This is a genomic window from Litchfieldella rifensis, from assembly GCF_042646605.1.
In the GTDB taxonomy this organism is placed as follows: Bacteria; Pseudomonadota; Gammaproteobacteria; order Pseudomonadales; family Halomonadaceae; genus Litchfieldella; species Litchfieldella rifensis.
Window position 1 is genome coordinate 52,224 of sequence record NZ_JBHRUG010000037.1, and the last position, 56,532, is coordinate 108,755.

The 56,532-nt window shown below is 63.8% G+C and carries 52 protein-coding genes, 1 other RNA gene and 1 pseudogene (1 of these 54 cut by a window edge); 25 read left to right on the top strand and 29 right to left on the bottom strand.

What is annotated here, in order from left to right; genetic code table 11:
- The 3 genes from dnaJ to grpE all read right to left on the bottom strand — a co-directional run.
- The coding region (gene dnaJ / locus ACFOEV_RS18550; protein ID WP_386776384.1) for a molecular chaperone DnaJ at positions 1-1,098 on the bottom strand (1,098 nt) is incomplete at its 3' end.
- Positions 1,099-1,192: 94 nt separating this feature from the next.
- Complete coding sequence (gene dnaK, locus ACFOEV_RS18555) at positions 1,193-3,121, bottom strand: molecular chaperone DnaK (protein WP_386776385.1); 1,929 nt, start codon at positions 3,119-3,121, stop codon at positions 1,193-1,195.
- Between the two features lie 114 nt (positions 3,122-3,235).
- Positions 3,236-3,859 (bottom strand): nucleotide exchange factor GrpE, encoded by a 624-nt coding sequence (grpE, locus tag ACFOEV_RS18560; RefSeq protein WP_386776386.1) that lies wholly within the window; start codon positions 3,857-3,859, stop codon positions 3,236-3,238.
- Between the two features lie 239 nt (positions 3,860-4,098).
- Between grpE and recN the strand changes: the two genes are divergently transcribed.
- On the top strand, positions 4,099-5,772 hold the full coding sequence (gene recN, locus ACFOEV_RS18565; RefSeq protein WP_386776504.1) for a DNA repair protein RecN: 1,674 nt from the start codon (positions 4,099-4,101) through the stop codon (positions 5,770-5,772).
- Positions 5,773-5,887: 115 nt separating this feature from the next.
- Here recN and fur read toward each other — a convergent pair whose 3' ends face one another.
- On the bottom strand, positions 5,888-6,331 hold the full coding sequence (gene fur / locus ACFOEV_RS18570) for a ferric iron uptake transcriptional regulator (RefSeq protein WP_386776387.1): 444 nt from the start codon (positions 6,329-6,331) through the stop codon (positions 5,888-5,890).
- 72 nt (positions 6,332-6,403) lie between these two features.
- Between fur and ACFOEV_RS18575 the strand changes: the two genes are divergently transcribed.
- Positions 6,404-6,847 carry an outer membrane protein assembly factor BamE gene (locus ACFOEV_RS18575; protein WP_386776388.1) on the top strand — a complete coding sequence of 148 codons (444 nt, stop codon included), beginning with the start codon at positions 6,404-6,406 and terminating at the stop codon, positions 6,845-6,847.
- Positions 6,848-6,859: 12 nt separating this feature from the next.
- On the opposite strand, the gene ACFOEV_RS18580 is transcribed toward ACFOEV_RS18575, so the two are convergent.
- Together ACFOEV_RS18580 and ACFOEV_RS18585 are read right to left on the bottom strand one after the other, a co-directional pair.
- Entirely contained in the window at positions 6,860-7,198 is a 339-nt protein-coding gene (locus ACFOEV_RS18580; protein WP_386776389.1) for an RnfH family protein, read from the bottom strand.
- Positions 7,191-7,622, bottom strand: coding sequence for a type II toxin-antitoxin system RatA family toxin (locus tag ACFOEV_RS18585; RefSeq protein WP_386776390.1), 432 nt, complete (start codon positions 7,620-7,622; stop codon positions 7,191-7,193). The genes ACFOEV_RS18580 and ACFOEV_RS18585 overlap by 8 nt, the downstream gene beginning before the upstream one ends.
- Before the next feature lie 132 nt (positions 7,623-7,754).
- Between ACFOEV_RS18585 and smpB the strand changes: the two genes are divergently transcribed.
- Positions 7,755-8,240, top strand: coding sequence for an SsrA-binding protein SmpB (gene smpB / locus ACFOEV_RS18590; RefSeq protein ID WP_386776391.1), 486 nt, complete (start codon positions 7,755-7,757; stop codon positions 8,238-8,240).
- 60 nt (positions 8,241-8,300) lie between these two features.
- Positions 8,301-8,681, top strand: a transfer-messenger RNA (tmRNA) gene (gene ssrA / locus ACFOEV_RS18595).
- Positions 8,682-8,858: 177 nt separating this feature from the next.
- On the opposite strand, the gene ACFOEV_RS18600 is transcribed toward ssrA, so the two are convergent.
- Positions 8,859-9,743 (bottom strand): class I SAM-dependent methyltransferase, encoded by an 885-nt coding sequence (locus tag ACFOEV_RS18600; protein ID WP_386776392.1) that lies wholly within the window; start codon positions 9,741-9,743, stop codon positions 8,859-8,861.
- A 195-nt stretch (positions 9,744-9,938) separates the two neighbouring features.
- On the opposite strand from ACFOEV_RS18600, the gene rloA3 reads away from it, so the two are divergent.
- Together rloA3 and ybiO are read left to right on the top strand one after the other, a co-directional pair.
- Positions 9,939-10,487: a retropepsin-like aspartic peptidase RloA3 gene (rloA3, locus tag ACFOEV_RS18605; RefSeq protein ID WP_386776393.1), complete on the top strand. Its 549-nt coding sequence runs from the start codon at positions 9,939-9,941 to the stop codon at positions 10,485-10,487.
- A 166-nt stretch (positions 10,488-10,653) separates the two neighbouring features.
- Positions 10,654-12,984 (top strand): mechanosensitive channel protein, encoded by a 2,331-nt coding sequence (gene ybiO / locus ACFOEV_RS18610; protein ID WP_386776394.1) that lies wholly within the window; start codon positions 10,654-10,656, stop codon positions 12,982-12,984.
- An 83-nt stretch (positions 12,985-13,067) separates the two neighbouring features.
- On the opposite strand, the gene ACFOEV_RS18615 is transcribed toward ybiO, so the two are convergent.
- The 5 genes from ACFOEV_RS18615 to hemC all read right to left on the bottom strand — a co-directional run bounded on the left by ACFOEV_RS18615 (position 13,068) and on the right by hemC (position 19,107).
- Entirely contained in the window at positions 13,068-14,444 is a 1,377-nt protein-coding gene (locus tag ACFOEV_RS18615; RefSeq protein WP_386776395.1) for an NCS2 family permease, read from the bottom strand.
- Positions 14,445-14,650: 206 nt separating this feature from the next.
- Positions 14,651-15,874: a heme biosynthesis HemY N-terminal domain-containing protein gene (locus ACFOEV_RS18620; RefSeq protein WP_386776396.1), complete on the bottom strand. Its 1,224-nt coding sequence runs from the start codon at positions 15,872-15,874 to the stop codon at positions 14,651-14,653.
- Positions 15,871-17,364, bottom strand: a complete 1,494-nt coding sequence (locus ACFOEV_RS18625; protein ID WP_386776397.1) for a uroporphyrinogen-III C-methyltransferase — start codon at positions 17,362-17,364, stop codon at positions 15,871-15,873. The genes ACFOEV_RS18620 and ACFOEV_RS18625 overlap by 4 nt, the downstream gene beginning before the upstream one ends.
- A 6-nt stretch (positions 17,365-17,370) precedes the next feature.
- Complete coding sequence (locus ACFOEV_RS18630; RefSeq protein ID WP_386776398.1) at positions 17,371-18,165, bottom strand: uroporphyrinogen-III synthase; 795 nt, start codon at positions 18,163-18,165, stop codon at positions 17,371-17,373.
- Complete coding sequence (gene hemC, locus ACFOEV_RS18635; protein WP_386776399.1) at positions 18,166-19,107, bottom strand: hydroxymethylbilane synthase; 942 nt, start codon at positions 19,105-19,107, stop codon at positions 18,166-18,168.
- 245 nt (positions 19,108-19,352) lie between these two features.
- Between hemC and argH the strand changes: the two genes are divergently transcribed.
- The 6 genes and pseudogenes from argH (at position 19,353) to ACFOEV_RS18665 (ending at position 24,744) form a co-directional block, all read left to right on the top strand.
- The gene (gene argH, locus ACFOEV_RS18640; protein ID WP_386776400.1) at positions 19,353-20,756 is read left to right on the top strand and encodes an argininosuccinate lyase; all 1,404 of its coding nucleotides are present in this window, start codon (positions 19,353-19,355) and stop codon (positions 20,754-20,756) included.
- A gap of 1 nt (position 20,757) precedes the next feature.
- Positions 20,758-20,862: pseudogene (lptM, locus tag ACFOEV_RS22430) on the top strand (LPS translocon maturation chaperone LptM); the annotation flags it as partial.
- Positions 20,863-20,948: 86 nt separating this feature from the next.
- Complete coding sequence (gene lysA / locus ACFOEV_RS18650) at positions 20,949-22,229, top strand: diaminopimelate decarboxylase (protein ID WP_386776402.1); 1,281 nt, start codon at positions 20,949-20,951, stop codon at positions 22,227-22,229.
- Entirely contained in the window at positions 22,229-23,062 is an 834-nt protein-coding gene (gene dapF / locus ACFOEV_RS18655; protein ID WP_386776403.1) for a diaminopimelate epimerase, read from the top strand. The genes lysA and dapF overlap by 1 nt, the downstream gene beginning before the upstream one ends.
- 34 nt (positions 23,063-23,096) lie before the next feature.
- The gene (locus ACFOEV_RS18660; protein WP_386776404.1) at positions 23,097-23,819 is read left to right on the top strand and encodes a DUF484 family protein; all 723 of its coding nucleotides are present in this window, start codon (positions 23,097-23,099) and stop codon (positions 23,817-23,819) included.
- The gene (locus ACFOEV_RS18665; RefSeq protein ID WP_386776405.1) at positions 23,812-24,744 is read left to right on the top strand and encodes a tyrosine recombinase XerC; all 933 of its coding nucleotides are present in this window, start codon (positions 23,812-23,814) and stop codon (positions 24,742-24,744) included. Before ACFOEV_RS18660 ends, ACFOEV_RS18665 begins: the two co-directional genes overlap by 8 nt.
- A gap of 2 nt (positions 24,745-24,746) precedes the next feature.
- Here ACFOEV_RS18665 and gcvA read toward each other — a convergent pair whose 3' ends face one another.
- On the bottom strand, positions 24,747-25,637 hold the full coding sequence (gene gcvA, locus ACFOEV_RS18670) for a transcriptional regulator GcvA (RefSeq protein ID WP_386776406.1): 891 nt from the start codon (positions 25,635-25,637) through the stop codon (positions 24,747-24,749).
- Between the two features lie 124 nt (positions 25,638-25,761).
- Here gcvA and amaB point away from each other — a divergent pair, with 124 nt between their 5' ends.
- The 5 genes from amaB to ACFOEV_RS18695 all read left to right on the top strand — a co-directional run bounded on the left by amaB (position 25,762) and on the right by ACFOEV_RS18695 (position 32,440).
- Positions 25,762-27,255, top strand: a complete 1,494-nt coding sequence (gene amaB, locus ACFOEV_RS18675) for an L-piperidine-6-carboxylate dehydrogenase (protein WP_386776407.1) — start codon at positions 25,762-25,764, stop codon at positions 27,253-27,255.
- Between the two features lie 92 nt (positions 27,256-27,347).
- Positions 27,348-28,628: an L-pipecolate oxidase gene (gene amaA / locus ACFOEV_RS18680; protein ID WP_386776505.1), complete on the top strand. Its 1,281-nt coding sequence runs from the start codon at positions 27,348-27,350 to the stop codon at positions 28,626-28,628.
- Positions 28,629-28,796: 168 nt separating this feature from the next.
- Entirely contained in the window at positions 28,797-30,047 is a 1,251-nt protein-coding gene (locus tag ACFOEV_RS18685; RefSeq protein ID WP_386776408.1) for a 2-aminoadipate transaminase, read from the top strand.
- Between the two features lie 108 nt (positions 30,048-30,155).
- Positions 30,156-31,523, top strand: a complete 1,368-nt coding sequence (gene hglS / locus ACFOEV_RS18690; RefSeq protein WP_386776409.1) for a 2-oxoadipate dioxygenase/decarboxylase HglS — start codon at positions 30,156-30,158, stop codon at positions 31,521-31,523.
- A gap of 143 nt (positions 31,524-31,666) precedes the next feature.
- Entirely contained in the window at positions 31,667-32,440 is a 774-nt protein-coding gene (locus ACFOEV_RS18695) for an HAD family hydrolase (RefSeq protein WP_386776410.1), read from the top strand.
- Here the strand turns inward: ACFOEV_RS18695 and yihA are convergent.
- A complete protein-coding gene (gene yihA, locus ACFOEV_RS18700; RefSeq protein WP_386776411.1) occupies positions 32,437-33,045 on the bottom strand; it encodes a ribosome biogenesis GTP-binding protein YihA/YsxC in 609 nt (202 codons plus the stop codon). The genes ACFOEV_RS18695 and yihA overlap by 4 nt on opposite strands.
- 272 nt (positions 33,046-33,317) lie before the next feature.
- Here yihA and ACFOEV_RS18705 point away from each other — a divergent pair, with 272 nt between their 5' ends.
- From ACFOEV_RS18705 to ACFOEV_RS18725, 5 genes are all read left to right on the top strand, one after another.
- On the top strand, positions 33,318-33,932 hold the full coding sequence (locus ACFOEV_RS18705) for a c-type cytochrome (RefSeq protein ID WP_386776412.1): 615 nt from the start codon (positions 33,318-33,320) through the stop codon (positions 33,930-33,932).
- Between the two features lie 196 nt (positions 33,933-34,128).
- Complete coding sequence (locus ACFOEV_RS18710) at positions 34,129-34,761, top strand: thiol:disulfide interchange protein DsbA/DsbL (RefSeq protein ID WP_386776413.1); 633 nt, start codon at positions 34,129-34,131, stop codon at positions 34,759-34,761.
- Complete coding sequence (locus tag ACFOEV_RS18715) at positions 34,742-35,584, top strand: endonuclease/exonuclease/phosphatase family protein (protein WP_386776414.1); 843 nt, start codon at positions 34,742-34,744, stop codon at positions 35,582-35,584. Before ACFOEV_RS18710 ends, ACFOEV_RS18715 begins: the two co-directional genes overlap by 20 nt.
- Positions 35,585-35,679: 95 nt before the next feature.
- A complete protein-coding gene (locus ACFOEV_RS18720; protein WP_386776415.1) occupies positions 35,680-36,228 on the top strand; it encodes a TRAP transporter small permease subunit in 549 nt (182 codons plus the stop codon).
- 23 nt (positions 36,229-36,251) lie between these two features.
- The gene (locus tag ACFOEV_RS18725) at positions 36,252-37,643 is read left to right on the top strand and encodes a TRAP transporter large permease (protein ID WP_386776506.1); all 1,392 of its coding nucleotides are present in this window, start codon (positions 36,252-36,254) and stop codon (positions 37,641-37,643) included.
- 30 nt (positions 37,644-37,673) lie between these two features.
- Here ACFOEV_RS18725 and nuoN read toward each other — a convergent pair whose 3' ends face one another.
- The 14 genes from nuoN to ACFOEV_RS18795 form a co-directional block, all read right to left on the bottom strand.
- Entirely contained in the window at positions 37,674-39,116 is a 1,443-nt protein-coding gene (nuoN, locus tag ACFOEV_RS18730; protein ID WP_386776416.1) for an NADH-quinone oxidoreductase subunit NuoN, read from the bottom strand.
- On the bottom strand, positions 39,116-40,699 hold the full coding sequence (gene nuoM, locus ACFOEV_RS18735; protein WP_386776417.1) for an NADH-quinone oxidoreductase subunit M: 1,584 nt from the start codon (positions 40,697-40,699) through the stop codon (positions 39,116-39,118). Before nuoM ends, nuoN begins: the two co-directional genes overlap by 1 nt.
- 51 nt (positions 40,700-40,750) lie before the next feature.
- Positions 40,751-42,622: an NADH-quinone oxidoreductase subunit L gene (gene nuoL, locus ACFOEV_RS18740; RefSeq protein ID WP_386776418.1), complete on the bottom strand. Its 1,872-nt coding sequence runs from the start codon at positions 42,620-42,622 to the stop codon at positions 40,751-40,753.
- Positions 42,619-42,927, bottom strand: a complete 309-nt coding sequence (gene nuoK / locus ACFOEV_RS18745) for an NADH-quinone oxidoreductase subunit NuoK (protein ID WP_386776419.1) — start codon at positions 42,925-42,927, stop codon at positions 42,619-42,621. The genes nuoL and nuoK overlap by 4 nt, the downstream gene beginning before the upstream one ends.
- Positions 42,924-43,457 carry an NADH-quinone oxidoreductase subunit J gene (gene nuoJ, locus ACFOEV_RS18750; protein ID WP_386776420.1) on the bottom strand — a complete coding sequence of 178 codons (534 nt, stop codon included), beginning with the start codon at positions 43,455-43,457 and terminating at the stop codon, positions 42,924-42,926. The genes nuoK and nuoJ overlap by 4 nt, the downstream gene beginning before the upstream one ends.
- A gap of 30 nt (positions 43,458-43,487) precedes the next feature.
- The gene (gene nuoI / locus ACFOEV_RS18755; RefSeq protein WP_386776421.1) at positions 43,488-44,027 is read right to left on the bottom strand and encodes an NADH-quinone oxidoreductase subunit NuoI; all 540 of its coding nucleotides are present in this window, start codon (positions 44,025-44,027) and stop codon (positions 43,488-43,490) included.
- Positions 44,028-44,040: 13 nt separating this feature from the next.
- Complete coding sequence (gene nuoH, locus ACFOEV_RS18760) at positions 44,041-45,027, bottom strand: NADH-quinone oxidoreductase subunit NuoH (protein ID WP_386776422.1); 987 nt, start codon at positions 45,025-45,027, stop codon at positions 44,041-44,043.
- Entirely contained in the window at positions 45,024-47,765 is a 2,742-nt protein-coding gene (nuoG, locus tag ACFOEV_RS18765; RefSeq protein WP_386776423.1) for an NADH-quinone oxidoreductase subunit NuoG, read from the bottom strand. The genes nuoH and nuoG overlap by 4 nt, the downstream gene beginning before the upstream one ends.
- Before the next feature lie 4 nt (positions 47,766-47,769).
- Entirely contained in the window at positions 47,770-49,164 is a 1,395-nt protein-coding gene (gene nuoF, locus ACFOEV_RS18770; protein ID WP_386776424.1) for an NADH-quinone oxidoreductase subunit NuoF, read from the bottom strand.
- Positions 49,161-49,673 (bottom strand): NADH-quinone oxidoreductase subunit NuoE, encoded by a 513-nt coding sequence (gene nuoE / locus ACFOEV_RS18775; protein ID WP_386776425.1) that lies wholly within the window; start codon positions 49,671-49,673, stop codon positions 49,161-49,163. Before nuoE ends, nuoF begins: the two co-directional genes overlap by 4 nt.
- A 1-nt stretch (position 49,674) precedes the next feature.
- Positions 49,675-51,465 carry an NADH-quinone oxidoreductase subunit C/D gene (nuoC, locus tag ACFOEV_RS18780; protein WP_386776426.1) on the bottom strand — a complete coding sequence of 597 codons (1,791 nt, stop codon included), beginning with the start codon at positions 51,463-51,465 and terminating at the stop codon, positions 49,675-49,677.
- Positions 51,466-51,513: 48 nt separating this feature from the next.
- Positions 51,514-52,206: a NuoB/complex I 20 kDa subunit family protein gene (locus ACFOEV_RS18785; protein WP_386776427.1), complete on the bottom strand. Its 693-nt coding sequence runs from the start codon at positions 52,204-52,206 to the stop codon at positions 51,514-51,516.
- 47 nt (positions 52,207-52,253) lie between these two features.
- Positions 52,254-52,661 (bottom strand): NADH-quinone oxidoreductase subunit A, encoded by a 408-nt coding sequence (gene ndhC, locus ACFOEV_RS18790; RefSeq protein WP_386776428.1) that lies wholly within the window; start codon positions 52,659-52,661, stop codon positions 52,254-52,256.
- 127 nt (positions 52,662-52,788) lie between these two features.
- Entirely contained in the window at positions 52,789-53,223 is a 435-nt protein-coding gene (locus tag ACFOEV_RS18795) for a YqaA family protein (protein ID WP_386776429.1), read from the bottom strand.
- Positions 53,224-53,286: 63 nt separating this feature from the next.
- Here ACFOEV_RS18795 and thiD point away from each other — a divergent pair, with 63 nt between their 5' ends.
- The 3 genes from thiD to dtd all read left to right on the top strand — a co-directional run bounded on the left by thiD (position 53,287) and on the right by dtd (position 55,557).
- Complete coding sequence (gene thiD / locus ACFOEV_RS18800; RefSeq protein ID WP_386776430.1) at positions 53,287-54,099, top strand: bifunctional hydroxymethylpyrimidine kinase/phosphomethylpyrimidine kinase; 813 nt, start codon at positions 53,287-53,289, stop codon at positions 54,097-54,099.
- Positions 54,100-54,209: 110 nt separating this feature from the next.
- A complete protein-coding gene (locus ACFOEV_RS18805; protein WP_386776431.1) occupies positions 54,210-55,055 on the top strand; it encodes a universal stress protein in 846 nt (281 codons plus the stop codon).
- 64 nt (positions 55,056-55,119) lie between these two features.
- A complete protein-coding gene (gene dtd, locus ACFOEV_RS18810; RefSeq protein ID WP_386776432.1) occupies positions 55,120-55,557 on the top strand; it encodes a D-aminoacyl-tRNA deacylase in 438 nt (145 codons plus the stop codon).
- A gap of 139 nt (positions 55,558-55,696) precedes the next feature.
- Here the strand turns inward: dtd and ACFOEV_RS18815 are convergent, their stop codons facing one another.
- A protein-coding gene (locus tag ACFOEV_RS18815; RefSeq protein ID WP_386776433.1) for an ABC-F family ATP-binding cassette domain-containing protein crosses the window boundary here: on the bottom strand, positions 55,697-56,532 show its end. 1,105 nt of this gene lie beyond the right edge of the window; 836 of the gene's 1,941 nt are visible here — the last part of the coding sequence; its start codon lies off the right edge, out of view — the gene reads right to left on this strand; its stop codon occupies positions 55,697-55,699.

A 56,532-nucleotide genomic window follows, 5' to 3' on the forward strand; every position in this document is an offset into this window, starting at 1 on the left:
CTTCTTCGGCGAGTGGCTGTTGCTCTCGCCGAGGCTGTCCTGGAAGCGGCGCAGCAGCTCCTTCTGATCCTCGTTGAGCTTGACCGGGGTTTCCAGCACCACCTTGCACAGCAAGTCGCCGGGGGGGCCGCCACGTACCGGCTTGACGCCCTTGCCCTTGAGGCGGAACACCTTGCCGGTCTGGGTCTCGGGCGGAATCTTGAGCTTGACCCGGCCATTGAGCGTCGGCACTTCCAGCTCGCCACCGAGCGCGGCGTCGACGAAGTTGATCGGCACCTCGCATTGCAAGTGACGGCCATCACGCTCGAAGATCGGGTGGGGCTTGATCGCCACCTGCACATAGAGATCGCCGGGGGGACCGCCGTTGATGCCGGCCTCGCCTTCGCCGTTCAAGCGGATGCGATCGCCGGTATCCACGCCGGCGGGAATCTTCACCGACAGCGTGCGGGTCTCGCGCACACGGCCTTCGCCGTGGCATTCGTGGCAGGGTACCTTGATCATCTGCCCGCTGCCGTGGCAGGTCGGGCACGTCTGCTGCACGGCAAAGAAGCCCTGCTGCATGCGCACCTGGCCATGGCCACCGCAGGTCGGACAGGTCTCCTTGCTGGATCCCGGCTCGGCACCGCGCCCATCACACCGGCCGCATTCCACGTGACGCGGCACGCGGATATCCACGGTGGTACCGGCCACGGCATCCTCGAGATCGAGCTCGAGGTTGTAGCGCAAGTCACTGCCGCGCTGCGGGGCATGGGGATTGCGCCGGCCAGCGCCGCCGCCCCCGAAGATGTCGCCGAACACGTCGCCGAAGATATCGCTGAAGCCGCCGGCGCCGGCACCGCCGAAGCCGCCGCCACCGAAACCGCCGGCCTGCCCCTCGACCCCGGCATGGCCGAACTGGTCGTAGGCGGCACGCTTCTCGCTGTCGGTCAGGACCTCGTAGGCCTCGGAGACTTCGCGGAACTTCTCGGCCGCTGTCTCGTCACCGGGATTGCGGTCGGGATGATATTTCTGGGCCAAGCGCCGATACGCCTTCTTGATCTCTTTCTGATCGGCTTCACGGTCGAGGCCCAGCACCTCGTAGTAGTCACGTTTGGACATCGATCTGTCCACCTCCTATCGGCGCTACGCAAACGCCAACGCGGGAGTCATGCGGCCCCCGCGCTGGCGTCGTCCATAGCTTCTGACGTCGTGGTTACTGCTTCTTCTGGTCGTCGTTGACTTCTTCGTACTCGGCATCGACCACGTCGTCTTCCTTCTTCTCGCCGGCAGCGGTTTCGTCACCCGCCGCTTGAGCGCCTTCGGCCTGTTCGGCGTACATCTTCTGGGCCAGCTCGCCGGAAGCTTCGGTCAAGGCATCCAGCTTGGCCTGGATGGCCTGCGAATCGTCGCCCTTGACGGCCTCTTCCAGCTCGGCGATCGCAGACTCGATCTTCTGCTTCTCGTCGGCGCTGGCCTTGTCGCCGGCTTCCTGCAGCGTCTTGCGCGCGGCATGGACCATGCCATCGGCCTGGTTGCGCAACTGCACCAGCTCCTCGAACTTCTTGTCTTCCTCGGCATGCGCCTCGGCATCACGCTGCATCTGTTCGATTTCCTCCTCGGTCAAACCGCTGGAGGCCTTGATGACGATCGACTGCTCCTTGTTGGTGGCCTTGTCCTTGGCGGAGACGTGCAGGATGCCGTTGGCATCGATATCGAAGGCGACCTCGATCTGCGGCACGCCGCGCGGTGCCGGCGGAATGTCGGCCAGGTCGAAGCGGCCCAGCGACTTGTTCTGGCTGGCCTGCTTGCGCTCGCCCTGCAACACGTGAATGGTCACCGCCGTCTGGTTGTCGTCCGCGGTCGAGAAGGTCTGGGTCTTCTTGGTCGGAATGGTCGAGTTCTTCTCGATCAGCGGCGTCATCACCCCACCCAGGGTCTCGATGCCGAGCGTCAGCGGCGTCACGTCGAGCAGCAGGACGTCCTTGACGCCACCGCCGAGCACGCCACCCTGGATGGCAGCACCCACGGCCACGGCCTCGTCCGGGTTGACGTCCTTGCGGGCATCCTTGCCGAAGAACTCGGCGACCTTCTTCTGCACCAGCGGCATGCGCGTCTGGCCGCCGACCAGGATCACATCGTCGATCTCGGACGCGGACAGGCCGGCATCCTGCAGAGCGGTCTTGCACGGCCCGATGGAGCGCTGCACCAAGTCTTCGACCAGCGACTCCAGTTTGGCCCGGGTCACCTTGACATTGAGGTGCTTGGGCCCGGTATTGTCGGCGGTGATGTAGGGCAGATTGACATCGGTCTGCTGGGCGCTGGACAGCTCGATCTTGGCCTTCTCGGCGGCCTCCTTGAGGCGCTGCATGGCCAGATTGTCGCCGGACAGGTCGATGCCGCTGTCGTGCTTGAACTGATCGACCAGGTAGTTGATCAGTTGCATGTCGAAGTCTTCACCACCCAGGAAGGTGTCGCCGTTGGTGGACAGCACTTCGAACTGGGTCTCGCCATCGACATCGGCCACTTCGATGATCGAAATATCGAAGGTACCGCCGCCCAGGTCATAGACGGCGAGGGTCTTGTCACCGCGCGACTTGTCCATGCCATAGGCCAGCGCCGCTGCGGTCGGCTCGTTGATGATGCGTTTGACCTCGAGCCCGGCGATACGCCCGGCGTCCTTGGTGGCCTGACGCTGCGAGTCGTTGAAGTAGGCCGGCACGGTGATCACCGCCTCGGTGACTTCCTCACCCAGGTAATCCTCGGCGGTCTTCTTCATCTTCTTCAGCACTTCGGCGCTGACCTGCGGCGGCGCCAGCTTCTTGCCCTTGACTTCCACCCAGGCGTCACCGTTGTCGGCTTCGGTGATGGCGTAGGGCACCATCTTGATGTCCTTCTGCACGACATCGTCCTGGAAGCGCCGACCGATCAGACGCTTGATGGCATATAGCGTGTTCTTCGGGTTAGTGACCGCCTGGCGCTTGGCCGCCTGGCCCACCAGAATCTCGCCATCATCGGTGTAGGCGATGATGGACGGCGTGGTGCGGCCACCTTCGGCGTTCTCGATGACTTTGGCACTCTCGCCGTCGAGAACGGCGACACAGGAGTTGGTAGTCCCCAGGTCAATACCGATGATGCGTCCCATAGGAAATCCTCGAAATTCGTTGCTTTGTCCAGTATTCGCGACATTCGCCGCAGTGTTGACGTCTATGTGGGGGCCGCCGGAATCATTTCAAGTCCGCCCCCGCGATTGGTTTCGTCAGCTCGATTCCTGACTGACCACCACCATGGCGGGTCGCACCAATCGGCCATTGAGCAGATAGCCCTTCTGCACCACCTCCATCACGGTGTTGGGCTCGAGCTCGGGATTGGGCACCATCGCCATGGCTTCGTGGTACTGCGGATCGAAGGGCTCGCCCTCGGGCTCGACCACCTCGACACCGAACTTGTTCAGCACGTCGAGCTGCATCTTCAGCGTCATGGAGACACCTTCGCGATGCGTCTCGTCGGCGCCCTCTTGCATGGCATCCAGCGCCTTCTCGAGGCTGTCGACCACCGGCAGCAATTCCTTGACGAACCTTTCCAGCGCGAACTTGCGCGCCTTGTCGACGTCCTGCTCGGCACGGCGGCGCACGTTCTGTGCCTCGGCGGCGGCGCGCAACGCCTGCTCCTTGGTTTCGGCCAGGCTCTGTTCCAACTCCTCGACGCGCGCGGTCAGCACCTCGGCGTCGGGTTCTTCCAGATTCTCGGCATCCGCCGCCGCTTCCTCGGCGGCCTCATCAGCCCCTTCCACGGTGTCCTGGGGCTCCGGCTGAGGCTCTGCTTCCTCGCGTTCGGCGCGCTCCACTTCCTCTTCGACGGGTGTCTGAGGTTCTTTAGCCATGAACATCTCCTGACAGCGCACAACGGCCACAGGCCGCAGTTGGTGTACGTTTGGTTAACGAAGAACGGTGTGATAACCGGAGTTGCAGGCTATATGGGGGTAACCGCATTGATCTCAAGGCATCACCGACAATCCCTTGGCGACTGGCGATTGAAGCCCCCCATCAACTACTGTATAAACACACAGAATGACATGTCATGGGAAACCTGCGTCGCGCAGGAGAACGCCTGGAGGTGATCATGCTGGTGCAGCTTGCGATTCGCGATTACGCCATTGTCGATAGCCTGGATCTGGAGCTGCATGGCGGCATGACCGCCATCACCGGCGAGACCGGCGCCGGCAAGTCGATCCTGCTCGGCGCGCTCGGCCTGTGTCTGGGCGAACGCGCCGATGCCGGCAGCGTGCGCCATGGCAGCGAGCGTGCCGACCTCTCCGCACGCTTCGACATCTCCGCCCTACCCCAAGCCCGCGCCTGGCTGGAAGGCCGCGAACTGCCCAGCGACGACTGCCTGCTGCGGCGGGTGATCACCGCCTCCGGTCGCTCCAAGGCCTGGATCAACGGCCAACCCACGACCGTCGCGGACCTCAAGGGCCTCGGCGAACACCTGATCGAGATCCACGGCCAGCATGCCCACCAGGCGCTGCTGCGCGAGGACACCCATCTGCGCCTGCTCGATGACTTCGCCGGCCATGCGCCGGCCGTGGCGGAACTCGCCGCCACCTATCGCCAGTGGCAGGACCGGCGGCGCCGACTCAAGCGGCTGGCCGAGGACGGGGATGAGATGCAGGCACGCCGGCAACTGCTGCGCTACCAGGTCGAGGAACTCGACCAGCTGGCGCTGGAGGACGGCGAACTCAAGGCGCTGGAAGAGGAACAGGAAGCGCTGGCGCATGCCGAGGAGACGCTACGCGAGGCGCAGTTCGCGGCCGAATGCTGCGACCACGACGAGGCCGGCGCCCTGCACCTGCTGACCCAGGCGGTCAACCGGCTCGGCCCGCTGCCCGGCAGCGAGCGTGGCCACCTGGCCGAAGCGCTGGGCATGCTGGACGACGCGCGAATCCAGATCGAGGAAGCCGCCCGCGAGTTGCATCGCTTCGTCGACACCACCGAGCTCGACCCCGAGCGCCTGGCCCAGGTCGAAGAGCGCCTGGGCGAAGTCCACCGCATCGCGCGCAAGCACCACGTGATGCCCGAAGAGCTCACCGGCCTGCATCAGCGGCTGCACGCCGAGCTCGCCGGGCTGGAAGGCGACGAACACGATCTCGAGGCGCTGACTGCCGAAGTCGAAGCGCTACGCGACAACTGGCGCCAGCAGGCTCGGGCGATTGCCGAAGCGCGCCGCGAGGCGGCGGTTCGCTTCGGCAGGGAAGTACAGGATCAACTGGCCTTCCTGGCCATGGGCAAGGCCAGCTTCCGGGTGCAGGTAGAGAGCAGCGATACGCCGGCGCCCAACGGCCTGGACAGCGTATGCTTTCTGATCAGCGCCAACCCGGGCCAACCTGCTCGGCCCTTGACCAAGGTCGCCTCCGGGGGCGAACTGTCGCGCATCAGCCTGGCCATCCAGGTGGTGGCCGCCAGCCATTCGACCATTCCCACCCTGGTATTCGACGAGGTCGATGTCGGCATTTCCGGCGCCACTGCCGAGATCGTCGGCCAACTGCTCAAGCGCCTCGGTGCTCAGGGGCAGGTAATGACCGTCACCCACCTGCCTCAGGTGGCGGCTCAGGCACATCAGCACCTGCACATCGAGAAACAGGCACGCGACGACACCACCCTGACCCAGATGGCGCTGCTCGATGAGGCTGGCCGGGTCAGCGAACTGGCGCGCATGCTGGGCGGCGTCAAGCTATCCGAACACACCCTGGCCCACGCTCGCGAAATGCTCGATGCCAGCCAGCGCGCCCATCACTAGGCACTACGGTGATGAGTAGGCACTCTACATCATCAGGTACTATGACAAGACGCAGGCAGGCACCGCCGCCCTCGACGTCTCGAGGCCGGCGTCGTCCATTCTCGGGCGCTGCGGGTTACTTCTTGATGTTTTCCTGGCGAGTCGCCTTGGAGCCCTTGGGGCGTACATAGAGCACCAGAGCATGGTCGACGAGTTCGAAGTCATGCTCTTCGGCGATCTCCTGCTGGCGACGTTCGATGGTTTCATCGAAGAACTCGATGATCTCGCCGCTCTCCAGGCACACCATATGGTCATGATGCTCTTCCTGGGAGATTTCGAAGACCGCATGGCCACCATCGAAGTTATGACGAATCACCAGGCCGGCGGATTCGAACTGCGTCAAGACGCGATAGACGGTCGCCAGCCCGACATCCTCTCCGGCTTCCAGCAACGCCTTGTAAACGTCCTCGGCACTCAGGTGGTGCTGATCGGGCGCATTCTCGAGAATCTGAAGGATCTTGACGCGCGGCAGGGTCACTTTCAGACCCGCTTTGCGCAATTCATGGTTCTGATCGGCCATGGTTGCTCTTCGCAGTAACGTGTAGGGTCGGGTATCATCGACCGACTCAACGATAGTGAAGAACAGGCGCAAATGCAAAAGCTGATTAAAACAGTCACCCTTTCCGTCGCGCTGTCGCTGGTCGGCGGCTGCAGCTACCTCGGCGTGTACAAGCGCGACCTGACCCAGGGCAACCTGGTGACCCAGGACATGGTTGCCGAACTCCAGCCAGGCATGAGCCGCGAGCAGGTCAAATACGTGATGGGCAGTCCGCTGCTCGAGGCCCCCTTCGATGCCGACCAGTGGGACTATCTGTTCCGGCTCGATGAAGCCTACGGCGGCGTGGATCAGCGGCGCGTGACACTGACCTTCGCCAACGATCGCCTGGTGAACATCACCACCGAAGGCGACCTGTCAGGCGATATCGACCTTACGGCTCCCGACGGCCCCGGCCCCACCCCGGAAGGCGTCGGCCCCGAAGACAATCTCATGACCCCCCAGCCTTCGCCCGAGGAGATCGAGGAGGGGGCGCCCTAAGGGGAAAACCCGTTAGTGCTGGTGGTCGCCCCTGCGTGATGCTCGCTGTTTGCGGGCATCCTTGGGGTCGATCTTGAGCGGCCGGTAGACCTCGACACGATCCCCCGCCTGTAGCTCATGGTGGTCGGGGTCGCGCAGCAGCTTGCCGAAGATCCCCAGGCCGGCCTCGGCAAAGGTTTCCTCCGGCAGCTCGGGGAAATACCGCGGCAGATCGGCGAGCGCCACCGCCCCGCGCGCGGTGGTGCCTCGGGGCACTTCCAGGGTCACGATCTTCTGCCGTTCGGGCAGCGCAAAGGCGACTTCCACCACCAGGCTCCCGAACCGCTCCTCTTCGCGTTCGGAGTCAGCCATAGATCTCGTCGGCACGCCGTGTAAAGGAGTCTACCAACTGCCCCGCCACCTGCTGGAACAACTTGCCGAAGGCCATGCCCAATAGCCGATTGGCGAACTCGAACTCCATCTCCAGGCTCACCTTGCAGGCATTCTCGCCCATCGGCGTGAACAACCAGCGCCCGCGCAAGCGACGAAAGGGCCCCTTGACCAGCGACAACTCGATACGCTCCGGCGAATACAGGTCATTGCGGGTGGTAAAGCTCTGCTCGACACCGGCCTTGGCCAACGTCAGTTCCCCGATAAGGTGGACATCATCCTGCTCGATCAGGCGTGCCCGACGACACCCGGGCAGAAACTCTGGATAGCGCTCGAAATCGTTGACCAGGTCGAACATCGCCTGGGGAGAATGCCGCACCAGGGCGGACCGATTGACCGTTGGCATGTACCTCTCCGCTGACTTTACAAGGCCTTGGGCGTATCATGGGCAGTTATTTCGTCAAGCCTTGAATGGTACCACGCTTCCCCCCATCTCGGAGGGGTCGCCACCACGAGGCATATCGATCAACGAGGTTTCATGGCCAACAAGAAAGGCAAGAGCAAAGGGCCCGGCAACAACGTCATCGCCCAGAACAAGAAGGCGCGCTTCGAATACCATATTCAGGAGACCTTCGAAGCGGGCCTGGCATTGTCAGGTTGGGAGGTGAAGAGCCTGCGCGCCGGCAAGGCCCAGCTCACCGACACCTATATCCTGATCAAGAACGGTGAGGCCTGGCTGCTGGGTAGCCATATCACGCCGCTCAACACCGCCAGCACGCATGAAATCGCCGACCCGACGCGTACCCGCAAGCTGCTGCTACACCGCAAGGAGATCGCCAAGATCTTCTCGCGCACCCAGGACAAGGGGCACACCTGCGTGCCGCTGAAACTGTACTGGAAGAAGAACCTGATCAAGTGCGAGCTGGCCCTGGTCACGGGCAAGAAGCAGCACGACAAGCGCGCCACCGAGAAGGAGCGCGACTGGAACCGCCAGAAGGCGCGCATCATGCGCGACAATACGTAGATGAGTGGGGCTTGAACTAGCATTGCCTCATCCCCACCTGTTAGAATGCACAGGTTCCACGGGGGCGACATGGCTTCGACGCCGGTGACAACCTCCTAGGTGCATGCCGAGAGCGTGATGTATCTCGTAAATCCAACATCACGACTAAATAGTCGCAAACGACGACAACTACGCTCAGGGCGCGCTGGCAGCTTAAATAGCTGTTAGCTTCTTGCCCGGCCCGAACGCGATGTGCCCATTCATCGCCGACGGGATATGAGCTAAAGCTGATGGGATCGCGGTTGGCGGCGTCCTCACGTCAATCGCTAAACCTTTGAGGAATCGCGTTGCTGGATCCTGCCCGTCGGAGCCAGTGGCGTTAAACCAGAAGACGGACCTAAGCATGTAGAGCCGAAGAGCGAGTACCGGCGGACGCGGGTTCAATTCCCGCCGCCTCCACCAACAAGCATACGAATCAAGCACCTACGGGTGCTTTTTTCGTTTTCCAACCCACCTGTCCATCCTCTCGAACCCGAGCGCGCCAGGCACCACACCTATTTCCGTGCCAGCACCCGCTGGATTGCTGATCACCTTTGCCCCAACGGCGACCAGTGATTTAGGCTCTTCCGGGCCAGAGACTTACCAGGCGGCCTCGTCCCCAGGTGGCTTGCGCGCGGCAATGCAGTGACACTCGAGGCCGAGATGAACCCGCCCATCCTCCGCCTGGTATGGCTCCACGGCCTTGGCGACAGCCTGCCAGATGTCTTGCTGCTGCTCGGGCGACTGCCCGTCGAGGAGCCTCACGATGTCCCGGGCAATATCCTGCAGGAAGTGGACATAGGCATCGGGTGAGTCATGGACACATTCGCTGGCGACTTGCTCGAGCGCTATCTGATCGAAGCCCGCCGCCTGGAACCGCCGCTCGAGGTCCGCGCTGTCGGCAAGCCGGAAGATATTCGGTTCGTCGGGATCCGGTGGCCCGACCCCGACCGCACGGCGCACCGTCGCGCCCGCCACCGACAGCAACGGCGACTTCGCGGGCTCGCTGAAAACCGCCATGGCAACGCGACCACCTGGCTTCAACAACTCATGGACCCGACTCAGACACGCATCCGGGTCGGCCATCAACATCAACCCCCACCGGCACAGGGCAGCGTCGAAACCGGCTTCCGGAATCTCCAGCACCTCACCGTTGCACGCGTAGAAGGAAACGTTCGTCATGCCAGCCTTGGCGACCCGTTCACGGGCCAGTGCAATCATCTCCGGCGAAAGGTCCGTCGCCACCACCGTTCCGCTGGAGCCCACCCGCTCGAGGATGCTCATCAAGGGCTCGCCATAGCCCGTGGCGATGTCGAGCACCTTGTGTCCGGCATCGAGTCGGGCCATGTCCACCAGCCGGTCGTTGATCACCTGGGCGGCCGATTCGATGGTTGGCGCCCACTTCTTCCAACCAGCGGCCACGGAGTCCCAGCCCCGACGGGCTGCCTCCGCCCCCTGTGCCGGATCGGATGAGTTCTCGGTCATGGCAGCTTCTCCACCTGAACCAGCGCCCTGCCTTGCGCAAGGCCTTGAACTTAGCTTAGCAGCAGTTCGGTAAGGCCTTGGCAAGAATGGCGTATTGGCGGAAAGGCCCTTTCCCGCTTGCCCCGCCCGCCCTTGGATGGAATTATTTTCTCCTGCGGCAATCTACGCTGCCGTGCCATACGAGAGGGAGGTCCAATGCACAAGGGTATCCATCATTCACTGTTAGCCATGGCCTGCGCCCTGCTGCTGGGTGGAGCCGCCGTTGCCGATGCCAGCGAGGACAAGGTCTTCGGTTGGGTGGAAAAAGCGACCGTCGAACCTTGGGGTGTGGAAGTGAAGGCCAAGCTCGACAGTGGCGCCCTGACCTCGTCGCTGGATGCTCGCGATATCGAACGCTTCGAAAAGGACGGCGAGGAGTGGGTGCGCTTTCGACTCGAACTCGAAGACGAGGATAGCGGCGAGGTGACCACCGAGACGCTCGAGCGGCCGGTCAATCGCAAGCTCCTGCTGCGCGGTGCCGGTGGCGAGACCCACCGGGTCACGGTGATCATGACGATCTGTGTCGGCGACACCCTCTACGAGGAGGATTTCAGCCTGCGCAACCGGGAGAACATGCTCTACCCGGTGCTGCTGGGACGGCGCACCATCGAGCACCTGGGACTCCTCGACGCGACCCGGACCTTCCAGCATCAACCCGAGTGCGATGACGATTCGCCGCGGGTCGCCTATGAGGACGATGACTGAGAAGCGACACGCGGCCTTCTCCATCGCCTGACAGGAGCATCGCTAGCTGTACAATACGTGTATAGAATGATGCGAACCGATGCCGATACGGATGGGCTGCGAGTCCGGGTGCCTGGCACCGCGGGTCCGGCCCCGCCTTCCCACGCTGATTCATGGAGGTCGAAGCGTGCTTCAATCGCGCCTTGTCTGCCTGCTGGCGAGCTGGATGCTGATGACACTGATGGTCGTCAGCCTTCCCCTCCAGGCCCAACAGAACGAACCCCCTGCCGATGCCTCCACCTACTCGACACTGGCCGACCTGCTCGAGAACGAGCAGGCCCGCAACAAGCTGATCGAGCAGTTGCGCAGCCTGGCCTCGCAAACCGAGGGCGCCGCTCCCCAGCAGGACAACGGGGAGAAATCGTCATCGGCGCCAAGCGGCCAGACTGACAAGCAGGCCTCGCTGCCGCGGCGCCTGGCGGAAGCCACCAGCACTATCGCCGGCGATATCGGCGGGCAGTTCAACCGCCTGATCAAGGCCATCGGTGCACTGTTCAGCGGCGAGGCGGCGGCGGGAGAAGGCGCCTTCGACAGGGGCGCCTTCTTCAATGCGGCGCTCAACCTGGCGCTGGTGATTCTCGCCACCTTCGCGTTGTTCCTCGGCTTCCGGCGCCTCGCCAAGCCGGGCTTCGCCCGCATCAGCCAATGGTCGCAGCTAGGCGATGGGCTCACGCCGGTCCTGCGCCTGGTGATCGCCGTGGCCGCCGCCGCAGCGATCGACGTGGTGGTCGTGGCCCTGGCGTATGTCGGCGGCAACCTGATTGCCACCTTTGCCATCGGTGAGAGTGGCGAACTCTCGACCCGGGCCTCGCTGTTCCTGAACGCCTTCCTGATCATCGAGCTGCTCAAGGCCGCGGTGCGCATGCTGTTCTCGTCGCGCTATGAAGGCCTTCGCCTGCTGCCGCTCACGGCAGCGGATGCCAGCTACTGGAACCGTTGGATTGCCCGCCTGATCGGCCTGGTGGGGTATGGCCTGATGGTGGTGGTGCCACTGCTCAACTATTACCTGTCGCCGGCGCTGGGCCAGGGCATCGGCACGCTGATCATGCTCGGCGCCTTCGTCTACGCCGTGACCGTGGTGCTCAAGAATCGCCTCAAACTACGCCAGGCCATCGAAGCCAAGGCCGAAGCGGCGACCATGAGTGCCACACGCCTGTCGCTGCGGCTATTCGCCCGGGCCTGGCATTGGCTGGCCATCGCCTATTTCCTGATGGTGCTGCTGGTGACCCTGGTTCGCCCGGCCGACGCACTCCCCTTCGTGATGCTGGCCACGCTCAAGACACTGCTGGTCGTCGGCGCTGGCATTCTGCTTTCCAGCCTGCTGACGCAGACCATCGGCCGACGCATCACCCTGCCCGAGGATCTGCGCCACAAGCTGCCGAAGCTGGAACCACGGCTCAATTCCTACATCCCCAACGCATTGCGGGTGATCCGGGCAATCATTCTGATCATCGTCGTCATGCTGGTGCTGAGCGCCTGGGGCGCCTTCGACCTCAGTGCCTGGTACGCTTCCCAGTCTGGTCGTGATCTGATCGGTAGAGTCGTCAGCATCGGCGTGATCCTGGTCGTGGCTGCAGTCATCTGGCTCACCTTGGCCAGCCTGATCGAGCATCGCCTGAGTCCTGATGCGGGAGGTGGCGAGCCGTCAGCACGGGCCAGAACCCTGCTCAGCCTGTTCCGCAACGCCCTGGCCGTTGCCATCATCACCTTGACGGCGATGATCGTGCTCTCGGAACTCGGCATCAACATCGGCCCACTGATCGCCGGTGCCGGGGTACTCGGCCTGGCGATCGGCTTTGGCGCCCAGAAACTGGTGCAGGACATCATCACCGGTGTCTTCATCCAGGTCGAGAACGCCATGAACACCGGCGACGTGGTCACCGTAGGGGGTATCACCGGTACCGCCGAGCGGCTGAGCATCCGCTCGGTCGGTATCCGCGACCTGTCGGGCACCTATCACATCGTGCCGTTCTCCAGCGTCGACACCGTGTCCAACTACATGCGCGAGTTCGCCTACCATGTCGGCGAGTACGGCATCGCCTACCGTGAGAACATCGACGAGGCCATTGTCAGGCTGCGCGAGGCCTTCGACGAGTTGGCCAATGACGACGAGCACAAGATGAACCTGCTGGCACCGCTGGAAGTGGCCGGCGTTATCGCCCTGGCCGACAGTTCGGTGAACATCCGCGTGCGCATCAAGACCACACCGGGCACCCAGTGGGCGACCGGCCGCGCCTACAATCGCCTGGTCAAGATGCACTTCGATGCCGCCGGGATCGAGATCCCCTTCCCACACACCACGCTGTACTTCGGCGAGGACAAGGACGGTACCGCGCCACCGGCCCGCTTGCACGTCGCACGGGAAGCGCGTCCCAGCACCGATGACGGCCAGGACTACAGTGACGACCCTCGCGCCCAGCCCAACCCGAAGTTCAAGGGCGACTTCGACGAGGATTGACGCTACCTCATCCCATCATGAAACAGGGGGCTGCCGGATGGCAGCCCCCTGTTTCATTGGCGGTACCGGCGCGCCGGCTTGGTTCAGTGCGTGGTGACCAGCATCACCACGCTGAGCGCCGCCGAGGCCCACATCGCCGGCTTGATCTCCTCGAAGCGCCCAGTGAAGACCTTGATCAGCACGAAGCTCAGGAAACCGAAGGCGATCCCCAGGGTGATCGAATAGGTCAGCGGCATCAGGATGATCGCCAGAAAGGCCGGGAAGGCCTGGTCGTAGCGGGTCCAGTCGATCTTGGTGATCGGCGCCAGCATGAACAGGCCGACCAGCACCAGGGCCGGCGCGGTGGCGATGCTCGGCACCAGCGACAGCAGCGGCGACAGGAACAGGAACGGCAGGAACAGCACGGCGATGACCACCGCCACCAGACCGGTACGACCACCCTGTGCCACGCCGGCACCGGACTCGATGAAGGTCTGGGCGGCGCTGGTGCCCAAGGGCGCGGCGACCATCGAGGCGAAGGCATCGACCGTCATCGAGCGCTTGAGGTTGCGCGGATTGCCGTCCTTGTCCTTGAGATTGGCCGACTCCGACAGCGCCATGAAGCACGACAGGGCGTCGAAGAAGTTGGTGAACAGCATCACGAAGATGAACGGTAGATAGGCGACCTTCAGCGCCCCCCAGATGTCGACCTGCATCACCGCGCTGAAGTCGGGCCAGGCGGCCAGGCCGCTCCACTCGACGACCACTTCACCGCCCCACAGGCGGCCCATGGGCGTGGCCAGCAGCGTGGTCAGGGCGATGCCCAGGATCAGCGCGCCGTTGAAGCGCAGGATCACCATGATCGCCGTGGCCATCATGCCGATGAAGAAGGTGATCAACGACGGCTCCAAGCTGCCCAACGACACCAGGGTGGCCTCGCTGCCGACGATGAAGCCGGCGTTCTTGAAGCCGATGAAGGTGATGAACAGGCCGATGCCACAGGTAATCGCATAGCGCAGCGAGGCCGGGATCGCCTCGATGATCGCCTTGCGCACATTGAACATCGCGAGCAGGGCGAACAATACCCCGGACCAGAACACACAGCCCAGTGCCACTTCCCAGGACAGGCCGGCACCGAGCACCAGGGTATAGGTGAACAGTGCATTCATGCCCATGCCCGGCGCCACCAGGATCGGGTTGCGTGCGTAGAGGCCCATCGCCAGGCTGCTCATGAAACTGATCAGCACGGTGGCCGACAGGGCCGCGGAGAAGGGGATGCCGGCGTCGCTGAGGATGGCCGGGTTGACGACGATGATGTACATGGAGGCCAGAAAGGTGGCGATCCCCGCCAGGATTTCCGTACGCAGGGTGGAACCGCGCCGGCGGACTCCGAAGTAGGTGCTCAGCCAGTGCTCCTGTGACGGCGATCCCGCAGCCGAGCGCAGGGAGGCCTCATGACGAGCGGTCGAGGTCTGTTCCATGGTGTTGTCCCATTGTTGTTGGAGTGGGTGTCAGCGAGTTGATCGATTGGTCAAGTTTTCGGTCACGAGGTACAGGGTAGGCAATTTTTGACCGATTGGACAACACGGTGGCGTGATGTTGCGTATTCGGGAAACGAATATGACCAGGGGACGTTCCGGCATAAAAAAGGGCGCCTTGCGGCACCCAGGAGAGCAAAGCGGTAGGCTCAGCGATTGATGTCGCTGGGCTGGGGTAACGAGGGTAGTGACTTGTCGAGCAGCTCCACGCTCTGGCGATAGTAGAGCTGGCTCTTGTTGTGCTCGCCGAGATTGGCATAGAGCCGGGCCAGCTCGGCGCACACCACGCCACTGGAACGCTGGCGCTGGCTGGCCTCGAAGTACTCCTGTGCCTTGCCCCAGTAGGCATTGCGCAACGACAGGCGCCCCAGGGTGAGCAGCAGGTCCGGGTCGTTGGGACGCTCCTGGAGCCATTTCTCGGCATACACCAATTGCCGCGCGGCATCGACATTGAGAAGCCCATAGCGCAACACCAGGCGATGATCCCAATGCTCCTTCAGCGAATGGCGCAGCAGGCGCTCGGCGATGCCCTCCTCGCCGCCACGCACCAGGGCTTCGGCATACAGCACCACCAGCTCGACGTCGCCACGCAGGTGGTCCGGCATGTCGGCCCACAGATTGCGCACCCGCTCGATATCATTGGGATTACGCGCCGCCTGGACGATCAATTCGCGATAGGCACGCTGCTCGAGCTCCTGACGCTCCTCCTGGGCGATCAACTGCTGACTGGCCAGGCGCGGTGTCAGCCGCCGCAAGCCATCCCAGTCGTTGACGCTGAGATAGGCCTGCTTGAGCAGCTTGAGTATCTGCGGGTGATCGGGAAGCTGTTTGTCGAGTCGCGTCAAGGTGGCCAGGGCCTCTTCGAACTGCTGGCGGTCCAGCATCAACTGGGCCTGCACCATGCCGACGGCGGTATCGGCCCCTTCAGTGCTCAGGTGGGCACGCTTGAGCAGCGTATCGGCCTGGTCGTAACGCCCCTGGTAATGTGCCGCCAGGGCCGCCGAAAGATAATTGACCAGCGGAGTGCTGGAATCGTCCGCGGCCTTGACCAGGGCCTTTTCGGCACGCTTCCAGCGTCCCTCGGCCAATGCCACCAGACCACGCACGGTACGTCTCATGGCCGTGCGATGACGGGTTCGGCTGTTCCATACCTTGAGCCGGCTCACCGGATGGCGCAGACGCGCCACCACTCGCAACGAAAAATGCAGCGCCAGGAAGGCCGCCAACAGCAGGATCAGCCCGAACCAGAACGAGGTCTGCAGCGACGTATCGCCGACTCGTATCAACCAATAGCCGGGCACCGCGTGCATCAACTGCCCGAACAAGGCCCCGATGGCGAGGCCGAAGACGACGAGGAGAATCAGCTTTCTCATGCTTCATCTCCCTGCTCGTCCTGAGCCGGCGACTCGAAGCGACGCTCGATGAAGGTGGCCAAGGCTTGCTGGGAGCCGCTGATGTCCGGCAATTCGGGACGTACCGTTGCCTCGCGCAGTTCGTTCAGACGCTTCAGCGTGGCCTCGACACCGCTACGGTCGGTGGCATAGTAGTCACGCACCATGGAGATCGCCTTGTCGAGGCTGGCCTGGTAGAGCTGGGGCTCCTCCTTGAGCAAGGCCAGTTGTGCCTGCTCGAGCACCAGGCGCACATTCTGACGCAGATAGGATTCCTGTTCCGGGGTGATCAGCGCCTCGAGCGCCTCGTCATGACGCCGGACCGTCACCAGTTCCTTGAGCTCGGACCCGAAGCGGGCCAGTTGCTGCTGCCAGGTGCCACTCAGCGGACCATTGTTGCCCCCTTGAGCGGCGATCTGCTCGACATCCTGCTTCAGCGGCAGCCGCGCGAGCTGTTGCTGCTGGGCGTTGAGGGACAGATACAAGCCGGTGCGGTCGATGCGCGGCACGGCCTCGAGTGCCGCCAGCTCGGAAGCAATCTCCCGGCGCACCGGCACCAGGGCGGGGTTGTCGGCATCGCGCAGACGGGCATCGGCGGTGCGCAACAGCGACGCGGCCCCCTCGACATCGCGTTCGAGTTGCAGACGCTGGTTGGCCAGACGCAGCAGATAAGCGGCCTCGGCATGCAACCATTCGCGCTCGTCGGTGTTCTGCTGGCTGGACAGCTCGTCGAGCACCCGGTCAAGGGTCTTGTCGACTTCACTGCGGTAGTCGCTGAAATCGCTACGCAGCGAGGCCAGGGCGTCGTCGAGCGCCGCTTGACGCTCGCGCTCGCTGGCATCGAAGCGCGACTCCAGATCGGCGATGGCCTCGGCATTGCTCTCGACCTCTGCCAGGCGTTGCTGGTGGGCCTCGAGGCGCTGCCAGCCATACCAGCCGACCAGCAGCGTGGCAACGGCCAGCAAGATCGCCAGCACCAGGGCCGCGGCACCAAGTCGCTTGCCAGCCTGACCACCATCGCCCGTCGTGCCCCCACCGGAAGCACCGCCACCGCCGGCAGCCCCACCCGAAGGCGGCGTCTTGCCGGTCTCCGATGGGGTTTTACTGGCACCTGACGCCGGCTCATCGCCGGCGGAAGCAGTGGCCGCCTTCTTGCCGGCACTGTCGGGCTGCTCGTCGGTACGGGCAGGCTTGTCATCACCGGCGGACGGCTTGTCGCCCCCTCCCGTCGGCGCCTGGCCGGAATCCGTCTGGTTGGCCGCACTCTTGCCCCGTCGCCGGTTACGCGAACGCGAGCGCGGCGACTTCCCGCTTTCCGGCTGGTCGTTTTCCGGCGCGGAGGAAGCGGGTTCCGACGCGGTTGCACCAGAGGTCTCGGAGGGTGCCGATGTCGACGCGTCCTTGTCCGAGTGAGAGGCATCTGCGCCGCTGGGCGCCTGCTGTTCGTCCTGATCGTGTTGTTGCTTGCTCATCTGTCGCTAGCCTTTTTCAAGATCGTCGTGATCGACATCGGCATCATCCAGGTCGCAGGCCTCGGCAACCGCCGCCGCCAAGGCGGCCGGCGTGGCCCCCGACGCTACACGTAGGTCGCGGAATCCCAGGCTGCCGGCCAGTGTAGCCAGACGCTGACTGGAAATGATCAGCGTTCGGTTCAGCGTGGCTTGCGTGCACCATCCTGCCAGATGTTCGAGCATTTCTCCGCTACTCACCACCAGCGCCGCAAAGTCGCCTCGTGCCAACATCCCGGCGCTGGCATCATCCGGCGCCACCAGGATACGTCGATAGAGTGCCAGACGCGTGAGACGCGCGCCACGCGTCTCGAGGGTATCGGCCAGTAGCGGGCGACCTCCTTCGCCTGCCACCAGCAGTATCTTCTGCTCATCGAGCGCCTGCAGCGAGGGCAGTGACAACAGCGTCTCGCTGGAGTCGCCCTGACCGGTCGGCGGGACATGCACACGCACGCCTAGCCGTTCGTGCAGCACTTCGGCGGTGGCGCCACCGACGGCATAGTAGTGCGGCCCCACGGGCAACTGCGGCCAATAACGGTCCAGCGCCTCGGCCAGGCACTCGGCGGCGAATGGGCTGATCACCACCGCCTTGGCGAACTGGTCGAAGTCAAGCCACGCGCTGCGCATGGCCTGGGTTTCGGGCAGGACCTCCTGACGCATGACCTCGAGCGGCATGGCTTCGGCCCCCAGCGCCGTGATGGCGCGCACCAAGGGCACGGCCCGCCGGCCTGGCCGTGTGATCACTATCCGTGGCCGAGTGCCCATTCACGCGTCGCCATAGACCTGGGCCAGAATCTCGCCGGCGCCCTGCTCGAGCAGGTCTTCGGCGACCCGCACGCCCAGCGTCTCCGGCTCGCTGGCGTCTCCTCGACCCTCGGCGCGCAATACCCGAGTTCCCTCGGGGTTGCCGACCAGACCACGCAACCACAGGGTCCGGCCATCGTCCTCGAACACCGCATGGCCACCGATGGGTACTTGGCAGCCCCCGTCGAGCCGTGTGTTCATGGCCCGCTCGGCACGCACCCGGGTCGCGGTGGCGAGGTCGTCGAGCGGGGCCAACAGCGCGATCAGCTCGGCATCGTCGCTGCGACATTCGATTCCCAGCGCGCCCTGGCCACAGGCCGGCAGGCACACCTCGGGAGGCAGTTCCGTGGCCACCCGCTCGCCCAGCCCCAGGCGCCTCAGGCCGGCGGTGGCCAGGATGATGGCGTCGAACTCCCCGGCATCGAGCTTGCCCAGGCGCGTCTGTACATTGCCGCGCAGGGTCCGGATCTCCAGGTCGGGACGCGCCTCGCGCAACTGCAATCCACGGCGCAGGCTCGAGGTGCCGATCCGCGCGCCCTCGGGCAACTCGTCGAGCGCGCGGTAGTCGTTGGAAACGAAGGCATCGGTGGGCTCGGCGCTCTCGAGAATCACCGACAGGCCCAGTCCTTCGGGAAAATGCATGGGCACGTCCTTCATGGAGTGCACGGCGATATCGGCGCGGCCGTCGAGCATCGCCTCTTCCAGTTCCTTGACGAACAGTCCCTTGCCACCCACCTTGGCCAGCGGCGTATCGAGGATCTTGTCGCCGCGGGTGGACATCGCCACCAATTCCACCTCGAGCCCGGGGTGGACGGCCTGCAGCCGGTCACGCACATGTTCGGCCTGCCACAAGGCCAGGCGGCTCTTGCGAGTGGCGATACGCAGGGTGTTGTCGGCGCGCACGGTGATCTCCCTGTGGGCGGGCACGGTCCGTCGGACCGTTCCGGTGGATAAAGCAGTGGTCAAAAGCCAGTGTCGCGTGGGCGGCCTGTCTTCCATCGCCCCCTATCATAAAGCACGCGCCTGACCAGGAAAAATGTCCCACCACGACCCTGGCGCATTACCCTGCATCGACCCTCGCCTGCCGGGCCGACTCTGGTACACTTCTCTGCAACTCCTTACGTCAACAATGCAGGATATCCAGTTCGATGTCGCAGCCAACCAATCAGTCCTGGGGCGGGCGTTTCAGCGAGCCCACCGACGCCTTCGTCGAGCGCTTCACCGCCTCGGTGGACTTCGACCGGCGCCTCGCCCACCACGACATTCAGGGTTCCATTGCCCACGCCACCATGCTGGCCCGGGTCGGGGTGTTGAGCGACGAGGAGCGCGACACCATCATCGCCGGGCTCCAGGAAATCGACCAGGAAATCGCCGCCGGCACCTTCGCCTGGTCGGTCAAGCTCGAAGACGTGCACATGAACATCGAGGCACGCCTCACCGAGAAGATCGGCATCACCGGCAAGAAGCTGCACACCGGCCGCTCGCGCAACGACCAGGTGGCCACCGACATCCGCCTGTACCTGCGCGATGCGATCGATGCGGTGGACAGCGAGCTGATTCGCCTGCGCGAAGGGCTGATCGAGCTGGCCGCCCGCGAAGCCGATACCATCATGCCAGGTTTCACCCATCTGCAGACCGCGCAGCCGGTGACCTTCGGTCACCATCTGCTGGCCTGGCAGGAAATGCTCGCGCGGGACCAGGAGCGCCTGCGCGATTGCCGGGGACGTGTCAACGTGCTGCCACTGGGTGCCGCGGCACTGGCGGGTACCACCTATCCCATCGACCGTCACGTCACCGCGGAACTGCTGGGCTTCGCGCGTCCCGCCGAAAACAGCCTGGACGCCGTCAGTGACCGCGATTTCGCCATCGAGTTCACGGCCTTCGCCAGCCTGCTGCTGATGCATCTGTCGCGCATGAGCGAGGAACTGGTGCTGTGGACCAGCGCCCAGTTCGACTTCATCGATCTGCCCGATCGCTTCTGCACCGGCTCCTCGATCATGCCGCAGAAGAAGAACCCGGATGTGCCCGAGCTGGTGCGCGGCAAGACCGGGCGCGTCTATGGTCATCTGATGGGCCTGCTGACGCTGATGAAGTCGCAGCCGCTGGCCTACAACAAGGACAATCAGGAAGACAAGGAGCCGCTGTTCGACACGCTCGACACCGTGCTGGGTTGCCTCAAGGCCTTCGCCGACATGGTGCCGGCCATCGAGGCCAAGGCCAACAACATGTACGAGGCGGCGCGCAAGGGCTTTTCCACCGCCACCGATCTGGCCGATTACCTGGTATGCCGCGGCGTGGCCTTCCGCGATGCCCACGAAATCGTCGGTCAGTCGGTCGCTTACGGTATCCGCAAGAAAAAGGATCTGTCCGAGATGACGCTCGACGAGCTCAAGCAGTTTTCGGAGGAGATCGAATCCGACGTCTTCGAGGTGCTGACGCTGGAAGGCTCGGTCGCCGCACGCAACCATATCGGCGGCACCGCCCCGGACCAGGTCCGCGCCGCGGCGCAACGTGCCCGTGACGCCCTGGCCAGCCTCCGCGAGGAGCGTTGAGATGCGCTGGCTTGTCACCACCACTCTGCTGGTGATGCTCGCCGGCTGCGGCCAGAAAGGCCCCCTCTATCTGCCTGGCGACGAGGCGGCGGCGGAACGCTACGGCACTGGCGCAGCACGCGAGGAAGCAGACGACGACGATAGCCGCAGCGGCGGTGATACCACCAGCGACAGCGAAGACGAGAACTGAGCATGGATCATTTTGAATACCGCGACGGCGTCCTGTTCGGCGAGGACGTGCCCCTGGAGAGCATCGCCGAGCGCTATGGCACGCCCTGCTATGTCTACTCCAAGGCCACCCTGGAGCGGCATTTTCGCGCCTACACCGAGGCGCTGGGCAGTCATCCGCACCTGATCTGCTACGCGGTCAAGGCCAACTCCAACCTGGCGGTGCTGAACCTGCTGGCACGCCTCGGTGCCGGCTTCGACATCGTCTCCCAGGGAGAATTGGAGCGAGTGCTCGCCGCGGGAGGCGACCCCGCCAAGGTGGTGTTCTCCGGCGTCGCCAAGCAGGCCGGGGAGATGGCCCGCGCGCTGGACGTCGGCATCAAGTGCTTCAATGTCGAATCGCTGCCCGAGCTCGAGCGGCTCGACCGGGTCGCCGGCGAACGAGGCAAGATCGCGCCGGTATCGCTGCGCGTCAACCCCGATGTCGACGCCCGCACGCACCCCTACATCTCCACCGGGCTCAAGGCCAACAAGTTCGGCATCCCCGTCGACGAGGCTTTGAACGTCTACGAAATCGCTGCCGGCATGGCCAATGTGCGGGTGGTGGGAATCGACTGCCACATCGGTTCGCAACTCACCGAACTCTCGCCCTTTCTCGATGCGCTGGACCGCTTGCTGGTGCTGCTCGACAAGCTTGCCGAACGCGGCATCGAGATCGAGCACCTGGATCTCGGTGGCGGCCTGGGCGTGCCCTATCAAGGCGAGCGTCCGCCGGCGCCTTTCGACTATGCGGCTTCGCTGCTCGAACGCCTGTCGCAGCGGGAGGGCAAGCGCCAGTTGCCGTTGCTGTTCGAGCCGGGCCGTTCGATCGCCGCCAATGCCGGCGTGATGCTGACCCGCGTCGAGTTCCTCAAACCCGGCGAGACCAAGAACTTCGCCATCGTCGACGCGGCCATGAACGACCTGATCCGCCCCGCACTGTATCAGGCCTGGCAGGCAATCCTGCCGGTCGATACGCGCGCGCCCCGCGAGCCGGGCATCTATGATGTCGTCGGACCGGTGTGCGAAACCGGTGATTTCCTGGGCAAGGATCGCGAGCTGGCGATTGCCGCCGGCGACCTGCTGGCGGTACGCTCGGCGGGTGCCTACGGTTTCGTGATGGCGTCGAATTACAACAGTCGCTCGCGCCCAGCCGAAGTCATGGTCGATGGCGACCGTAGCCACCTGATACGCCAGCGTGAGCGCCTCGAAGACCTGTGGGCCGGCGAGTCCCTGTTACCCAGCGATGGGCCGGAGGTCGATTGATGCTGCTGCACTTCACCAAGATGCATGGTCTGGGCAATGATTTCATGGTCGTCGACCTGGTCACCCAACGCGCGCGGCTACGCGACGAACAGATCCGGGCGTTGGCCGACCGCCACTTCGGCATCGGCTTCGACCAGCTGCTGGTCGTCGAGCCCCCTCTCGACCCGGACATGGACTTTCGCTATCGCATCTTCAATGCCGATGGCAGCGAAGTGGAAAACTGCGGCAACGGGGCACGCTGCTTCGCGCGTTTCGTGCGCGACCAGCGCCTGACCCACAAGCGCGAGATTCGTGTCGAGACCCGTGGCGGTCCCCTGACGCTGAGGAGCGAGGACGATGGCCGGGTAAGCGTCGATATGGGGACGCCACGCTTCGCCCCCGAGGCGCTGCCGTTCATCGCCGACGAGGAGTCTCTCACCCATGTCCTGGACGTCGAGGGCGAGTGCGTGACGATCGCCGTGGTCTCGGTGGGCAATCCGCATGCGGTGCTGCGCGTGGACGACGTGGACGACGCCCCGGTAGCCCATCTGGGGCCGTTGATCGAGGCCCACCCGCGGTTTCCCCAGCGGGTCAATGTCGGCTTCATGCAGATCGTCTCGCGCCAGGAAATCCGCTTGCGGGTGTTCGAGCGCGGCAGCGGCGAGACCCTGGCCTGCGGTACCGGCGCCTGTGCCGCCGTGGCCTGCGGCATCCGCCAGGGCCTGCTGGACAGCCCGGTGACCGTGCACCTGCGCGGCGGCGACCTGACCATCACCTGGGCCGGCGGCGTCGCCAGCCTGCTGATGACCGGTCCCGCCGAACGTGTCTTCGATGGTCGGGTGGCGCTGAGCTGACCCTCACACCCCCCTTGCGACAGGAGAACTTCGCATGCCTCGAGCCCAGGCTCCCGAACCGCGTCAGACGCTGGATCCCGATCGGGTCGCCCAATGGCTGGCCCGACACCCCGACTTCTTCGTCGGTCGCGAGGGCCTGCTGCAACAACTCAAGGTGCCGCACCCCGAGGCGCGGGGTGCGACCTCGCTGCTCGAGCGCCTGATCCACGACCTGCGACAGCGTGCCGAAAACGCCGAGTGGCGCCTCGAGCAGCTCCTCGAGTCGGCGCGACACAACGAAGCCCAGTATCGCCGTACCCGCGAGCTGGTACTCGCCCTGCTCGAAGCCGAGGACAATGATGCCTTGGGCCAGGCGCTGGCGACCCAGCTCGCCGAACGCTTCCGCACCCCGGCGGTGGCCTTGTGGTGTCCCGCCTCGCTGACCGACCAGGAACCGCATCCGCCCCAGGCGCCGCGCCATGTGCTCGACGATGCCGCCGGTCTGCGCCTGGCGGCATTGCTCGACGGCCGCACCAGCCGCTGCACGCGCCTGAGCCGCACCGACTGGCAACGCCTGTTGCCTCACGCCCAGCCCCCGGAACAGGCCGGCTCCTGCGCCTTGACCCGCCTGACCCTGGGCGAGCCGCTGGGCTACCTGGTATTGGCCAGCCCCGATCCGGAATACTTCCGCGCCAGTCTCGACACCCTGTTCACCGAGTATCTGGGCGAAGTCGTGGCGCGGCTGCTGGTGCGACTGGCCGAGCGACGGCATGGTTGAGGGCCCCCGCATGGCGGAGTCGGCGCTCGGCGCCGATATCGAGGCGTTCCTCGCCGAGTTGCTGCGTACCGCCAGCCCAGCGACGCTCGACGCCTATCGCCGCGACCTGGCTGCTTTCGCCGCCTTTGCCGGCGAAAGCGACCTGCCCGGCTGGCAGGCGCTGGACGTCGCACTGCTGCGCCGCTTTCTGGGCCGCGAGCGCAGCCGCGGCCTGGCGCCGCGCAGCCTGGCCCGGCGCCGTGCGGCGCTATCGCGCTTCGCCGACTACCTGGTTCGTATCGGGCGCCTTACCCACAACCCGGTCAGCCTGACCCAGGCCCCGCGGCAACCCAAGCATCTGCCTCATCCGTTGGATGTCGACCGATTAGCGAGCTTTCTGGATACCCCGCATGACGGCTCGCCGCTGGCGCAGCGTGACCAGGCCATGCTCGAACTGCTGTATTCCAGCGGCCTGCGCCTGGCCGAACTGGCGGCGCTGGACCTCGGCCACCTCCAGCCCACCCGTGTGCGGGTGCTGGGCAAGGGCAGCAAACCGCGTCAGGTGCCGGTCGGCCGTCGCGCCCAAGAGGCGCTCGCTGCATGGTTGAAGGTCCGCGGACAGTTGGCGGCAAGCGGCGAAACCGCTCTGTTCGTCGGAGTACGTGGCCAGCGTCTGGGGCATCGCGCCATCCAGCAGCGCCTGGCGCACCTGGCCAAGGAGCGGGGGTTGGCCGAGCATCTGCATCCACACAGGCTGCGGCACTCTTTCGCCAGCCATTTGTTGGAGTCCAGCCAGGACCTGCGCGCTGTTCAGGAATTGCTCGGTCATGCCAACCTGTCGACGACCCAGATCTACACCCGGCTCGACTGGCAGCACCTGGCAGCCAGCTACGATGCCGCCCACCCGCGGGCGCGGCGCAGTGAAACTCGAAAGAAAAAGAAATAAGCCTAACCATCGATCCTGGCAGTGATCCACTCCATAAAGCTCTTCACTTTGGTGACCTCTCCCATGTTTTCCGGGCAAGCCATATAGTACGCATCACGACTTTTCAGAGAAAAGTGCCAGGGAATGATCAGCTTCCTCTCCTCCAGTTCCTCGGTCACCAGGAACCTGGGAATCAAAGCGACGCCACACCCCGCCTGGGCAGCGCGAATCGCCATATAGAAGGTATCGAAGCGAGGCCCATGATAGCTATGCTCAGTATAATGGCCTTGCGCCTCGAACCAATCGTGCCAAGCTTCTGGCCGTGTGGCACTCTGCAACAAGACGAGTTGCGTCAATTGCAAGGGATCATCAAAAGGCGTTTGCGGAGCGATTGAGGGCGAGCACACAGGCACGACCTCTTCATCGAGTATCTTGACACATTCGGTCTTTGGCCAAGCCCCATGTCCATAAAAGAAAGCAACGTCCACCCGCTCCTTCTCCATATCGAACGGTTCCACACGATTGGTGATATTTAGATATATCCCGGGATGCGAATATCTAAAACCATTAAGCCTCGGTATCAGCCATCGCGCCCCAAACGTAGGCAACGTGGTGACATTAAGCACCTCGCTTTCCCCGCCGTAAGACAGCATATACCGGGTAGACATCTCGACCTGGGCAAGAATCTTGCGCGCCTCCGTCAAATACAAGGAGCCTTCAGGGGTCAATTGAAGCCGCTTTCTCACCCGTCTGAAAAGCTTATGCTCAAGCGCGGCTTCCAGTTGAGCCACCTGCTTGCTCACGGCACTTTGTGTCAGGCTCAGTTCCTCTGCCGCGCGAGTGAAGCTCAAATGGCGAGCAGACGCCTCGAAGCATTGCATGGAGGACAGTGAGGGTAAGTGCCTGCGATTCATGAGAAAACCCGATTCATGAAAATTAGGAATGATGTCTATCTTAAACGTCGTTTGCCCGCGGTCAAGACCCCCATCGATACTGAACCGGACCCCTCACGCGTCAACAAGAACGATAGGAGAAAGAATGATTGACTCTATCATGAAACGCCTCGGCGTCTCTCACGACCTGTACCGGAATGGGAATTACACGGTTAGAACTCCCATTGATGGCAGCGTTATTGGACAAGTGTCGCTGGAAGGCGCTGAGGCTGTTGATGAACGGATTGCCAAAGCCCAGCAGGCCTTCGAAGCCTGGAGGAAAGTGCCCGCTCCTCGTCGCGGCGAACTGGTAAGGCTCTTTGCACAGCAGCTACGCGATCATAAAGAAGATCTGGGCCAACTGGTCACCTGGGAGTGCGGAAAGATCCTCCAGGAAGGGTTGGGGGAAGTTCAGGAAATGATCGATATCTGCGATCTCGCGGTTGGCCAATCACGGCAGCTCTTTGGGCTGACCATCGCCTCTGAGCGTCCCGGTCACCATATGCGCGAATCCTGGCACCCCCTGGGTCCGATCGGCCTGATCACCGCATTCAACTTCCCGGTAGCGCCATGGGCATGGAACGCTGCGCTGGCCCTGGTCTGTGGCAACAGCCTGCTGTGGAAGCCCTCCGAGAAGACGCCGCTCTGCGCCCTGGCCTGCCAGGCCCTGCTGGAACGCGCCATGGAGGAGTTCGGCGACGATGCCCCGAAAGACCTCAGTCAGGTGATCCTCGGTGACCGAGATGCCGGCGAGCGTCTGGTAGATGACCCTCGCATCCCGCTCATCAGCGCTACCGGCAGCACCCGTATGGGCCGCGAGGTCGCGCCGCGTGTCGCCGCCCGCTTCGGACGCAGCATTCTCGAGCTGGGTGGCAACAATGCCATGATCCTGGCACCCAGCGCCGATCTGGACATGGCGGTGCGTGCCATTCTGTTCTCTGCGGTCGGAACGGCGGGGCAACGCTGCACGACACTTCGCCGCTTGATCGTTCACGAATCCATCCGTGACGAGGTCGTCGATCGCCTCAAGAAGGCCTACGCCAATATCTCCATTGGCGATCCCAGGGAAGGCTACCTGGTCGGCCCGCTGATCGACTCCCAGGCCTACGAGCAGATGCAGTCCGCTCTGGAGCGCGCGCGCCAGCAGGGTGCCAAAATCGTTGGCGGCGAGCGTCAGCTGGCCGAGTCCTACCCCGACGGCTATTACGTCTCCCCTGCCATCGTCGAGGTCGAGCAACAGGACGAGCTGGTCAGGCACGAGACGTTCGCCCCCATCCTATATGTCATGGGTTACCGCGACTTCGACGACGCCCTGGCCATGAACAACGACGTGCCTCAGGGCCTGTCTTCCTGCGTGTTTACTACCGATGTGCGAGAAGCCGAAACCTTCGTATCCGCTGTCGGTAGTGACTGTGGCATTGCCAATGTCAACATTGGTCCGAGTGGCGCCGAGATCGGTGGAGCCTTCGGCGGAGAGAAAGAAACCGGTGGTGGGCGTGAATCCGGATCCGATGTCTGGAAGAGCTATATGCGCCGTCAAACGAACACGGTCAACTACTCTCGAGAGCTTCCACTGGCCCAAGGCATAAAATTCGATTGATTGATTGTCATACCCCCTGGGCTTGAAAGTACCCAGGGGGTATTCGCCTAGGAGTGGGCACCGGCATCGTCATCTGGAAAGAGGCTATCTTGATGGAAACACGTTGTTTATGGGAAGCCACATCCCGCGAATCACCTATCGTCTCTTCCATACTTGACTCACAGCAGGATGCCGACGTCTGTATCATCGGAGGCGGAATTACAGGTTTATCTACAGCGCTTCACTTGGCCGAGCAAGGCATTACAGTTTCGCTCATCGAAGCCAAGGAAATCCCCAGCGGTGGCTCGGGGCGCAGTGTCGGGTTGGTAAATGCAGGCCTCTGGATTCCACCGGATGATATTGTCAAGACGCTTGGCAAGGAAAGTGGAGAAAGGGTAAATGCTATCCTTGGCAACGCGCCCGGCGAAGTTTTCGACATAATCGAAAAGCACAATATAGCGTGTGATGCGACGCGCACTGGTACGCTGCACTTGGCACACAACGCCAAAGGAGCCAAGGAGCTGGCAAGGCGCCGTGATCAGTTACAAAGTCGCGGTGCTCCTGTAGAGCTTATCGGCAGTGACGACTGCCAAAGATTGACCGGGACCGAACGTATCGAGGGAGCGCTTCTCGATCGGCGGGCAGGCACGCTGAACCCTACTGCATACACAAGAGGGTTGGCTCGCGCGGCTCAGTCGGCCGGAGCGGACATTTACACACAGAGCCCAGTCCTGCGGGTGGACAGAGCCAAGGATGGCTGGCGTGCCACCACACCGAAGGGCAGTATCACGGCCCAAAGGATCGTACTGGCGACCAATGCCTACACCGAAGATGCTTGGAACCAGGTGCGCAACAACTTCTTCCCTGGATATTTTTTCCAAGTGGCATCCCGCCCGCTAGCGGATGATACCCTTCCCGATATCCTGCCTGAACGCCAGGGCGCATGGGACACACGCACCGTACTAAGCAGCATTCGCCGAGATAGCGAAGGAAGGTTGATCCTGGGTAGCCTGGGGCGTGGTGACGGCAAGCCCTTGTCATACATAAAGTGCTGGGCCAACCGTGTGAGAAAGCACTATTTCTCTCAGCTTGGAGAAGTGGAATGGGAGTGTACATGGACAGGAAGAATTGCCTTCACTCCCGATCACACGCTTAGGCTTTTCGAACCTGCGCCAGGCATATTGGCAGTCACCGGTTACAACGGGCGAGGCATTACTACGGGGACGGTAGTTGGAAAAGGGTTCGCGCATTACATAGTCAATAATGATGACCGACTTCTTCCATTGAAAATGCAACCATCCCGGCCGATTTCAGGAAGACAGCTATGGAAAGCCGCTTATGAAACCGGCTTCTCCCTGTACCATGCGGGACAGTGCCTCAAGATATTGATTTAGCAATTCATGGAACATTAAAAGGCCCTCCGAGGAGGGCTTTTTTGTATCATGGCACTTTGCAACCCCACCATGAAATTTTGGAATGTTGTGGGTGTTTTTTTCGTTTGTGTCTCACAGTTAGCATCTGCTTTGATATGAGTCATATGGCCTTGCTTTTGGAGAAACACCATGTCCCCCTGCGTTAGCCAGTCCTTGGGAATAATTCATCCGATCGTCCTCGAAAAAGGGCTGAATGCTGAGGCATGGGATAGCAGCGGAAAACGCTACATTGACTTTGTTGGCGGCATAGGCGTTCTTAACCTGGGTCACTGCCACCCCGCCATTACCGCCGCTGCCAAGAATCAGATAGACAAACTCATGCACTCGGCATTCAATGCTGTTCCTCATCGAGGATACTTGGATGTTGCAGAAGCGCTGCAGTCATTTATCCCGGTTGACTATTCGCTTTCCTGCATGCTGACGAACTCCGGTGCCGAAGCCACGGAAAATGCCTTGAAAATATCCCGGGCTGCCACCGGCAGGCAGGCCGTGATTGCCTTTGATGGCGGTTTCCATGGTAGAACACTCGCAGCGCTCAACTTGAATGGCAAGGTGAGTCCTTACAAGGTCGGATTGGGAACACTTCCTGGCCCCGTCTATCACCTGCCCTTTCCCAGTCCTGACGATGGGGCCAGTACCCAAGAGGCCACTCAGGCACTGGATAGGCTCTTCGAGGTCGAGATTCCGTCGGAGGAGGTCGCCTGCATAATCGTCGAGCCCGTCCAGGGTGAAGGCGGTTTTCGTTTGCTCGATCATGTCTTTGCAAAGCATTTGCGCAAGATCTGCGGCGAGCGAGGCATCGTTCTGATCGTGGATGAAATTCAATCAGGATTTGGAAGAACCGGGACCCGCTTTGCCTTTACTCACTTAGGCATCGAACCCGACCTGCTGCTGATGGGGAAAAGCATGGCTTCGGGACTTCCACTGGCTGCCGTGGCCGGGCGTACGAACCTGATGAACGTGCTTCCGAAAGGAGGACTGGGTGGAACATATTCTGGCAATGCCGTGGCATGTGCTGCGGCCAAAGTCGTTATGGAACACATGAGTGACGCCAACCTCGCTCAGTGGAAGCACACCCAAGAGTCTCTTTTATTGGAAACTCATGAGCGCTGGAAAAGAAGTCATCGTTTTCCCATGCTGGGGGCCATGACGGGTATTGGCTCGATGCGGGGCATCGTCTTTGAAGATACTCTCAATGCCACGGGGGCTGAACATTTAGCCACCTTGCTGAGTGCGGCCCGTCACGCGGGCGTCTTGCTGATGCCCAGTGGCAGGAAACGCAATGTCCTGCGATTACTCCCTCCATTGACCATCTCGCCAGAGCACCTGTCGGAAGGTCTATCCAAAATCGAGCAGGCCTTGGAAACGTTGCAGGCATGATCGCCAGGAGCCTGCCTGACTCGAAAATATCGTATCCGTTGCAAGCACTATTGGCAACACACAAGACTTTGGAAACCGAGTAATAGTATATAATCGATGAGGAAAAAGATGCTAAGCAGCCATCATGTATCACCCGACTTGATACGCGACATGTTTTCAAAAGCAATGTCTGAAATGTATCAAAAAGAGGTGCCACTATACGCCAATCTTCTTAACTTGGTGGCACAGGTAAACCACGCGGAGCTAGAGGATGATGAACAGCTACGCTCGAGAATGGAAAAAAGCGGTGAGCTTAACCGCTTAAGGGTCGAACGCCATGGTGCCATTCGAGTAGGCACTGCCGAAGAACTCTCCTTGCTACGCCGCCTTTTTGCAGTGATGGGCATGTATCCCGTCGGATATTATGACCTCACCGAAGCGGGAGTACCGGTACACGCCACAGCGTTTCGGCCGATCACCGAAGAGTCTCTGCAGAAAAATCCTTTCCGAGTATTCACTTCCCTGCTACGCCTCGATCTCATCGAGGACAAAAAACTCAGAAAAATAGCGTCAGAAATTCTGTCATCAAGAAACATATTCACAAAGCGGGCACTAGAGCTCATTGAGACGTGCGAGAGGCATAAAGGGCTTAGACTAGAGCAAACCGAAGAATTCGTTGCCGAGGCATTGGAAACCTTTCGCTGGCATAGCGATTCGACAGTGGACAAAGACACTTATGAAGCACTGCATGCCGAGCATCGCCTAATAGCGGATGTGGTATGCTTCAGAGGCCCTCATATCAACCACTTGACCCCTCGCACGCTGAACATTGATGAGGTACAAAGACTGATGCCCCTACATGGCATTTCACCGAAAGCCATCATTGAGGGCCCCCCGCGCAGGAATTGCCCCGTCCTGTTGCGACAAACAAGTTTCAAAGCTCTGGATGAGCCAGTTAACTTTTCAGGAGATCAGCAAGGCAGTCATACTGCTCGGTTCGGAGAGATTGAACAACGAGGGGCCGCGCTCACTCAAAAAGGGCGTGAGCTATACGACCATCTGCTACGTAAATCCCAAGCCCAGGGAAGGAAGATGGACAACAGCGAACATCAGAAAAACCTGAGGGACGCCTTCTCCGAGTTTCCCGACGATGAAGAATCACTGAGGAAAAAAGGATTGGTATTTTTCTATTACCAACCAACCTTTGATGTAAACGAAAAGACTGGAAAAGTGGAAAACCCCGACAGCCTGGAAGATTTGGTTCAGACAGGAACTGTTTCAGCGACGCCTATCACCTATGAAGATTTCCTGCCAGTCAGCGCCGCCGGTATATTCCGCTCAAACCTTGGAGAAGAAGCCAACGCCATGTTTGAAGGCAACCCCAACAAGGCGGAATTCGAAAGGCACTTGGGAACTTCTGTTAACGATGAGATAGAAATTTACGCGGAAATCGAAAGGAAATCCATCGCCGACACATTGAAACAAATCAACCAATAATATAAGCCAGCCTGGCCGAATCACAGCCAGGCTCATCTCAATGATGTATTCAGTCGATTGCTTTCATCGAACACATATGACAGCTTATGAGCCAAGCATGACGCACCCCGCCCAACGACGATCCCATGCCCTGAGAATGCCCGATGTCCACCCATGCCCCGCTCGACGCCCTGACCTTCGACCTCGATGACACCCTGTGGGACAACCGCCCGGTCATGGAACATGCCGAAAACGGACACTATGCCTGGCTCGACGAAGCCTTGGCCGCCTGGCATGGGGCTCATCTCGACCGCGAGGGACGCTACGGCGAGCGCTTCCCGCTGGCCGCCTACCAGGCGCGCCGCCTGGAACTGGCCCAGCGTCATCCCTTGCGTCGCGGCGATTTCACCTGGATTCGCGAACAGACGCTGGCCGAGCTGCTGGAGGAGTACGGCCTGCCGCGCAGCGCGGCACGCATGTGGGCGGCGGCGGCCATCGACCGCTTCCTCGACCTGCGCCACCGCCTGAGCCCTTACCCCGAGGTCGAGGCACTACTCGACGACCTGCGCGGCCGCTATCGCCTGGCGGCGATCACCAACGGCAATGCCGATTTGACGCGGCTGCCCTTGGCGGCTCACTTCCCGGTAAGGATAGCCGCCGGGGAAATGCTCGCGCCCAAGCCTGATGCACGCCCCTTCCTGGCCGCCTTGGCACGTCTCGGCAGTGCACCATCCCGGGCCCTGCACGTCGGCGACTCCTGGCGCGAGGATGTGCTGCCGGCCAGTCGCCTCGGCATGCGCGTGGCCTGGATCGATGTCCATGACGACCCCGAGCGCTCGCTGCCGGCCGGTGTCTACCGCCTGCGCCACGTGCGCGAGTTACCGGGCCTCCTGGCGCGGCTGGAAGCGGCAGCCCAAGGCGTGTTCACGCCTTCCTAGTCGCTTGCCAGCCATCCATCGAGACGATCGCGTGCCTCGTCGAGCCCCTGGCGCTTTAGGGCCGAGAATAGTTGCACGCTGACCAGGTCCTCCCATTCCCGCAGGCGGCTGCGTACCTGCTGCAGGGCGTTCTTGGCGGCGCCGCTCCTGAGCTTGTCGGCCTTGGTCAGCAGGATATGCACCGGCATGGCCTTGTCGTCGGCCCAACCCAGCATCATCTCGTCGAACTCGGTCAACGGGTGACGCACGTCCATGACCAGCACCAGCCCCCGCAACGACTGACGCTCGCGAAGATACTCGGCCAGGTGACGCTGCCATTCCAGCTTGACCTGCTCCGGCACCTTGGCGAAGCCATAGCCGGGCAGGTCGACCAGGCGGCGGGGCTCGCCGCCGGCCAGGGTGAAGAAGTTGATCAGTTGTGTGCGCCCCGGCGTCTTGGAGGTGCGCGCCAGCGCCTTCTGCTGCGTCAGGGTATTGATCGCACTGGACTTGCCGGCATTGGAACGCCCGGCAAACGCGACCTCGGCGCCCAGGTCGGCAGGGCACTGGGCCAGGGTCGGCGCACTGGTGAGGAAGCTGGCAGTCTGGTAGTTGAGACGCGACATGGCAATCGAGGATCCTGGCTGACGTACGACGTAAGTGTCCCGGGGCGGCGAGTGGCCTGCATTCACGTTCCTCAAGGGATCCGTTATAATGCAGCGTCTTTTGTCTGCGACCTGGGGCACGCTAGTGTACACCGTGCTCTTGTCAGCGGCGAACCGTCCGCAGCCTGTCGGTCGCTTGCTGGTCTTCAAGGCGGCTCAGCGTCGGTGCGCTAGAGAACCTGGGGCGCCCAGGGCGTTACCGGTTAACAACGAAACGGCATAGTGGATTAGCGATGAGAAAGTTACTGGCAAGCCTGGCAATTACCATGGGCGTCGTTGGCGTGGCCCACGCACAAATGGAAGGCGACCCCGCGGCGGGCCGTGAGAAGGCCCAAACCTGCGCCGCCTGTCACGGCCAGCAAGGCATCAGCCCCTCCGGCACCTTCCCGAACCTGGCGGGTCAGCAGGCCTCCTATCTCGCCAAGCAGATCATGCAGATCCGCGATGGCGATCGCGTCGTGCCGCAGATGGCCGGTCAGGTCGATGACTTCTCCGATCAGGATGCCTGGGACGTCGCCGCCTTCTTCGCCAACCAGGACCCCAACCTGGGCGAAGCCGACCCCGACGAGGAGTTGGTGAACCGTGGCCGCGAGTTGTACCGCGCCGGTGACATGGCCAAGGGCATTCCCGCCTGCGCCGCCTGCCATACGCCCACCGGGGAGGGGATCGGCACTGCCGCTTACCCGGCCCTGTCCGGGCAGCATCGTGAATATACCGTGTCGACCCTGCAGAAGTTCGCCGCCGGCGAGCGCACCAACGATCCCAATGCCATCATGCGTGATATCGCCGCCAAGATGAGCGATGCCGACATGCAAGCGGTGGCCAATTATATCTACGGCCTGCATTGACCGCGGTAACGAGCGATGGAGTCACGGAGGGCGGCCTGGGGCCGCCTTCCGTCGTTTTGCCGAGACCGGGAACCATCGCCAGTGCGGTACGCTCAAAGCCGACGGCGCGACATGTCACTCGGCAACTGCCCGGCAGCGTCGTTTCCTGTTACCGTCTACGGGTATTCCGATCGAGCCCGTCAAGGAGTGTTTTTGCATGTTCAAGATAATGGTTGCCGCACTCGCCGGTCTTAGCCTGTCGACCCTGGCCTCGGCCCAATCGTTGGTCGAGGGCGAACATTACCAGGTACTCGATGAGGCAGTGCCCACCCAGGTCGAAGAGGGCCAGATCGAAGTGACCGAGGCCTTCTGGTATGGCTGCCCCCACTGCTACAGCCTGGAGGACCCGCTCAACGCCTGGGTCGCCGAGCAGCCCGATGACGTGACCTTCCTGCGCATGCCCGCCACCATGGGCGGCGACTGGAACAAGCATGCCACCGCCTTCTATGCTGCCCAGGAGTTGGGTATCCTCGAGGAGATGCATGACGATTTCTTCGACGCCATCCACCAGGACGGTCGCGATCTCACCGACATCGACGATATCGCCGAGTTCTTCAGCGACTATGGCGTCAGCGAGGAGGAGGCCCGCCAGGCGCTGACATCCTTCGGCGTCAAAAGTCAGGTCAACCAGGCCCATGCCCGCATGCGCGCCTTTGAGCTGATGGGGGTTCCGGCACTCATCGTCGATGGCCGTTACGTGATCAGCCCATCGAGCGCCGGCAGTCTCGAGAACATGCCGAAGATCGCTGCCGCTCTGATCGAGAAGGTTCGTGACGACAGGAACCCGTAAGTTGGGCCGGGCCGACGGAAGATCGCCGCTGCCGACCCCCGGTCATCTGCGCTTGCTGACCTTCAATCTGCAGGTCGGCATCCAGACGTCGGCCTATCACCACTACCTGACGCGCAGCTGGCAACACCTGTTGCCGCATCCCAAGCGGATGCGCCGCCTGGACATGATGGGCGAGGTGCTGAGCCAGTTCGACATCGTCGGCCTGCAGGAGGTCGATGGGGGCAGTTTTCGCTCCGGCAACATCAACCAGGTGGAATACCTGGCCAGCCGGGCCGGCTTTCCCCACCACTTCCAGCAGCTCAACCGTAACCTGGGCCGTGTCGCCCAGCACAGCAACGGCCTGCTGTCGCGCATGCACCCTTCGCGCATCGAAGAGCATCGTCTCCCCGGCACCTTGCCGGGGCGCGGTGCCATCCATGCCCGTTACGGCGACGACGAGGATGCCCTGCACCTGTTCGTCGCCCACCTGGCACTGAGCCACCGCGCCCGCATCCGCCAACTCGACTACCTGAGCGAGATCATCACCCCGCTGCGTCATGTGGTGGTGATGGGCGATCTCAACTGCACGCTGGAGCAACTCCATTCCCATTCACGCTTCTGCGCGTCATTGCCCCTGCATCCGGTACGTCCACTGTTGAGCTACCCGTCCTGGCAGCCGCGCCGCGCACTCGATCATATCCTGCTGTCCGACTCGCTGGTGGCCCGTGACGTGCGCGTGCTCGATCAGTTGTTCTCCGACCACTTGCCGATCGCCGTCGACGTGCTCTTGCCCAGCGCCTGCCACAAGACACTGTCGGGGCTTTTGCATCCCGACAAGCACTGATGGCTCGCTTCCAGGAGCCGCCATCGAGCGCGGGGGATGACGATTGACGCTCGATCGGCGATGATTGCGCTCCACTGTTTTCCTCGAGAGGCCCCATGAATCGCGCGACTCGCGAGCCGACGCTGCTCACCCGGCTCGATGCCTTTACCGACATCATCGGCCGCAGCATCGCCTGGCTGGTCCTGATCATGATGCTGGTGCAATTCGCCATCGTCGTGCTGCGCTATGCGTTCAGCATACACAGTAACGTCATGCAGGAGTCGGTGATGGCCATGCATGCCATGGTGTTCATGCTCGGGGCGGCCTACACCCTCAAGCACGACGGTCATGTGCGGGTGGATATCTTCTATCGCAAGCTGTCGGCACGTGGCCGAGCCTGGATCGACCTCGGCGGCACCCTGTTGCTGCTGGCCCCGGTCGTGCTGTTTATCGCCATCATCAGCTGGCAATACGTGATCAGCAGTTGGGCAATCCTGGAGCGCACGTCGGACGCCAATCTGCCCATCGTGTTTCTGCTCAAGTCCCTGATCCCGCTGATGATGACACTGCTGCTGCTACAAGGGGCCGCGCAGGTGATGCGCCAGGTTCTGATCCTGCGCGGCCGCCTGCCGGCCCCTCCTCCCGAGCACGAGGAGGTGTTGTAGCAGTGGAAATCGTACTCGACCATATGCCGTTTCTGCTGTTCGCCACCATCTGCCTTGTCCTGATGCTGGGATATCCGGTGGCGTTGTCGCTGGCCGGCACCGCGCTGGCCTTCGCCGGCCTCGGGCTGGCGCTCGAGACCATGGGGATCGCCGTGGCGTTCGATGCAGGCTTCATGTCGGCCATGCCCAACCGTCTCTACGGCATCATGACCAACCAGACGCTGCTGGCGGTACCACTGTTCGTGCTGATGGGGGTTCTGCTGGAAAAGTCGCGGGTCGCCGAGACCCTGCTCGATGCCATGGCCCTGCTGTTCGGCTCGCTGCGCGGCGGCCTGGGCATCTCGGTGACCCTGGTCGGCATGCTGCTGGCGGCATCCACCGGCATCGTCGGCGCCACTGTGGTGACCATGGGCCTGCTGTCGTTGCCGACCATGCTCAAGCGTGGCTATTCGCCGGCACTCGCCACCGGCACCATTTGCGCTACCGGCACCCTGGGACAGATCATCCCCCCCTCGATCGCCCTGGTGCTGCTCGGCGACGTCCTGTCCACCGCCTATCAGCAGGCCCAACTGGACATGGGCGTGTGGAGCCCCAAGACCTTGTCGGTGGGCGACCTGTTCATCGGCGCCCTGGTACCCGGCCTGGTCCTGGTGGTGGCCTATATCGTGTTCATCGCGCTCACCGCCTGGGCCAAGCCGGCACTGGCGCCGCCCGCCGATCGCCAACAGCTGATGCAGGACATGAACCACCAGGGCAGCCTGTGGCCGCTGCTGCTCAAGAGTCTGCTACCGCCACTGATCCTGATCGTCGCGGTACTGGGGTCGATCCTCGGCGGCTTCGCCACTCCCACGGAGGCCGCCGCGGTCGGCGCCTTCGGCGCCCTGGTACTGGCGCTGGCCAAGCGGACTCTCGATGGCCCCACGCTCAAGGCCGTGGTACAGACCACCACCCATGTCACCAGCATGGTGTTCCTGATCCTGATCGGCGCGACGCTGTTTTCGCTGGTCTTCCGCGCCTACGGCGGCGAGGAATTGGTCACCGAACTGTTCGAAGGCATGCCCGGCGGCGTGGTCGGCGCGACCCTGGTGGTGATGCTGGTGATCTTCCTGCTCGGTTTCATCCTCGATTTCATCGAGATCACCTTCGTGGTGGTGCCGATCGTCGGTCCGGTGCTGTTGGCCATGGGCATCGACCCGATCTGGCTGGGCATCATGATCGCCGTCAACCTGCAGACCTCCTTTCTCACGCCGCCCTTCGGCTTCGCGCTGTTCTACCTGCGTGGCGTGACACCGGACTCGGTATCGACTGCGGCGATCTACAAGGGGGTGATTCCCTTCATCGTGCTGCAGCTCGCCATGCTCGGCGCCCTGTCGTTGTTCCCGGGGCTCGCCACCTGGCTGCCGTCGGTGCTCTGAGCACCATGCCGGCCCTCCGGGGCCGGCTCTTTACCCGGTCGTGATGAACTCCGCCAGTCTCACCCACTCGATCATCGGTGCAGGGTATATCCCCAACACCAGCACCAGCAGCGCCAGGCCGAGGACCACCACCCCGCCGGCACGTACGCCCCAGTCGTGCGGCGCATCATGGCGGCGCATGCCCGGTTCGACCAGATACAGGGTGACCATCACCCGCAGGTAATAGTAGAGCCCGATGGCGCTGCCCAGGACGACGCCGCCCACCAGCCACCAGCGTTCGGCTTCGACGCCCAGCGCGATGATGTAGAACTTGCCGATGAAACCGGCGGTGAAGGGGATACCGGCCAGTGACAGCAGGGTCACGGTGAGCACCGCGGTGAGATAGGGTCGCCGCCAGAACAGGCCGCGGTAATGGTGTAGCGCCGCGGCCTCCTCGCCGCCGCGGTGAGGGCTGGACAACAGGGTGACCACGCCGAAGGCCCCCAGCGTGGTCACCACATAGGTGACCAGGTAAACCCCGCCGCTCTCCGTGGCCAGTCCTTCGCCGACCACCAGCGCAACCAGCAGGTAGCCGAAGTGGGCGATCGACGAATAGCCGAGCAGACGCTTGAGATTCGACTGGGCCAGGGCCAGCAGGTTGCCCACCAGCATGCTGATCAGGGCCAGCGCCGTCAGCACACCACTCACCGTGTGGAAAGCCGGCACCTCCAGCACCACGCGCAGCAGCACGACGAATACCGCCACCTTGCTGGCCGAGGCCAGGAAGGTGGCGGCAGGCCCCGGTCCGCCCTCGTAGACATCCGGCGTCCACAGGTGGAACGGTACGAGGGACAGCTTGAAGCCCAGGCCGACCAGCAGCAGCCCGGCCCCGGCCAGACCCCAGGCGCCAGGGCGGGTGGTGAGCACCGACGCCAGCCCGGCCAGATCCAGCCGTCCACTCTGGGCATAGAGCAGGGCCATGCCGAACAGTAGAAAGGCGGTGGCCGCCGCCGACAGCACCAGGTACTTGATCCCGGCCTCCAGCGACTGGCGCTCATGGAAGGCATAGGCGAGCATGCCGTAGAGCGGCATCGACAATAGCTCCAGGCCGAAGAACAGGGTCGCCAGATGACGGCTGGCCACCAGTACCATGCCGCCCGCCGCCGCGCACAGCAGCAGCAGATAGAACTCCTCGCGGGGGCCGTCATGCCCCTCCAGATAGGCATGCGCCAGGGTGACACAGGCCAGCGCGGAGACCAGGATCAGCACCCCCGCGAACAGGGCCAGGCCATCGATGACCAGCAGCGGCATGGCGAGTGGTGCCATCGGCCAGACCAGCAGCAGCGATATCAGCGCCAGATTGAGACCGGCGGCGGCGGTCAGCGCCGTCCCCGTATGGTGACGCCGCCAGGCGATGCCCAGCATCACCACCAGCGCCGTGGCGCAGACCAGGATGACCGGCATCAGGGCCACCAAGTGGGTCGCGGTCAGCATCAGCGCCCCTCCGCCCCAGCAAGGGTCGACGGCCAACCGGCCGCCGGCTCGAAGGCACCGAACCGGTGCCCTACCTCACCGATGGCGGCACCGCTGGTCTCCAGTAGTGGCTGGGGATAGAGCCCGAACCACAGCACCAGCGCCAGCAAGCCGAGCATCATGATGGCCTCACGCCGGTCGAGGGGGGCGAAACGCCCTTCCCCCTGGGCGGGACCGAAGTACACCCGTTGCATCAGCAGCAGAGAATAGATGGCCGCCAGTACCAGGCCGCCACTGGCGATCACCACCACCCAGGGCACCACCGCGAAGCTACCGAACAGGATCATGAATTCGCCGACGAAGTTGGCCGTTCCCGGCATGCCCAGCGAGGCGATGGCGAAGCACAGCGTGAAACCGGGCAAGCCGGGAAGCCGACCCCACAACCCCCCCATCTCGCGCATATCACGGGTATGCAGGCGCTCGTAGAGTTGGCCGCTGAGGATGAACAGACCCGAGGTGGAGAAGGCATGGGCGACCATCAGCATGACCACACCTTGCAGCGCCAGCTCGGTGCCTGCATAGATGCCGATCAGCACGAAGCCCATGTGCGAAATGCTGGTATAGGCGATCAGTCGCTTGATGTCCTGCTGGCCGCAGGCCAGCAACGCGCCATAGAAAATGCCGATCACTCCCAACCCCATGGCCACCGGCGCGAAGGCCTGCGAGGCCTCGGGAAACAACGGCAGGGCAAAGCGCAGCAGGCCGTAGGCGCCGGTCTTGAGCAGGATCCCGGCCAGATCCACGCTGCCGGCGGTGGGTGCCTGGCCATGGGCATCGGGCAGCCAGCCGTGCAGCGGTACCACCGGCAATTTGACCGCGAAGGCGACGAAGAAGCCGAGCATCAGCCACATCGCCATATCGTCGGAGAGCGGCGTTTCGCGCAGCACCTCGTAGCTGAACGAATATTCGCCGGTAGTGGCTTGATGGGCGAAGACCAAGCCGAGGATCGCCACCAGCATCACCAGGCCACTGGCCTGGGTGTAGATGAAGAACTTGGTCGCTGCCCTGATGCGCGTCCTGCCTGCCGAACCGCTATGACCCCATAGCGCGATCAGGAAGTACATCGGCACCAGCATCATTTCCCAGAACAGGAAGAACAGGAACAGGTCGATGGCCAGGAAGACCCCGACCACGCCCACCAGGATCCACAGCAGGTTGAGATGGAAGAAGCCCACCCGGCGCACGATCTCGTGCCACGAGCACAGCACTGCCAGTACCCCGAGCAGACCGGTCAGCGCGATCAGTATCAGTGACAGTCCGTCCAGTGCCAGATGCACCTCGATGCCGAAGCGCGGAATCCACTCGCCCCGCCACTCCATCGCCCAGCGCGAGGCTTCCCCGCCGGCGCCGGGGGGCAGTCGATAGTCGCCATGCCACCACAGCCCCAGGGTGATCAGCAGTACCAGCACCATGGTACCCAGGGCGATCCAGCGCGGCACCGATTCCCCCCAGCGTTCCGCCTGCCAGCACAGCAGGCCCCCGAAGAAAGGGATCAGGATCAACCAGATCAGTATCATGGACAGCACCTTTCCTGTCGTGGGCATCTCGTCATCGCGAACTCCTCTCTCCTTCCTGGTTCGAGTCGAAGGCGAACCTCATGGCCCCAGGGACAGCATCAGCAGTACCAGGGTCGCGCCGACCACCATCGTGGTGGCATAGAGGCGCAGCTTGCCGCTCTGGGTGCGGGCCAGTCCCAGATGCAGCCACCACGCCGCCCGAGCGGCAAGGTTGCACAGCGCGTCGAGGAAGTCGTCACGCAGGCGTCGCACGCCGCCACGGAACGGGCGTGCCAGCAATCGATCGTAAAGGGCATCGAAGCCCCAGGCGTGGTGCCAGAGCCACCATAACCGGGCTCCCCAACCCTGTGAGACCTGCTGTGCCAGCCACTCACGCCGATAAAGGAATAGCCAGGCGCCAAGCGCCAAGCCGGCCAGGGCAGTGGCGGAGGCCACGATCTCCAGCACCGTGTGCCCGGCATGCTGACCGGCGCCGGGGCTCGCCGGCAACACGTCGTCCAACGGGGGCCGCCACCAGCCACCGAGGAAGGTCGACAGCAGCGCCAGCACGATCAGCGGCAGGCCGTGAGCCAGTCCGCGCCCCGCTTCGGGATGGCGGGCGTTATCGCTGCCCGGGGCGCCATGAAAGGTGGCGACGATCAGGCGCAGGATATACAGCGAGGTCAGCAGGGCACCGAGCAATCCGGCCAGCAGCAGCCCGCCGCGATCGGCCGCCAGCGCCTGCCACAGGATTTCGTCCTTGCTGTAGAAACCGGCGGTGACCAGCGGCAGCGCCGCCAGCGCCGCCCCACCGACGACGAAGCCGGCATAGGCCAGCGGCAAGCGTCGCCACAACCCGCCCAGCCGACGCATGTCCTGCTCGTGATGACAGCTGACGATCACCGCGCCGGCGGACAGGAACAGCAGCGCCTTGAAGAAGGCATGGGTCATCAGGTGGAAGATCGCCGCTTCGAAGGCCCCCGCTCCCAGCGCCAGGAACATGTAGCCGATCTGGCTCATGGTCGAATAGGCCAGCACACGCTTGATGTCGGTCTGGGCCAGCGCGGCGAAACCGGCCATCAGTAGCGTCAGTGCACCGATGATGCCGGTCAGGAAGAGCACATCCGGGGCGAGCAGGAAGACGCCGTGCATCCGCGCGATCAGATAGACCCCGGCGGTGACCATGGTCGCGGCATGGATCAGCGCCGACACCGGCGTCGGGCCGGCCATGGCGTCGGCCAGCCAGGTATGCAGCGGTAACTGCGCCGACTTGCCCAACGCCCCGCCCAACAGCAGCAGTGCGGCCAACTCGACCGTGATCTCGCCACGGGCCCAGACCTCGGGGGCACGCTCGAGGACCTCGGCAATGTTCAGCGTGCCCAGTTCGTGGAACAGCAGAAACAGGCCGATAGCCATGAAGGTATCGCCGAGGCGCGTGACGAGGAACGCCTTGTACGCCGCCCAACCGTTGGCGGCGACATGATAGTAGTGGCCGATCAGCAGGTAACTGCACAGCCCCACGCCTTCCCAACCCAGGAACAGCAGCAACAGGTTATCGCCCAGCACCAGCAGGACCATGCTGGCCACGAACAGGTTCATGTAGGCATAAAAACGGGTGATACCCTCGTCGCCACGCATGTACCAGGCAGCGAACAGGTGGATCAGGAAACCCACGCCGGTGATGATGCCGAGCATGGTCAGCGACAGGCCATCGAGTAGCAGGCCGATGGTCGGACGGAAATCGCCGACGGCGATCCAGGTCCACAGCGTGACGCCGCTCGCTTCGGGTGCTGCGAGGAAGCGCCAGGCGATCGGCAGCGTGACCAGGGCCGCCAGGCCGACACTGGCCACGCCGATCCAGGCGCTGACGCGCTCGCTCAGGCGCCCGAACGACAAGGCCAACGCCAGGCTGCCCGCCAGCGGCAGCAGGAAGGTCAACGGCAGTAGCCAGGTCATCGGCAGTCCCATCATCCGCGCATCCTGCTGGCGGCGTCGAGATCGAGCGTCCGGAAGCGACGATGGAGCTGAATCAACAGCGCCAGCCCCACGCTGGCCTCGGCGGCGGCCAGGGTGATCACCAGCAGGAACATCACCTGGCCCTCGGCTTGCCCCCAGGCCGTCCCGGCGACGATGAACGCCAGCCCCGCCGCGTTAAGCATGACCTCCAGGCTCATCAGCACGAACACCATGTTGCGGCGAACCATCAACCCCGCCAGGCCCAGCGTGAACAGGATGGTGGCCAGCGCCAGCCCATGCTCCATCGGCACGCCACTCATGAGCCATCCCTCCTGGCACGCGCCGCCTGATTCGTTGTCGGTGTCGATCGCCCCACGTGCGAGGCGGTGACCAGTGCTGCCAGCAGTAGCATCGCTGCCAGCTCGACGACGACCAGCCAGGGGCCGAACAGTGCCGTACCCACGGCCTTGGCGGTCAGCGTCTCGCCCTCGATGACCAGGCCGAGGTCGCCGCGCCACAGGGTGACGATAAGCACCAGCAGCAGCACCGCGGCGAGGACGGCCGGCCCCAGCCAGATGCGCGGCCCGAGCCAGGCCCGCTCGCGGGCGGTCGTTCCTTCGCTCAGATTGAGCATCATCACCACGAACACGAACAGCACCATGATCGCTCCGGCGTAGATAATGATCTCCAGTGCCCCGGCGAATGGCGCACCGAGCGCGAAGAACACCATGGCCACGGCGATCAGCGAGACGATCAGGTACAGCAGCGCGTGTACCGGATGGGGATTGACGATGACTCCAAGGGTCGCCAGCACGGCGACCAGGCCACTCAGGTAGAATGCAATTTCCATGTCCCTGTCCTCTAACGACTCACCGGCCACCTATGGCAGCAGCGTCTTGACATCGATCGGCGCCTTTTCGTCCTTCGCCTGGCCCTTGTCCTTGCCGGCGATCGCCAACCCGGCCACCGCGTAGAAGCGGTACTCGTGATCCTTGCCGGGGCCATCGATCAGCAGGTCCTGCTTTTCGTAGACCATTTCCTGGCGACGGTACTCGCTCATCTCGAAATCGGGCGTAAGCTGGATCGCCGAGGTCGGGCAGGCTTCCTCGCACATGCCGCAGTAGATGCAGCGCGAGAAGTTGATGCGGAAGAATTCCGGGTACCAGCGGCCGTCCTCCGCTTCGCCCTTTCCCAGCGCGATACAGTCCACCGGGCAGGCCACCGCACACAGGTTGCAGGCCACGCAGCGCTCCACACCGTCGGGATCGCGGGTCAGCACGATGCGGCCACGATAGCGCGGCGGCAGGTAGACCGCCTCGTCGGGGTAGTTGACCGTCTCGCGCTTGTGCCAGGCATGCCGGAACACCATGCCCAGTGTGCGCAGTTGAGACCAGGTACCGGAGAGCAGCGACTTGAACATCCTTGCCTCCTCGTCAGTTGCCCGACGGCGCAATCAGCAGAATCGCTGCGCCGGTCAGGAGCAGGTTGATCAGGGTCAGCGGCAGGCAGACCTTCCAGCCGAAGTGCATCACGCGGTCGTAGCGCGGTCGCGGCAGCGCGGCGCGCAGCAGCACGAACAGCACCGCGAAGGCACCGGTCTTGAGCGCGAACCACAGGAAGGGGGGAAGCCAGGGGCCGAGCCAGCCACCGAAGAACAGCGTCACGATCAGCGCCGAGACCAGCAGGATGCCGATGTATTCACCAATGAAGAACATGCCGAACTTCATGCTCGAGTACTCGATATGGTAGCCGTCGGCCAGCTCCTGTTCGGCCTCGGGCTGATCGAGAGGAGCGCGATGGGTCACCGCGACAGCGGCGACCAGAAAGGTACAGAAGCCGAAGAACTGCGGCACGATGAACCATATCCCCTGTTGGGCGGCGACGATCTCGCGCATATTGAACGAGCCGGCCATCGCCACCACGCCCATCAGCGCCAGCCCCATGAACACTTCGTAGGAAAGCGTCTGGGCCGAGACACGCATGGCGCCCAGCAGGGCGTACTTGTTGCCGCTCGCCCAGCCGCCGAACAGCACCGCGTAGACGCTGATGCCGGCCATGGCCAGGAAGAACAGTATGCCGATATGCAGGTCCGCCACCCCCCATGACGGCGTGAGCGGCACGATGATGAACGACAGCAGCAACGCGGCCATGGCGATGGCCGGCGCCAGCACGAACACGGGGCGGTCGGCGAACGGCGGAATCCAGTCCTCCTTGAACAGGATCTTGATCATGTCGGCGACCAGTTGCAGCGAGCCGAAGGGCCCGACGCGATTGGGGCCGTAGCGATCCTGCCACAGCCCCAGCAGGCGGCGCTCGACTATCGTCATGACCGCCCCCAGCAGCACCGCGCCGAGCAGGATCGCCAATGCCTGGAGCATCGCCTCGAGAATCGTCACGACCGTCGGCGTCAGCAAGCTCATGGACGATCCTCCCGGTCAGCGGCAGCAGCGGAGAGCTGCGCCCAGTCTCCCGAGGCCAGCGTCGGATCGAGTCCTGCCGGCACGCCGACCACCCCCGAGGGTAACGTCGACTCGACGCCCAGCGGCAGCACCAGCCGGGCGTGCGTCGTTTCCAGCACCAGGGACTCGCCCTCCGCCACGCCGAGCCGCCGGGCATCCTCCTCTGCCAGCACCAGTGTCGGCGCTGCCGCGCGCGCCTCGATCGGTGCGGCCCGCGACGAGGTTTCCTCGCCGCCGAACAAGCGGGCCAGGACCACGACTCGCCACTCGCCGTCGCGCGGCACGAAGCCCGGGGGTATCGCGTCGCTATAGCCAGCGTCGCTCGGCTCGGGTTCCAGCAGCCTGACGCCCGGGTCGCCGGCACGCAGGTGCCCCCCCACCTCGTCGGTGAACTTGTTCCAGGCCTGGGGCGAGTTCCAGCCCGGCGCCCAGGCGAAAGCCACCTCGCGTCGCGGCCGGTCGAAGCCGTAATAGCCTTCCATCGAGAAGGCGAAGGGTGAGTCCGGATCCTGGGGCGGGCGGGGCTCACTGACATCGAGATGGGCGCGCATGGCCGTGCGGCCGCTATAGCGGTGCGGGTCGCGAGCCAGTTTGAGCCCCCTGACCCGATAGTCGGCACCGGGGGCAGCGTCGACGATGCCGGCCAAGCCGGGGTGACAGCGCGCGCAATCGCGGGTCACCATATCGAGCGTGACGTCGCGGGCCTCGTGACGCGCGAGGCAGGTATCCAGTGCATGCAACCAGCGCCAGCTCTCGTGAATCCGTGCTTCGGGGCGATGATAACGCGGCTCATAGACCTGGAAGAAACGCTGGGCCCGACCCTCGAGACTGACCAAAGTGCCGTCGCCTTCGGCGAAGCTCGCCGCCGGCAAGCCCAGGTGGGCACGCTCCCAGGTCGCGGTGCGCTGATGGTCGAGCACCACCACCACCGCCGCGGCGTCCAGCGCCCTATCAACGCGTTCGCGGGGTAACCGCTGATAGAGGTCGTTCTCGAGGACCACCAGGGCATCGGCGGTGCCGTGGGCCAGTTTGTCGAGCGCCCACTCCAAGGGACGACCGCCGAGCATCTCCACGCCGGTGCTGTTGGCTTCACGGCGCACCAGGGTCAGGCCACCCCGGCGCTTCCTGCCGGCCAGTGCCCGGGCGATGTTACCGGCGGCATCGAGGATCGCCGGAGACTCCAGCGACCCACCGCTGACCACCAGTGGACGCTGCGCTGCGAGCAGTGCCTCGGCAATGCGCCCGGCCGCCTCGCGCGTGACATCGTCTAGCCCGTCGACAGCAGGGGCCGTGTCGTCGATGGCATGAGCCACGGCGAAACCCAGGCGGGCGATGTCGTCCGGCGCCAGCCTCAAGCAGCGCTCGGCGATGCCATCCAGGCCGGTGGCGGCGGGGTAGGCGATGAACAAGGGATAGCGTGCATCCTGGGCCAGGGTCATCACCGCATTGGCATGCCAGGCCGGGATGTCCCGTGCCTCGGCCAGAGCCTCGCGCCGGGCCAGCACCGCCTGGCGCAGCGCCAGCCCCAACAGTGCCGCACTCTGGATCGGGTCCTCGCCGAGCACCAGGATGGCGTCATGCGCTTCGACCTCGCGCAGCGTCGGCGTGGCCAGCCCGCTTACCCGATTGAGCCGGGTCATGCGTGCCAGGCAGGCCTGCTCGCGCTCGACGATACCGGTGGAGAAATTGTCTTCACCGACCAGTTCGCGCAACTGGTGGTTGCTTTCCAGGCTAGCGCGCGGCGAACCGATGCCGAGGACCCGCTGTGCGCTGCGCAGGGCATCGGCACCACGATCCAGGGCCGCATCGACCTCCAGAGTAACGCCGGGCTCGCCCACCGCGTGGCGCCACTCGGGTCGGCGCGGTCGGTCGTCGCGGTTGACGTAGCCATAACCGAAGCGCCCGCGGTCGCACAGGAAGAAGCGGTTGATCTCGCCATGGTAGCGATTCTCGATGCGGCGGATGTCGCCGTAGCGCTCGCCGGGGCTGGTGTTGCAGCCCACCGCGCACTGGTGGCAGACGCTCGGCGCGAACTGCATGTCCCATTTGCGGGTATAGCGCTCGCCATGAGGGTGGTCGGTGAACACCCCGGTGGGGCAGACCTCGGTCAGGTTGCCGGCGAACTCGCTTTCCAGCACGCCCTCCCGATGACGACCGAAATAGACGTTGTCGTTGGCGCCGAACGCGCCGAGATCCTCGCCGCCGGCGTAATCGCGATAGAAACGCACGCAGCGGTAGCAGGTGATGCAGCGATTCATCTCGTGGCCGATGAACGGGCCCAGGTACTGGTTGCGATGGGTGCGCTTGTGAAAGCGGTAGCGGCGCCGGGCGTGGCCGGTCATCACCGTCATGTCCTGGAGGTGACAATGCCCACCTTCCTCGCACACCGGACAGTCATGCGGATGGTTGACCATCAACCACTCGATGACGCTGCGCCGGAACTCGCGCGCCTCTTCGTCATCGATCGAGAGTCGGGTATCGTCGGCGGCCGGCACCATGCATGCCATCACCAACCCGCCGTGGGTGTCGTAGGCGCCGTGATACTGCTTGACCGCACATTGGCGGCAGGCACCGACGCTGCCCATGGCCGGGTGCCAGCAAAAGTAGGGCAGATCGAAACCCAGCGACAGACACGCCTGGAGCAGGTTGTCCGTCTCGTCGACCTCATAGGCCTGGCCGTCCACGTGTATCGTCGCCATGGCGTTACCTCGTCCCTTCGTCCGCCCCCCGACTCTCATCGACAGGCACCGGATCCAAGCGTGTGTCCCACCCCGGGGGTGCGATGCCCTCCGCAAACTCCTCACGAAAATACTCGATCGCCGACGTCAGCGGCATCGCCGCCCCGGGCGCATGGGCACAGAAGGTCTTGCCCGGCCCCTGGTCGGCGGCCAGCCGCTCGAGCAGCTCGATATCGCCCGGCTCACCCTCGCCGCGCTCCAGTGCGCCCAGCAATTTCTCTGCCCATGGCAGGCCATCGCGACACGGCGTGCACCAGCCACAGGATTCGCGGGCGAAGAAGGCCTCCAGGTTGCGAACCAGCGAAACCATGCTCTGGTTGTTGGCCACGACGGTAAGCAGGCCCGTGCCCAGGCGACTTCCGGCCTTGGCGATGGTGTCGAAATCCAATGCCAGATCGAGGTGCTCGGGCAACAGAAAGCCGGTGCTGCCACCGCCCGGCAGCCAAGCCTTGAGCTTCAAGCCATCGCGCATGCCACCGGCACGATCCAGCAGTTCTCCACCGCGGGTGCCCATCGGCAGCTCCCATAGCCCGGTACGCTTGACGCGACCCGAGATGCCGTAGAGCTTGGTGCCTCCGTCGTTGCTGCGCTCGCCGGAGAGATCCTGGTACCACTGCGCCCCATGACGCAGTACCGCCGGCACGGCGCATAGCGTCTCGACGTTGTTGACCACGCTGGGCTTGCCCCAGGCACCGGACTGGCCGGGAAACGGCGGCTTGCTACGCGGATTGGCGCGCCGCCCCTCCAGCGAGTTGATCAGGGCGGTCTCCTCGCCGCAGATGTAGCGCCCGGCCCCGGTATGCAGCGCCAGGTCGAAGTCGAAGCCGCTACCGGCGATATCGCGGCCCAGCCAACCCGCGGCACGCGCTTCTTCGAGTGCCCGAGTCAGTACACGCGCCGCCTCGACGTATTCACGGCGCAGGAAGATGTAGCCGAAGCGTGCGTTGTTGGCGTAGCCGCCGAGGATCATGCCCTCGATCAGCAGATGCGGCAGCTGCTCGAGCAGCAGCCGATCCTTGAAGGTACCCGGCTCCATTTCATCGGCATTGCAAAGCACATAGCCACGCGGCAGGTCCTCGCCCTTGAGCGTCAGGCTCCATTTCACGCCTGCCGAGAAGCCACCACCACCACGGCCGCGCACATTGGCCGTTTTCAGGGTCTCGATCACCTCCTCCGGCGACTGGTGACTCAATACCTGGCGCACGGCGGCGTAGCCGTCCTTGGCGACGTACTCGTCGAGGTCGATCACCGCGCCATCGTCGCGCAGCCGCCAGGTCAGCGGGTGCGTCTCGGGTTGGCGCTCGCTCGCCGCCTGGCGAAGCTGAGAGTGATATCGCAGGGCCGAGCGGCTTGCCGTCATGGGTAGCCCTCCAGCAAGGTGACCACATCCTGCGGGGTGACAGGGCCGTAGGTATGGTCATCGATCATCAGTGCCGGCCCCCGGTCGCAGGCGCCCAGGCAGCACACCGGCAGCAGGGTGAAGCGCCCATCCTCGGTGGTCTGACCGAAGCCGACGCCCAGATGGGCGGACAGCGCATCGCGCAACGCCTCGTAATCGCTCAGGAAGCAGGAGCTGCTGTCGCAGACCAGGATCACATGACGCCCCACCGGCTGACGAAAGATCAGACTGTAGAAGGTCGCCACTCCCTCCACCTCGGCGGGAGCGATGCCCAGGGCCTCGGCAACGGCCAGGATCGCGCCGTCCGGTACCCAGCCATGGCGGTGCTGGACGATCTTCAGCGCCTCGATGCATGCCGCCTGCGGCTGCTCGAAGTGGGTGCGTTCCTGCTCGATGGCACGGCGGTCCTCGGGGTCGAGGACGAAGCCGTCACCGTCGGTGGCAATGGTGGTAGCTGCAGGTTCTGTCATCTCAACGGTCCACATCCGCCATGACGAAATCGATGCTGCCCAGGTGGGCGATCAGATCCGGTACGAAGCCACCGCGCATCACTGCGGGAATCTGCTGCAGGTGCGGAAAGCTCGGCGTGCGGATCCGGGTACGATAGCTCGTGGTATTGCCGTCACTGGTCAGGTAGTAGCTGTTGATGCCCTTGGTGGCTTCGATCATCGCGAGCGACTCGTTGGGCGGCACCACCGGCCCCCAGGAGACCTGAAGGAAGTGGGTGATCAGCGTCTCGATATGCTCGAGCATGCGCTCGCGCGGTGGTGGCGTGGTCAGCGGATGATCGGCCTTGTAATCGCCGGCGGGCATGTGATCGACGCACTGCCGGATGATGCGCAGGCTCTGGCGCATCTCCTCGATGCGCACCTGGCCGCGGTCGAAGGCATCGCCATGCCTTCCCACCGGCACCTCGAAGTCGAAGTGCTCATAGCCGGAGTAAGGACGCTTCTTGCGCAGGTCGAAATCGAGACCGGTGGCTCGCAGGCAAGGCCCGGTGACGCCCCAGGCAAGCGCCTCCTGGGTGGTATAGGCGGCGATGTCGCGGGTGCGATCGCGGACGACGGCGTTGTCCATCATCGCCCGCTCGTATTCCCGGAGCCGACTGGGCATCCAGTCGAGGAAGCCCCGCATCAAGCGATCCCACCCATTGGGCAGGTCCTGGGCCACCCCGCCGATACGATACCAGGCCGGGTGCATGCGAAAGCCGGTGATCGCCTCGATCACTTCGTAGGCCTTCTGGCGGTCGGAGAAGGTGTAGAAGACCGGCGTCATCGCGCCCAGATCCTGCAGGTAAGTGCCGAGGAACAGCAGGTGGCTGCTGATACGGAACAGCTCGGCCAGCATCACGCGGATGGTCTCGACCCGCGCCGGCACCTCGATGCCGGCGAGTTTTTCCACCGCCAGCACATAGGGCAGGTTGTTCATCACCCCGCCGGTATAGTCGACGCGATCGGTATAGGGAATGTAGCTGTGCCATGACTGGCGCTCGCCCATCTTCTCGGCGCCGCGGTGGTGGTAGCCGATGTCCGGCACGCAGTCGAGGATCTCCTCACCGTCGAGCTGCAGTACCAGGCGAAAGACGCCATGGACCGACGGATGGTTGGGGCCGAGATTGAGGAACATGAACTCGGCATCGTCGCTCTCGCGGCGCATGCCCCAAGCCTCGGGGTCGAACTGCATCGCCTGCTGCTCTTCCTCCTGGCCTTCCACGGTCAGGGTGTAGGGATCGAATTCGGTGGCACGGGCCGGGTAGTCCTTGCGCAGCGGATGGCCGTTCCAGGTCGGCGGCATCAGGATCCGGGTGAGATGCGGGTGGCCGTGAAAGTCGATGCCGAACATGTCCCACACCTCGCGTTCGTACCAGTTGGCGTTGGGATACACGGCGATGCAGCTGGGCAGCTCAAGGTCGCGCTCGTCGAGCGCGACCTTGAGCATCACGTCGCGATTCCGCACGACCGACAGGAGGTGATAGAAGACCGTGAAGTCGGCCTCGGGCTGACCCCGACGGTGCTGCCGCAGACGCTCGTCGATCGCCGACAAGTCGTAGAGCATCTCGAAGGGCTCGGGCATGTCATGCAGGAATGCCAGTGCCTCGATGAGGATATGACGTGCGACCCATACGACCGGCATCCCGGTCAGGGTGACCTGTTCCTGCACGGCGTGTTCGCCGAAGCGCTGCGAGAGGGCCACGGCAATCGGGTCCTCCGAGGCATCGCGGGACGATCCGGCTGTCGACGTGGCCTGGCTTATCGGTGGCATTCCATCCCCCGCTTGACGATGCAAGACAACACGACATGCGTCCCGGATCTAGATGCCATCAGGTGAGCGCAGTTCGGTGGCGTGGATACGCCGCTCTCTGAGTGTCTCGCGCCGCGACGGCATCTCGGCGTGATAGACGCCCTGATCCCCGACCACCCAGGACAACGGCCGGCGCTCTTCCTGGATCGCGTCCTGCAACAGGAGCAAGCCTTCGAGGAAAGCCTCCGGACGCGGCGGACAACCCGGCACGTAGACATCCACCGGCAGGAACTTGTCGACGCCCTGCACCACCGAGTAGATGTCGTACATGCCGCCGGAATTGGCGCAGGAGCCCATCGAGATCACCCACTTGGGCTCGAGCATCTGGTCGTAGAGCTGCTGGATCACCGGTGCCATCTTGATGAAGCAGGTGCCGGAGATGACCATGACATCGGCCTGTCGCGGCGAGGCGCGGATCACCTCCGAACCGAAGCGGGCGATATCGTGCGGTGAGGTGAATGCCGTGGTCATCTCCACGTAGCAGCACGACAGGCCGAAGTTATAGGGCCACAACGAATTCTTGCGTCCCCAGTTGACCACGCTATTGAGCACGTCCTCGAGCTTGCCGGTAAAGATGTTGCGGTGAAGCTGCTGCCTCATCGGGTCGTCGACGCGCCGCCGCTCCTCGAGGGGATAGCGGGATTCCTTCGTCGCGGCATCGGCCGCCATGGCGTCGTCGGCACGCGTCAGGGTGTAAGGCATGCGACTCCTCCAGTACGGTACATGTCACGTCTCGTTGCGCTAACTCATCAGGTATCGCCAGCGCGGCGCTTGCGCTGGGGCGCCCAATCCAGGGCACCGACACGACTATCGTAGATCAGACCGGCGAGCAGGATGAAGATGAAGACCGCCGCTCCCCAGAAGCCAGTCCAGCCCACTTCACGTACCGCGACAGCCCAGCCGAACAGGAACACGGCCTCGATATCGAAGATCACGAACAACATCGCGACCAGGTAGAACTTGACGGAGAAGCGCTGCCGCGCGCTGCCGGCACCGACCACGCCGGATTCGAACGGCAGCAGCTTGCTGCGCCCCCGGCTCTGTCCACCCAGCAGGCTGGCGACCCCGATCATGAAGACGCACAGTGCGATGACGCCAAGCACGAACAAGCCCATCGCCCAGTACTGTGCTATCAATGCGGTGGCGTTCTGGTGCATGCATTCCTCGTCAACCATCGGCCCAAGCCTGGCGAGGCGTCTCGCCTGGCGTCGTCTGCAGGCTTCCGACAGAGACGACTAATCTTGAGCGTAGGAGATCCGCGGGGATTTGTCAGAAGCGGCGGCATCATGCCTGGCACAGAGGCAGCAGCCAGGCGTTCGCCAGATAGAGCACCACCCCATAGCGCATGCCCTTGGCCAGGGTGATCAGCACGATGGCTCGCCACCAGGGCAGCCGTAATACCCCGGCCAGGACGGTGAGCGGGTCGCCGATCAACGGTACCCAGGACAGCAGCAGGCTCCACTCGCCGAAGCGGCGATACCAGTGTTCGGCCCGCGCCAACCCCTGACGCGAGGCCGGGAACCAGCGTCGATCCTGGAAGTGGCGCGCATAGCGCCCCAGCCCCACGTTGACCAGGCTACCCAGGGTATTGCCGGCGGTCGCCACCAGCCACAGCATCGGCACCGGCTCGCCGAGGCACCATAGTCGGGCCAGCCATACCTCCGAGCCCCCCGGCAGTAGCGTGGCGCTGATCAGCGCCACCACGAGCAGGCTCAACATGGCCGCGGCCCCCTCACCTGCAGTAGGCTAGGGGCATTCCCGAACCACCATGACGTGACAGCGATGACCACCTCCCGATCCATTCCCAATGCCCTGACCATCGCCGGCTCCGACCCCAGCGGCGGCGCCGGCATCCAGGCCGACCTCAAGGCGTTCTCGGCGCTGGGAGCCTATGGTACCAGCGTGATCACCGCCCTGACCGCCCAGAACACCCGTGGCGTGACCGGTGTCCACCCGGTGCCCGCCGAATTCATCGCCGCCCAGCTCGAGACGTTGTTCGACGACGTGGCCATCGATGCCGTCAAGATCGGCATGGTCGCCAGTCGCGAGGTGGCCGAGGTGATCCGCGAGGCCCTGGAGAGGCACCGCCCACGCTGGATCGTGCTCGATCCGGTGATGGTCGCCAAGAGCGGCGATATTCTGGTCGACGATGCCGGGATCCGTGCGGTACGCGATATCCTGGTGCCGCTGGCTGATCTGGTCACCCCCAACCTGCCGGAAGCGGCGGTACTGCTCGACACCACGACGCCCGACAGCCCCGAGGCCATGGAGGCTCTGCTCCCGGCACTGGCCGCGCTGGGCGCCGACCACGTGCTGCTCAAGGGCGGGCATCTGCACGCCGAGCGCTGCCCGGACCTGCTGATCAGCGCCGGGCAGGCTCACTGGCTGGACGGTCCGCGCATCGCCACGCACAACCTGCATGGCACCGGTTGCTCGCTGTCCTCGGCGATCGCCGCCTGCCTGGCACGCCACGACGACCTTCCCGCTGCCGTGGACCAGGCCAAGCGCTGGCTGAATGCGGCCCTGGAAGCCAGTGCCCGGCTCGAGGTGGGACAAGGGCATGGCCCGGTGCATCATTTCCATGCCTGGTGGTAGCCGACCCGCCATAGATCCACCTTGCAGGACTCCCCGGGGGACACCATGCTGTAGGCTGCCTGACCGCGATTCCGATGCCTCCGGGCTTGCGGTGCAAGGAGGGAGATGCCATGACCAAGACCCTGCTGTTCGCTTGCGATCTGTCCGCCGAGAACCGCGCGGCCTTCGCACGCGCCATCCGCCTGGCCAACGAGAGCGGTGCGCGCCTGGACGTGGTGCACGTGCTCGATCCTCACCTACCGCGCCAAGCCCTGCAGGACCTGGAGCAGGCAGTGGTGGCCGAAATGGAAAGCATGATGACCGATATCCGCGAGGATTACGCCCTGTCGTCCCCTGCCTCGCTGATCCAGACCGTGGCCGGCGCTCCCTACGCCGAGATCATTCGCGAGGCTCACGAACGCGAGGTCGACCTGATCGTGCTCGGCGCCCATCGCAAGCGCGGCCAGCCAGACCTGGTGGGCGGCACCACCCTGGCGCGGGTGCTACGCGGCGCGCCCTGTCCGGTGCTCTCGGTCAGCCATCTGGCCACGCAGGACTGGAACGACATCCTGGTGCCGGTGGACTTCTCGTTGGCCTGCCGTCACACCCTGCGCGAGACGCTCAAACGCTTCCCCGAGGCCAGGCTGACCCTGTTGCATGCCTGGGATATCCCCGGCGAACGCGAGCTCGGCTCGGACAGCGACTACGCCCGCTGGCGGGACCGCGAAGTCGGGCGCCTGCGTACCCAGCTCGAACGCGAGATCGAGCAGATGATGGCCGACTTCGAGGACGTCCCCGAACTCAGCCTGGAGCTCGAACAGGGCGATCCCCTGGAGGTGCTGATGAACCGTCTGCGCCGTCAGCCGCCGGACCTGCTGGCCCTCGGCAGTCGCGGGCAACTGGGGCGCCAGGGGCAACTCACCGAGCGTCTACTGGCCGAACCCCACTGCGACATCATGGTGTGTCGCGCCTGGTAAGGGTCCCGCCTCGCCTGCTTCATGTTACCTTCTCGGCCTGGTTCATCGTCGGGACGAGAGCATCATGCGCGCATTGATTCAACGAGTGAAACGGGCCAGCGTCGAGGTCGAGGAACGCACCGTCGGCGCCATCGACCAGGGACTGCTGGCGCTGGTCGGGGTGGAAAAAGGCGATAACGAGGCGCGCGCCGACAAGCTGCTGCACAAGCTGCTGCATTACCGCGTGTTCGGCGACGCTGCCGACAAGATGAATCTCGACCTGCAACAGGTCAACGGCGGCTTGCTGCTGGTCTCGCAGTTCACCCTGGCCGCCGATACCCGCAAGGGGCTACGGCCCAGTTTCTCCAGCGCCGCACCTCCTGCCGAGGGCGAGCGTCTGTTCCACTATCTCGTCGAACGCGCCCGCCACGCCTGGCCGCACGTGGCCAGCGGCGAATTCGCCGCCAACATGCAGATCTCGCTGGTCAACGACGGCCCGGTGACCTTTCTGCTGGAAAGCTGAAAGCTCGAAGCTCGAAGCTCGAAGCTCGAAGCTCGAAGCTCGAAGCCAAGTTTGCCTCTGCCCCAATGCCCTCAAGGGTTTTCTTCCGGCTTCAAGCTTCCGGCTATTGACCCAGTCTCGTGGCCACTGCCGCCAGGCTTCACTCCCCTAGTTCCGCTTCCATGCTTTCCAGCGCTTCCTCGGCGGCCAGCCACTGCTGTTCGAGCGTCGCGAGGCGCGACTTGAGTTCGCCCTGGCGGGCCAGCGCCGCAGTCAGCTCGTCCTTGCGCGACGGGTCGGTGTAGAGCTCGGCATCGCCCAGGCACGTCTCCACCTCCTCCAGCGCCGCTTCGACCCTGGTCATCTCGGCCTCGGCGCGGTCACGATCACGCTTCAGCGGGCGCAGCTTGTCGCGCAGTTCGGCGGCGGCACGCCGGACTGCCTTGCGATCCTCTCGGGAACCGCTCCCCGCTTCCTGGCGCTGGACCTTGTCCTGGCGTGCCTCGCGGCGTTCGCCTTCCAGGCGTGCCTTGAGCCAGGCACGATAATCGTCGAGGTCACCGTCGAAGGGTGCCACGCGATGATCGGCGACGCGCCAGAACTCATCGACCGTCGCCCGCAGCAAGTGCCTGTCGTGGGAGACGATGATCACCGTGCCCTCGAAACCGGCCAGCGCCTCGGTCAACGCCTCGCGCATCTCCAGATCCAGGTGGTTGGTGGGCTCGTCGAGCAGCAGCAGGTTGGGTTTCTGCCAGGCAACCAACGCCAGCGCCAAGCGGGCCTTCTCGCCGCCGGAAAAGCGCCCCACCGTGCCAAAGACGTCGTCGCCGTGAAAGCCGAAGCCACCGAGGAAGTTGCGAATCTCCTGTTCGCTGGCCGTCGGCGACAGACGCTGGACATGCAGGAACGGCGTCGCCGTCAGCTCCAGTCCCTCCACCTGATGCTGGGCGAAGTAGCCGATCGCCAGGTTCTCCCCGGGCACCCGCTTGCCGGCCA

What these genes read in the sequence shown, in the direction of transcription:
- dnaK (WP_386776385.1), bottom strand. Translation starts at nt 3,121, where the DNA reads ATGGGACGCATCATCGGTATTGACCTGGGGACTACCAACTCCTGTGTC.
- grpE (WP_386776386.1), bottom strand. Translation starts at nt 3,859, where the DNA reads ATGGCTAAAGAACCTCAGACACCCGTCGAAGAGGAAGTGGAGCGCGCC.
- recN (WP_386776504.1), top strand. Translation starts at nt 4,099, where the DNA reads ATGCTGGTGCAGCTTGCGATTCGCGATTACGCCATTGTCGATAGCCTG.
- fur (WP_386776387.1), bottom strand. Translation starts at nt 6,331, where the DNA reads ATGGCCGATCAGAACCATGAATTGCGCAAAGCGGGTCTGAAAGTGACC.
- ACFOEV_RS18575 (WP_386776388.1), top strand. Translation starts at nt 6,404, where the DNA reads ATGCAAAAGCTGATTAAAACAGTCACCCTTTCCGTCGCGCTGTCGCTG.
- ACFOEV_RS18580 (WP_386776389.1), bottom strand. Translation starts at nt 7,198, where the DNA reads ATGGCTGACTCCGAACGCGAAGAGGAGCGGTTCGGGAGCCTGGTGGTG.
- ACFOEV_RS18585 (WP_386776390.1), bottom strand. Translation starts at nt 7,622, where the DNA reads ATGCCAACGGTCAATCGGTCCGCCCTGGTGCGGCATTCTCCCCAGGCG.
- smpB (WP_386776391.1), top strand. Translation starts at nt 7,755, where the DNA reads ATGGCCAACAAGAAAGGCAAGAGCAAAGGGCCCGGCAACAACGTCATC.
- ACFOEV_RS18600 (WP_386776392.1), bottom strand. Translation starts at nt 9,743, where the DNA reads ATGACCGAGAACTCATCCGATCCGGCACAGGGGGCGGAGGCAGCCCGT.
- rloA3 (WP_386776393.1), top strand. Translation starts at nt 9,939, where the DNA reads ATGCACAAGGGTATCCATCATTCACTGTTAGCCATGGCCTGCGCCCTG.
- ACFOEV_RS18615 (WP_386776395.1), bottom strand. Translation starts at nt 14,444, where the DNA reads ATGGAACAGACCTCGACCGCTCGTCATGAGGCCTCCCTGCGCTCGGCT.
- ACFOEV_RS18620 (WP_386776396.1), bottom strand. Translation starts at nt 15,874, where the DNA reads ATGAGAAAGCTGATTCTCCTCGTCGTCTTCGGCCTCGCCATCGGGGCC.
- ACFOEV_RS18625 (WP_386776397.1), bottom strand. Translation starts at nt 17,364, where the DNA reads ATGAGCAAGCAACAACACGATCAGGACGAACAGCAGGCGCCCAGCGGC.
- ACFOEV_RS18630 (WP_386776398.1), bottom strand. Translation starts at nt 18,165, where the DNA reads ATGGGCACTCGGCCACGGATAGTGATCACACGGCCAGGCCGGCGGGCC.
- argH (WP_386776400.1), top strand. Translation starts at nt 19,353, where the DNA reads ATGTCGCAGCCAACCAATCAGTCCTGGGGCGGGCGTTTCAGCGAGCCC.
- lysA (WP_386776402.1), top strand. Translation starts at nt 20,949, where the DNA reads ATGGATCATTTTGAATACCGCGACGGCGTCCTGTTCGGCGAGGACGTG.
- dapF (WP_386776403.1), top strand. Translation starts at nt 22,229, where the DNA reads ATGCTGCTGCACTTCACCAAGATGCATGGTCTGGGCAATGATTTCATG.
- ACFOEV_RS18660 (WP_386776404.1), top strand. Translation starts at nt 23,097, where the DNA reads ATGCCTCGAGCCCAGGCTCCCGAACCGCGTCAGACGCTGGATCCCGAT.
- ACFOEV_RS18665 (WP_386776405.1), top strand. Translation starts at nt 23,812, where the DNA reads ATGGTTGAGGGCCCCCGCATGGCGGAGTCGGCGCTCGGCGCCGATATC.
- gcvA (WP_386776406.1), bottom strand. Translation starts at nt 25,637, where the DNA reads ATGAATCGCAGGCACTTACCCTCACTGTCCTCCATGCAATGCTTCGAG.
- amaB (WP_386776407.1), top strand. Translation starts at nt 25,762, where the DNA reads ATGATTGACTCTATCATGAAACGCCTCGGCGTCTCTCACGACCTGTAC.
- amaA (WP_386776505.1), top strand. Translation starts at nt 27,348, where the DNA reads ATGGAAACACGTTGTTTATGGGAAGCCACATCCCGCGAATCACCTATC.
- ACFOEV_RS18685 (WP_386776408.1), top strand. Translation starts at nt 28,797, where the DNA reads ATGTCCCCCTGCGTTAGCCAGTCCTTGGGAATAATTCATCCGATCGTC.
- hglS (WP_386776409.1), top strand. Translation starts at nt 30,156, where the DNA reads ATGCTAAGCAGCCATCATGTATCACCCGACTTGATACGCGACATGTTT.
- ACFOEV_RS18695 (WP_386776410.1), top strand. Translation starts at nt 31,667, where the DNA reads ATGTCCACCCATGCCCCGCTCGACGCCCTGACCTTCGACCTCGATGAC.
- yihA (WP_386776411.1), bottom strand. Translation starts at nt 33,045, where the DNA reads ATGTCGCGTCTCAACTACCAGACTGCCAGCTTCCTCACCAGTGCGCCG.
- ACFOEV_RS18705 (WP_386776412.1), top strand. Translation starts at nt 33,318, where the DNA reads ATGAGAAAGTTACTGGCAAGCCTGGCAATTACCATGGGCGTCGTTGGC.
- ACFOEV_RS18710 (WP_386776413.1), top strand. Translation starts at nt 34,129, where the DNA reads ATGTTCAAGATAATGGTTGCCGCACTCGCCGGTCTTAGCCTGTCGACC.
- ACFOEV_RS18720 (WP_386776415.1), top strand. Translation starts at nt 35,680, where the DNA reads ATGAATCGCGCGACTCGCGAGCCGACGCTGCTCACCCGGCTCGATGCC.
- ACFOEV_RS18725 (WP_386776506.1), top strand. Translation starts at nt 36,252, where the DNA reads ATGCCGTTTCTGCTGTTCGCCACCATCTGCCTTGTCCTGATGCTGGGA.
- nuoN (WP_386776416.1), bottom strand. Translation starts at nt 39,116, where the DNA reads ATGCTGACCGCGACCCACTTGGTGGCCCTGATGCCGGTCATCCTGGTC.
- nuoM (WP_386776417.1), bottom strand. Translation starts at nt 40,699, where the DNA reads ATGCCCACGACAGGAAAGGTGCTGTCCATGATACTGATCTGGTTGATC.
- nuoL (WP_386776418.1), bottom strand. Translation starts at nt 42,622, where the DNA reads ATGATGGGACTGCCGATGACCTGGCTACTGCCGTTGACCTTCCTGCTG.
- nuoK (WP_386776419.1), bottom strand. Translation starts at nt 42,927, where the DNA reads ATGAGTGGCGTGCCGATGGAGCATGGGCTGGCGCTGGCCACCATCCTG.
- nuoJ (WP_386776420.1), bottom strand. Translation starts at nt 43,457, where the DNA reads ATGGAAATTGCATTCTACCTGAGTGGCCTGGTCGCCGTGCTGGCGACC.
- nuoI (WP_386776421.1), bottom strand. Translation starts at nt 44,027, where the DNA reads ATGTTCAAGTCGCTGCTCTCCGGTACCTGGTCTCAACTGCGCACACTG.
- nuoH (WP_386776422.1), bottom strand. Translation starts at nt 45,027, where the DNA reads ATGAGCTTGCTGACGCCGACGGTCGTGACGATTCTCGAGGCGATGCTC.
- nuoG (WP_386776423.1), bottom strand. Translation starts at nt 47,765, where the DNA reads ATGGCGACGATACACGTGGACGGCCAGGCCTATGAGGTCGACGAGACG.
- nuoF (WP_386776424.1), bottom strand. Translation starts at nt 49,164, where the DNA reads ATGACGGCAAGCCGCTCGGCCCTGCGATATCACTCTCAGCTTCGCCAG.
- nuoE (WP_386776425.1), bottom strand. Translation starts at nt 49,673, where the DNA reads ATGACAGAACCTGCAGCTACCACCATTGCCACCGACGGTGACGGCTTC.
- nuoC (WP_386776426.1), bottom strand. Translation starts at nt 51,465, where the DNA reads ATGCCACCGATAAGCCAGGCCACGTCGACAGCCGGATCGTCCCGCGAT.
- ACFOEV_RS18785 (WP_386776427.1), bottom strand. Translation starts at nt 52,206, where the DNA reads ATGCCTTACACCCTGACGCGTGCCGACGACGCCATGGCGGCCGATGCC.
- ndhC (WP_386776428.1), bottom strand. Translation starts at nt 52,661, where the DNA reads ATGCACCAGAACGCCACCGCATTGATAGCACAGTACTGGGCGATGGGC.
- ACFOEV_RS18795 (WP_386776429.1), bottom strand. Translation starts at nt 53,223, where the DNA reads ATGTTGAGCCTGCTCGTGGTGGCGCTGATCAGCGCCACGCTACTGCCG.
- thiD (WP_386776430.1), top strand. Translation starts at nt 53,287, where the DNA reads ATGACCACCTCCCGATCCATTCCCAATGCCCTGACCATCGCCGGCTCC.
- ACFOEV_RS18805 (WP_386776431.1), top strand. Translation starts at nt 54,210, where the DNA reads ATGACCAAGACCCTGCTGTTCGCTTGCGATCTGTCCGCCGAGAACCGC.
- dtd (WP_386776432.1), top strand. Translation starts at nt 55,120, where the DNA reads ATGCGCGCATTGATTCAACGAGTGAAACGGGCCAGCGTCGAGGTCGAG.